The sequence below is a fragment of the Bernardetia aquimarina genome (genome assembly GCF_042180575.1).
In the GTDB taxonomy this organism is placed as follows: domain Bacteria; phylum Bacteroidota; class Bacteroidia; order Cytophagales; family Bernardetiaceae; genus Bernardetia.
The window spans coordinates 5,822,741-5,880,411 of the sequence record NZ_CP170094.1 but is presented as its reverse complement, the minus strand read 5'-3'; the positions used below and the strand labels follow the sequence as shown (position 1 = coordinate 5,880,411).

Below are 57,671 nucleotides of genomic sequence, written 5' to 3'. Positions count from 1 at the left end.
AGCTTGAAGATTTTCTGAATAACCGAGTGTAGTTCCAAACTTCATTTCTAGTATTTTTATGATAAAATAAAGATAACTATCTGGCTCTTCACTTGCTGAAATAGAATAAGCAATACCATATTTGAACAACTGATAAATCTTATCATAATCTAAAGAATCTGTTCCTTTTATTTTATAGTCAATGTTATTTTTTGCTAGGTAATATTCGCAAAGTTCATAACGAGTAAGACTATCATATATTTTCATAAAATCTTGTCGGACTAAAGAATCCCACGAAAAACTCTCTATCCCCAAACCAAAGGATTCGTTTATAAAGTCATATTTTGAAAATTCATACCTGTACTTTACTGTATTTAATAAATCTAATGCTTTACTAATTTGAGAATAACTTATTTTATTTAAAAGTGTATCTAAAATATATCCATTTTGAATCTCGTCTTCTTTTTCTGTTCTGACTATTTTTTTAAATCTCTCCTCAAAATTATCAATAGGTTTTACTCTTAAAGTAGAATCATAAGTTATTTCATTTATTGATAAACTAGGCTTTTTATAAGTGCTATTCATTTTTTTTATTTTCTCAATCTGTTTTTCTATTTCTTTATCTCGTTGGGTATCCAAATTTTCAAGTAATTTTTGAATTTCTTTATCATCAGAATAGAATTTTGTAATGTAATAATAGGCTATAATTTGCGTCGTTTCAAACCAAGACATTTTTTTTAGATATAATTTTAAATGTTTGGGAGAGTGCAACAAGGAATCCCATTTTTGAGAATAAAATTTATCTAAAAATCGTCCTACTTGAAATGATGTATAACTTCTCTCAGAAAAAAACCAAAATTCTAAAGCTGTTATTTCATCTAAATGAATATTTTTCAATAATATTTCTTCTAGACTATCTATTTTTTCATAATCATTGTATAAAATTAACGTATCAGTAATGTGATTGATGTAATTAGTAACTTTTTGAGAAGGCAGAAATTCAATTTCATTATTTTTACAGTATTGAGAAAACGTAAGAAGCGTCGGAATAAAACTATCTAAATTATTAGGCAAACTACTATTTCTATCTGTAAAAATTTTATTTCCATATTCATTATTTAATTTCAAAATAAGTTCTACACTATCTGAGGTAATGATTTTTTGAAATGCTGATAATGCTAAAGAATCGTTATCATGTTGATAAATTAAATCAAATAAATATCTTTCTGGGGCTGTTACTTCTACCTTTAGATTTTTACACTCAAAGAAACTTTCCTCTTCATTCCATTGAAAATTCTGATAATATTTTGCAAAAAATGTAAGTAGATTAGTTAGTTTTTCTTTATCTGTATTTTGCTCAAAATTATGTGTATATTTCCCTTGTCTATCTTTTACGAAAAGATTTTTATGTGTTAGAAGTTTTAATAATTCTTGATGTCCTTCGAAGTAATGGTAATATTCATTAAACCGACTACGTATGTGGAAAAGATGTTGAGCAATTCGTAGCAAAGCTTTTGGGTCTTTCTTTTTGATTAACTCATCTATATTATATTCTTTTATCCAACTTTGTTCTAATGACGAACCCTCAAGTAAAATTGTTTGTTTGTCTTCTAAATCTTGTACTTGATTTTGGGTAATTGTTTCAAGTCTGTATTCTATTTCTCGTTCATCAAAAGGTGTAATTAAAAAGGTTTCACTAAGCTCTGAAAAATGAATTTGTTCTCTATTTGAATAAATAAAATCTTCAAACTGTTTTTGTGTAGTAGAATCTGTAAACTCAAATTCATTATCCAAGAAAGAAGTATTTTCTTCTAAATCACGCCTTACAATTTCAGAAATAGTAGATTGTAAAACGTGATAACCTAAATATTCAGTCACTCTAGTAGTATCATCTAAATATCCAGCTAACTGAAATAATCCATATTTATTTCCATCTCTAAGCCATCTTTCATAATCTTGTATTACATGGTCTTGTGCCAGTATTTTACTTTTATATTCTTCTACAAATTGTCCAAATGAAAATAAAGGAATAAGAACAAAAAGCAATAATAAAATAGTTCGTTTTGTAGAAATAAGCATTAGGAAAACTAAAATGTAATCAGAAATAATAATAACGCCAGTTTCATTTTTTCGTATAACAAAAATGATTTTAATTTTATTTATTCACCTCATTCCTCAAATAAAAATCAGTAATTACAAGGGCAGCCATCGCCTCTACAATCGGAACAGCTCTAGGAACTACACAAGGATCGTGTCTTCCTTTTCCAGAAACAGTAACTTTATTTCCTTCTGTATCAACACTTTCTTGATCTTGCATAAGCGTAGCGACAGGCTTAAAAGCAACTTTGAAATAAATATCTTCTCCATTACTAATTCCTCCTTGTATTCCTCCTGAATGATTTGTTTTTGTGCGTACTCTACCACTTTCATCTGTATAAAACTCATCGTTATGCTCTGAACCTTTGAGTTTTACGCCTTCAAAACCACTTCCGTATTCAAAACCTTTTACAGCATTTATACTTAGCATGGCTTTTCCTAATTCGGCATGTAGTTTATCAAAAACAGGTTCTCCCAAACCCACAGGAACATTTTCTAAGACACAAGAAACAACTCCACCGATTGTATCGCCTTCATTTTTGACTTTTTCTATTAAATCAATCATTTTCGTTGCCGTTTCTTCATCTGGACAGCGAATAATATTTTCTTTATTCTTATTGTACTTAGAAAAATCTAATTCTGAATAGTCTTTTTGTAATGTAATGTTTCCCACTTGAGAGACATATCCTTGAATAGAAATTCCTTTTGATTTTAAGAATAATTTTGCGACTGCTCCTGCTGCTACTCGTGCAGCCGTTTCTCTTGCCGAACTTCTGCCTCCCCCTCTATAATCTCGGTTTCCGTATTTTTGTTGGTAGGTATAATCTGCATGAGAAGGACGGAATTTTGTCGCAATATGAGAATAATCACCACTTTTTTGGTCTTGATTAGGAATAAAGATAGCTAAGGGTGTTCCTGTGCTTTTTCCTTCAAAGATTCCTGATAAGATTTTTAATTCATCTTTTTCTTTGCGTGGCGTAGTGATTTTGGATTGCCCTGGTTTACGGCGTTTCATTTCGCTTGCCAAAAAATCCAAATCTATCTCCAAACCAGCAGGACAGCCGTCAATGACAACGCCTATACCTTCGCCATGAGATTCTCCAAAAGTAGTAATTCTAAAAATGTGTCCGAATGTATTCAAAATTCTGTTTTGTTTAAATTCTATTTCTTAATTTTCTTCTAATCTTTTGAGAATAGCTTTTGTTTCCCTAATATGCTCTTCTATCAAATGGGTTTCTTTGTCTAACTGATATGTTTTTTGGAAGTAGCTCAAAGCAATTTTATATTGTTTTTTCTCAAAATGATAAATTCCTAAATTGCGATACGCATACGAGTTTTTTGGAATTATTTCTAAAGACTTTTCAACATCTTTCATTCCTTCTTCTAATTTCCCTAATTTCATTTTTACAAAACCTCTATTATTGAAAGCAAAAGCATTTTTAGGATTTAGTTCTAATGCTCTATCAAAGTCAGAAACAGCCTTATCATATTCCTCTATAATACTATAACTATATCCTCTATTATTAAAAACAGTATCATTACTATCATTTAGTTCTAGTGATTTATCATAATAATAAATGCTTTCATCATGTTTTTTCAATTTTGCTTTCAAGCAGCCTATGTTATAGTAATTATTTGAATTAAAATTGGTTTCATCTGTCAGATACTCCAAAAACGATTCAGCTTTTTCATATTCCTCAATCATCAAATAACATTGTAACAAAAGTAAAGCAGCATCAGATTTTTCAGCATGATTATCCAATGACCTTTCTAGAAGAGGAATTGCTTTTCTAAATTCTCCATGGTTATGATAGGTAACGCCTAACCAAAAAACTTCAGTTGAATCTTGGTCTATATTTAAGTCTAAACCTGTATAAGAATAGTTTTGTTGCTCTTCCTCATATTCGTATTGATTTTGGTCAAACAAAAAAGAGTTTTCTAATACTGTTCCTCCTGTATTTTCTATAAACTCACCTTGAGTCAAAAATGCAGATAAAATATTCAAACAAGACAATGCAAAAAATAGAATACTTGCTACTCGCAGAGTTTTAGGAAAATTGTAATGGATAATAAAGTAACATAATCCAAAAGAAACCAAAACAGCAAGAAATGTTGAAGCTATACGTATCATCTTTTTTTGAAAAGGCAAAAAACAAGCTCCTAAAAAATAACAAGAACCTTTGTACCAAAGATAGTTTTTTAGAAAAATCAATTTAAAACGTCCGATGTTAATTTTAAAGTTTTCATCTTCATTTGGCAGCAAAGAACCAAAATACAATTCCACATCTTGAACTGTGAATAAAGAACCTACTAGAGTACGACCAATTTGATTTAAAAATAAAATGGAAGGAATACCAATAAATATAGATAGAGTTAGACTCAAAACAATAGAAGTTGTATCCATATTTTTTATTTTTTTTGATTTATAATTAGTGGTATTCCAACGAATAATTTTATTTACTCTCTTTCAGACAGTTCTAACCAACGCATTTCCTTTTCATCAAGTGAATTAACAATGACTTCCATTTCAATGCTCCATTTAGAAATTTTGTCATAATCTGTTTCGCCACTATTCATAAGTGCAACTAATTCTTCTTTCTGTTTGGTTAGTTTTTCAATTTCTTTATCCAAATTTTCTAACTCTTGTTTTTCTTTGAAACTTAGTTTATTAGAAGAATTTGTTTTTACTGGCGCAATCGAATGAGCGTTTTTATTAGAAGGTTTGTTTTGAGATTCTTTGATTTTTTCAGCTTCTTCTTCTCTATAATCAGTATAATTTCCATTAAAATCTCTAATTTCTCCTTCTCCTTCAAATACAAAAAGATGTTCGACTAGATTATCTAAGAAATACCTATCGTGAGAAACCAAAATCAAACAACCACCATAATTAGATAAAAATTCTTCCAAAACAGAAAGCGTTTGTAAATCCAAATCATTGGTAGGCTCATCAAGAATCAAGAAATTAGGCATTTTTATCAAAATCTGTAAAAGCTGCAAACGTCTTTTTTCGCCTCCAGAAAGTGTCCCTACATTTTTGTATTGCTGTGCTGGTGGAAAATTAAACTGAGTAAGAAGCTGCGAAGCCGAAACTTGATGTTTGGTTTCCTCCGAAACTGTCGCCATTTCTCCAATCGCTTGAATGACTTCGATAACACGCATAGAGTCATCAAAAGAAGGTGGCATTTGGGTATAATAACCAAAATGAGTGTTTTCGCCTTTTTCGATATGTCCTTTTGTTGGTTCTAATGCGCCAGTCAAAAGAGAAAGAAAAGTAGATTTTCCTGCTCCATTTTTCCCTATAATTCCGATGCGTTCTCCTCTTACAAATTTGTAATTGAAGTTATCAAGAATTTTCTGCTTTCCTTTTTCACTTTGAAACTCAAAACTCACATCGTGAAGTTCAATAATTTTCTTTCCTTGACGTTTTGCACCAAATTGAATGTCCATATTATTTCCTTCTGGACGATTACTAGCCTTTTCTTTTATGCCTTCAAAAGCTTCTACTCTATATTTTGCTTTTGTTCCTCGTGCTTTTGGCTGTCTTCTAATCCAGTCCAATTCCTTTTTCATGTGCTGGTATGCCTTATCTGCTTCGGTGTGTGCTTGTGCAACTCGTTCAGATTTTAATTCCAAAAACTGTCCATAATTTGCCTCATAACGATAAATATGACCGTTATCCAACTCAAAAATACGATTACAAATTTTATCCAAAAAGTATCTATCGTGAGTAATTAGCAAAAGAGTAGTATTTGCAGAAGCCCAATAATTTTCTAGCCATTCGATAGTCGCTAAGTCCAAATGGTTGGTAGGCTCATCCAAAAGCCACAAATCAGGCTCATCTAAAAGGAGTTTTGCAAGCGCAACACGCTTTTTTTGTCCACCCGAAAGTTTCGCAATCGATTTTTCAGTATCTTCTAATCCTAATTTTGAAGTAATTTCTTTTATTTTGGCATCATACGCCCAAGCATCCAAACGTTCCATTTCATTCATTGCCTTTTCCATTCTTTCCGAATCTTCTATATTTTCAGGCAAAATAGAATTTTCATAATTTCTGATTGCCGTAATAGTCGGACTATCAGCCTGTACAATGGCTTCCCAAATAGTTTTATTCAATGGCAAATCTGGGTCTTGAGCCAAATAACCCACTCTGACACCTTGACGCAAACTGACATCCCCTTTATCAGGATTTACTATTTTTGCTAAAATCTTTAATAATGTAGATTTTCCTGCTCCATTTTTACCTACTAAAGCTACTTTTTCGCCTTGAGAAATTCCAAAATTCAAATCATTGAAAAGAAATCTATCTCCATACGTTTTTGAAAGATGCTCGCCCGAAATGAGGTTGATTGCTGCCATTTTTTAAATATCTATTTTTGCTAGTTTTTTATCTTTTTTACGGCTGCAAAGGTAGTGTTTTTTTATGATTTTGTTTGTTTAAATTAAATTCAAAACACACTATTTTACCCATTTGGAACAAAAATAAAATTCTAAGAGTTGGACTGTAAATAATCTTTTTTATAACCTTATTAATTAAACTTCAAAAAATATGGAAAAAATACCCACCATTTTCGACCGAAACTGGGAAACCAACCGAAAAGTAAATGATAAACTCGTCGTTACAGATTTTGACTTCGAAAATGCCATTGCTACCGAAAAATTAGACGGAACAAATGTGCGTATAACTGTTCGAAATCATACCGTTGTGAGAGTCGAAAAACGCAGAAATCCAGATAAAAAACAGAAAGCAAACGGAATAAAAGACCCTTGGTATGTAGATGCAAATAAAGAAAATTCGGAAGATAAATATATTTTTGAAGCTGTAGAAAATACTGATTTTTCAGATGTTCCTGATGGAGAATGGAGTGCAGAAGCATTAGGAGAAAAAATACAAGGCAATCCATTGAATCTAAAAGGGCATACTTTATTTATTTTTTCTTTAGAAAATTGGTTAGAAAAAGTAGTTTATAAAAATGCACCGACTACTTTTGAGCAGCTAAAAAAATGGCTTCCAAATCAAAAAACAAAATTTGGTAATCAACAAATCGATACAGGAATTGAAGGAATCGTTTGGCACAATCTCAAAACTGGACAGATGTGCAAAATAAAGGTAAAAGATTTTGAGTGAAGTTTTTGAAAGTCTAATTATCTTGATAATAGTGAGATAATTAGGCTTTTTGCATTTCTAAGAAAACTAAAAAACTTATTGTTCTAAACTGATAACAAGTTAAATAAGGTAATTCTTCCTCATTTGGATAGCTAGAAATAAAATGATTACTCAATTCTACGGCTTTCTCTGTATCTTCCATTTTACTACGATGATAACCAATCATATAAAAAACGTGTTCTGAAAAGTCATAATCGTATTTTTTTGGATTTATTTTGTGAAGTTGCTTGAGAAGAACAAAGCATTTTTCGTAAAAGAAAACAGCTAAAATATAATTTTCTTTTCTTGAATATGTATGTGCCAAATATTTATATGCCTTTGCCATCAGAGGAAGATATTTTAAAGAATTTATAGAAATCAACTTTTGATAATCTAGTAAAGAACTTTCAAAATAAGTCAATGCTTTATACAAATTTCTGTTTTCCTGCATATAAAAATCTCCTATGATATGAGAAATTAGAGCTTTTCCTGAAATTTGTGCTTCTTCTGTTTTGTAAAAAGAAGTATAATTTGATTGACTATTTTTCTGTTGTTCTTCTACTTTTTGTACCAAAACATCTCTTTTGTGGGTATCAAGTGTAAAAGCGAGTAAAGTAAACATTGAATTTAATAAATTAGGTTCTGGAACAATAGAGAACAATTTTTCCAAACTCTCATAGATTTTATTTAACTCTTCTTTTGAAGGAATAGTAGAAAAATCGCTTACAAACATAATTAAACTCACTTTCATTACGGCAAAAAAAACAAGTATTCTTAGCTCCTCTCTCTGTTTTTCAGAACAATAACTGTCAGTAGAATATTTATTAAAATAAGCTGTAATTAGTTCTTCTATCCATTCCTGTTTGAGGGTTTTGTGTGCTTTTTCAAACTTAGCTTCTTCAAAAAATAATTTGGCTAATTTAAGTTTTTCAATTTTTTCTATATCTAAAAAATTATGGTTCTTCCGACAATTTAGCGATAATTTCTTAATTTAGCCTTTCTATGGATACTAACACAATAGCAATTTTATTAGGTTTTTCAGATTTTTCAGTAACGAAAATAGAATCTTCTCCACTTCGCTTAACTATTTATGGAGAAAGTAATTTAGCCGATTCTATTTGTCCTAATTGCTTGAAAAAGTGCAATAAAGTGACTTCTACTTCAGAACGTATTGTTCGTGACCGAAATATTTTAGACAAAGAGGTTTATTTACACTTAACTTCTCGTCAATTTCATTGTCAAGATTGTACTCGTTACTTTCAAGAAGTTTTTAGTTTTGTTTCTAAGCAAAAAAATCAAACTCATCGTTTGGAAAAATATCTTTATTTATGTTTGAAAGATAGCAGTTTCAAAGAAGTAGCTATCCGAGAAAACATACTTTGGGATGTTTTAGATGGTATTTTTAAAACCTATAGTAAACGTGAGATAAAAAAACACCTAGATTATTTTCCTCGACGTTTAGGTATTGATGAATTTGCTTACAAAAAAGGAAAAAAGGAATATGCTGTTGTTTTAGTAGATTTAGATACAGGTCAAGTTTGGGATATTTTAGAATACCGTAATAAAGAGTATTTAAAAGCCTATTTTTTATCCAAAGGCGAAGTTTTTTGTACTAGTATAGAAGTATTTTCTTGTGATATGTGGGAGGGATTTTCAAATACAGCAAAAGAAGTATTTCCTAACGCTGATGTAGTAATAGATCGCTTTCATTTTTTTCAGCATTGTAATAAAGTGCTAGATAGCATTCGTAAAGAATTACGACGAAAAGATGATAAAAACGTTCATTTCAAGCAAATAAAATGGCTTTTATACAAGGCATGGAAAGACCTTACTTATAAAGAAAGACGAGTTTTACTTAAAGCGTTTAGGTTTAGCTCAACGCTTAGACAGGTGTATTTTATGAAAGTGGAATTACAAAATATATTTAATACTGATTTGAGTAAACAAGAAGCTAAAAAACTACTAGACCAATGGATAGAAGAAGCTCAAAAAATAAATCATAAGGCTCTAAATAGATTTATAAATACGTTTAATTCTTGGAAAAATGATATTATTAATTTCTTCAAAGATAGATATTCTAACGGAATAGTAGAGGGAATTAATAATAAAATTAAGACCCTCAAAAGGAGTGGGTATGGGTTTAGAAACTTTCAAAATTTTAGATTGAGAATGATAGTCAAATTCATATAATCGCTAAAAAGTCGGAAGAGCCAAAATTATTTTCTTGAACATAAGTCAAAACTCGGTTTAGTGTATCTAAGAAAAAGAAAACGCTATCTTTATAAACTTCCTCTTCTAATTTCATTGCATCAAATTTCTTTTTTTCTTCTATGATTTCTTTGCAATTTTTGATGTCTATCTCTACACCATTCCATTTTTTTTCTTGTTCAGCTATTTTAGTAGCAAATGCTTGATATTTACTTGATTCAGCAAGAATAGGAGTAATTAATTCATTTTTAAAATTTTCTTTGTCTTGATAGATAAATTCGTTTTTCATTAAGTTATCAGATTAATTTCTTAAAAATAGTGCTTAGGAATAAGAAATAAATAAACTATACAAGTTGTTTTGCCTATATCACCTAATTTTACTTAAACTAAAGTATAAGGTACAATCTTCTCACTCTAAAGTAAGCTACAAGGAAAAGCTTGTCCATTTTAATAAAATTCTATTCCTTATTGTTAAACGCCAAAAAATATGTGTCGTATTTACAATACAATTTACATAAAACCTTCAATAAAAAAAACACTTCAATTACCTCTAAATTGACTTCTTACTTTGTTTTTTACTTACCAAAAAAACACCTAAAAATATACAAGCTGCCCAAATAAGTTTATTAAAAGTAAGTGAGTCTTTATCCAATGCAACGGCTATAAAAGTAGCCAAAACAGGCTGCAAATAAATATAAATTCCGACCACACTAGAAGAAACACTACGCAATGCCCACGCATTCAATAAATAAGCAAAAAAGGTAGTAAAAAGAACAATATAACCAATTCCTGCATAAATTTCTGCTGGCATCGCTTCAAAATTAGTTGTTCCTAAATCAGAAAAACCAAATGGCAAAACAAAAGGCAAGGCAAGCGTAAACATCCATTTACTGATAGATAAAGCAGAATATTTTTTCAAAAGTGGTTTTGCAATCACTAAATAAATAGCATACGAAGTGGCATTTAATAAAATAAATAAATCACCCAAATTAAAATCAAAAGCGAGTGCAAAAGGAAGTGTAGAATCAGAAACCGTTTTGCTACTAATCAACATAGCAGCTCCCAAAAGCCCCAAACTAACTCCCACACCTTTCAAAAAAGTAAATTTTTCTCCTCCAGTTACTGCCGAAACAATCAAAACAAGTAAAGGTGTTGTGGTCATAATCAAAGCTGCATTGATAGGCGTAGTTCGTGCTAGTCCTTCAAAAAACAAAAGTTGATTAACTACGACTCCAAAAATAGCACTAAGCAACAAGACAGTTTTCTCTTTATTATTGGATAAAACAAGTTTCTTTCCTCCTACCAAAATCCAAAAAAGAACGCTTGCTCCCAAAACACGCATCAAAATCGTAGCAGAAGGAGAAATATAAAGTGGCATAACTTCTTTTGCAATTGTATAATTTGCACCATAAATAAGTGCAACAGCAAAAAGAGCCAAATGAACAAGAATAGTTTTATCAATTTTAGGTAGTTTCATCTCGCAAAAGTAGAAAATTATACTCTAGCTATTCATTTAAAAACTATTAAATAGGCTATTTTCACCTTGAAAAGTAAAAAATCACCATAAAATTCGTTCCAATTTTGAAATAATTCAAAAATATTTTAAATTTATGTAAACGTATTTGCTTTTTTTCCGTTTAGTAAGACATACAGCTTAAAATTCAATCCTATAAAAAAATTAGTATTGAAAATTTTACTAAAAAAATATTTATAAATCCTTTGATTTAACACACTCACTTTTTCAACTTTCTATCCCTATGCAAAAATTAACAGTAAAACAATCACTTAATCAGAAATTATCACCTCAACAGATACAGTTTATAAAATTGTTGCAAATTCCAACAGCAGAACTAGATTCAAGAGTTGAGGAAGAACTAGAAAGTAATCCTGCTTTGGAAGAAGGCAGAGAAAAAGAGAAGGAAAAAGAAGATGATAATAGCGATGATTATGATGAAATGGATTATTCTGAAACGTCATTAGAATCTCTTCAAGATTCGACTTCGGATGTAAATATTAATGATTATTTAAGTCAAGATGATGTCGCAGGTTACAAAATGCAAGGTGATGGAAATTATCAAGAAGAAGACCGAGATATGCCGATTTCTTCGATGACTTCGCTTATCGATGAGCTTACTCGTCAGCTTGGTTATCTGCGTTTGGATGAGCGTATGCACACAATTGGAATGCAACTCATTGGAAGCGTTGATGATGATGGATATATCCGAAGAGATTTGGATGCGATAGTCAATGACCTTGCTTTTATACAAAATATTCAAACTGATAAAGCCGAAATAGAGAAATTATTAAGACGTGTTCAACAATTTGACCCAGCGGGAATTGGAGCGAGAGATTTACAAGAATGTTTGTTGATTCAACTCAAAAGACATGAAAGAGTAAAGAAAGAAGATGAGCCTCTAACAGAAGAAAACAAACAAGAATTCAAGATTTTAGAAGATGCCATTCATATTATTTCGATGTGTTTTGAAGAGTTCAAGAAAAAACATTTCAAGAAAATTCAGCGCAAACTCAATCTTTCAGAAGATGAATTAAGAGCTGCAATGGGAGTTATTTTAAAATTAAATCCAAAACCAGGTGGTTCGGGTTCGGGAATGGTAAAAGTACAATATGTAATTCCAGATTTTACTATAAAATATAATAGTGGCGACTTAGAACTTTCACTCAATTCTAGAAATGCCCCTCAACTTCATATTAGTAGAAATTATACAAATATGTTGGAAAGTTATGACAAAAGTGATAAAAAAGATAAAAAGCTAAAACAAGAGGTTTCTTTCGTAAAACAAAAGCTAGATGCTGCAAAATGGTTTATTGATGCCATCAAACAACGTCAACAAACACTACTCAAAACGATGAGTGCTATTATGGAATATCAAAGAGAGTTCTTTTTGGAAGGAGAAGATTCAAAACTTCGCCCTATGATTTTGAAGGATATTGCCAATGAAATAGGAATGGATATTTCGACCGTTTCTAGGGTTGCAAATAGTAAAGCTGTTCAGACAGATTTTGGAGTTTTTCCTTTAAAATATTTCTTTTCAGAAAGTATTCAGACCGACTCAGGGGAAGATGTAAGTAGCAAAGAAGTGAAAGCTATTTTGAAAGGACTCATCGAAGACGAAAGCAAACGCAAACCTTATTCAGATGATAAATTAGAAAAATTACTTCGTGCCAGAGGCTATCAAATTGCTAGAAGAACAGTTGCCAAATATAGAGAACAACTGAATATTCCAGTTGCTAGACTTAGAAAAGAGGTTTAGAAATATATACAATATTGATTTATGTAGGGAAAAGGCGAGCCTTTTCCTTTTTTTATGTTTTTTAATTTGGCAAAAAAAATGAATAGTAAAAAAAAAGAAGATGACTGGAGTGCTATTTTATTAGTAAATCTAGCTTGTTTAATAACTGGGTGTATTACCTTAATTTTTTCAAAATGGGGAATGTTTGGTTTGAGTTGGATTCTTTTCACAATCTCCACAATTAATTACGTAATTAGTTCTAGAGCTACTCAAAATTATATAGTTTGGGATAGAATAGGTCTTTTCTGTTTAATAGCCAGCTTTCTAACCTTTATTTTAGCTTTCTTTGATTTACTTTCTAACCTACATTAATTTCAAAAATATCTTTTTGAGTAAATATAAACGTCAAAAGTTTCTCCAAATCCTCAAACTTTCTCCCTTCAAAAAACCATTGCCAAGAATTTTCGCTTTGCCTTTTTACTTTGACAATCAAATTATTTTCAATTTCTTTAAAATTAACCTCAATAATTTCTGAATAAATTCCTCGCTTTTCTAAGGCTAGTTTTGTCCAATATGTTCCAATTGTATCTCCCTCTATAAAGAAAGTAATTTTGTGTTCTTTATTCTGAATCTTGAAATTTCCTTTTTCTCTATCAAAATAAAGAGGAGGACGCACAAAAGCGTTTGCCAGTTCTCCATTCAAAACCAGTTCTTCTGCCAAGCCTACAAGTAATTTTCGATTTTGTAGCTTTCCTTTTTGATTTAATTTATCTTTATCAGAAGACGAAATAAGCCATAATTTGTGAGCAATCTGTAAAATAAGGTCTAACTCGTGTGTCGAAACCAAAATTGCTTTATTAAACTCTGTTGCAATCTGAGATAAAAGCAACATCACTTCACTACGATTTACCAAATCCAGATGTGCCGTAGGTTCATCTAAAAGCAAAATATCTCCTTCTTGTGCCAGCGCACGTCCAATCATTGTTTTTTGACGAAGTCCATCACTCAATTCTCCTATCGGAATATCTGCATAATCATTCATTCCAACAGCTTCTATCGCCCAGTCAATCATTTTTTGGTCTTCTTTATCAAAATTTCCATTCCAAGAAGTATGAGGATAACGCCCTAGAGCAATCAATTCTTTGACTGTCAAACGTGTAGTAGCTGCTTGTTCTGTCAAAACCAAACTTATTTTTTTGGCAATTTCTTTTTTGGAGAGTTTTTGAATGGACTGTTGGACTAATTTTTGGGATTTGTTATTATTCAAAAAAACATTTCCTGCTATTGGTTTTTGTACACCTGCAATCGTTCGTAAAAGCGTTGATTTTCCTGCCCCATTTACTCCTAAAAGAGCTGTTAGTTTTCCCTTTTCTAAATGTAGGTTGAGATTTTCTAAAATGATTTTGGAAGGATAACCAATGGTTAGGTTTTGAGTTTTGAGCATTTGTATATGTCGCTCGTGAGGACACAAGCAAAGGTAGGTTTTTGAGATTTATAATTAGACAATAAAACATATCTAAAAAAGAATTAGAAAATGGAAATTTAAACTGTCAGACAGGTTTTGTTAAATTATTTACCTTTATAAGATTTATACATTTGATTCAAATCATCTGTAAAAGAAGCATACTTGAAATAATTTGGTTGTACAAAAATTGAATTAGCATATATTTCTTTTAGTTGCTTTTCTTTTTTGCTGTCTAACAAAGCATTCATATAGCTCATTGTCGCAGAATAAATAGTACCTAGATGACGAGTGTTATATGATTCTACTTTTTCATGACCAATCCAATCAAAATCTTCATAATCAAAATCAGTATAATAATAATAAGGTTTACCATTTATTGTAGGCAAACGTTTAGCAAAATAGTTTACTTTATCATAGTTCTTTACAAATGATAATACAGAAAAGCGAGTAAGAAGAGGTTGCATGATTCCAAAATATAAAATTGCTTTTTCAGTTTTGTTTCTTAATCCATACTCATCAAGATTTATATTTATTTTTTTCAAATTAGCTGTATTAGATAGAAAACTAATTCCACCACTCAAACGATAATAATAATTATCTAAAAGCCATCTATCATCTATTTCTTTATTTAAAACTTCTTTAGCAACTTCTTCATTTGTTCTTTTTGTTGAATTTATATTGTTATAATGAATTTCTCGTATAATATACCACAACTGCAACTCTTCATTGCTAGGTCTGCTAAGATATTTCTTATCAAAAATAGATTTATCAGCCTTTGACACTACTTGAAGTGTGCTAACTATGTGGTCTAATTTTGGAGTACGAAATGTTTCCAAATCTGAAATGGTATTCTTACCTTTCAAATTGACATTATTAGAATAATAATCAGCAATTTTGATAAGAGTTGCAAAGTCAGATTCAGAAAGTTGATTTGTGGCATTTTGAGCATATATACTGGAAATAGTACCTAGGAAACACAAACTACAAAGAGCAAAGAACAAATTTGTATATTTCATTTTTCTATTTAATAATGGAATTTTAAATAATTTATAAATTCAAAATTCCATAAAAAAAAGTTATAAAAGAAAAATAATTCTAAAATTCTATTTAGACTACATACACATACAATGATTTCCAAACTGATTGAGCAGGTTCTTTATATTTCCATTGCATTCCTTTTTTAGCAAAATAATCAGCTATTTTTTGTGCTTCTTCTTCTGTTGTCGCTTCCCAACAAATCCACGTTTTTGGTTTTCCAAGTTCTCTTTTTGTAGCTACTGGATTAGCTGTAACTCCAATACACATATTTTTATATTTCTTCTTCCAAAATAAAAGTACACGTTCTTTGCGATAGTCTGCTTCACGTTCGATGGCTTTTGCGATTCTTTGTAGCTTGCTCATACTTCTAAATAGTTAATATTGATAAGATTTTGTAGTTAAGAGAAAAGAGAATTGTCTGTCTTTATCCTCTTTCTATACTACAAATATAGAAGTGCAGAACGTAAAGGATTTGAGGTGTGAAATATTTTTGAGAAAAATATGCTTTTTTTTGATAAAATACATAAAAGTAATTGTTCCTAAAGAATCTTAAAATAAGTAACTTATCAATACTCTTTCTTCAAAACTCACTTTCTTTGTAAAAACCTTTACAATTCAAACCCAATTTATTTTAACTAAGATATATGTCAAATATTACTTTTTATAGAACTTTTATAACATCATTTTTTCTATTTTTCACGGTATTTTTTTCTAGTTCTTCTATCTTTGCCCAAGTCAATCCTCTTTCAGCAGGCGAAGCACTCCAAAAAATAGAACATCTCCAAACCACAGGTAGTATTCTTTATATTGCAGCCCATCCAGATGATGAAAATACACGATTAATAACTCATTTTGCACAAGAAAAAGGGTATAGAACAGCTTATCTTTCCCTTACTCGTGGCGATGGTGGACAAAATCTAATTGGTGAACAAGTAAGAGAAGGACTAGGAATTATTCGCACAAACGAACTCTTAGCAGCACGAAATACCGATGGAGGAACTCAGTTTTTTTCTCGTGCAAATGATTTTGGTTATTCCAAAACACCAGAAGAAACCTTTACTATTTGGGATAAAAAACAAGTTTTGGCAGATGCTGTTTGGGCAATTCGCAAATTTAGACCTGATATTATTATTACTCGCTTTTCACCTACTTTGGGAGGAACACACGGACATCATACAGCATCAGCACAGATTGCAATGGAAGCCTACGATGCAGCAGCAGATCCAAAACAATTTCCAGAACAACTAAAATATGTAGAAGTTTGGCAAGCAAAACGTATTTTTTGGAATACTTCGGAATGGTTTTTTAGAAGAAATGGAATGGAAATGAGTAAAGACAGCACAATGACTATCGAAATTGGTGGTTATGATGCACTTTTAGGAAAATCATACAATGAAATTGCAGCAGTAAGTCGTTCACAACATAAAAGTCAAGGTTTTGGAAGTGCAGGAAGTAGAGGAGAAATGACCGAATATTTACAGATTTTGAAAGGTGATTTGCCAGAAAAAAATGCTTTTAAAGGAGTAATTACAGATTGGAGTAGAGTAAAAGGAAGTGAAAAATTTACAGAATTAATTCAAAAATTAAAAAAAGAATATAATCCTGCAAAACCTCAAAACTCATTTAAGTTGGTTGTTGAATGTTATAAAGAAGTAAATAAATTAGAAAAAAATGCCATTACAGCAAATGCAAAAAAGATTCTTACAGAGCTTATTTTTACAACAGGGGGACTTTTTGCAGAAGCAACTACCGAAAACTCACAAGTAGCCAACGGAGATTCATTGAAAATGGAATTGAATTTTATCAAGCGTTTTGATGTGCCTGTTGAGATTACGACGGCAATGTTGATGACTGAAAAACTGAACAATAAAACAGATGTAGAACCTTTTTACTTTAATGCGTATAGTCAAACTCTCAAAACAAATGAAATAACAACTTTTTCTAAAACTATTCAATTAGAGAATGTGAAAAATTCAAATCCATATTGGCTCAATGAAAACCAAACAACAGGAATGTATTCTGTTGATAATCAAGAATTAAGAGGTTTACCAAGTAATCCTGCGAATCTTAAATTAAGTGTTACTTTAAAAGTAGAAAATCAAGAGTTGAGTTTTGATTTACCGATTCAACACAAATACACTGACCCAGTAAAAGGAGAAAAATATGCTCCTTTACTCGTTGTACCAAAAGTAACAGCTCGTTTCTTAGATGATGTAATGATTTTTGCAGATAATAAGCCTAAAAAAGTGCGTTTAGAATTGCTTTCAAATACTTCTAATCCTGTTACTGGAAAAATAAATATTATTTCCGAAAAACAAAGTCCACAAGCAGTAGAAGCAAAACAGATTTATTTTACGCCTTCTCCTTCATCAGCAGACTTTTCATTTACCAAAAAAGGAGAAACCAAAATTATAGAAGTTGAGGTAACTCCTCCTACCAAAAATCAAAATAATGCGTTTTTGGTAGAGCTAACGTATGAAAAGGACGGAAAAACAAATGACACAGAACTTGCTAAGTCAATGGAAAAAATTGATTACGACCATATCCCCTATCAAGCGATGTTTCCGAATGCAAAAGTTCGTTTGATGCGTGCCGAATTAGAGAAAAAAGGTGAGCGAATTGGTTATATTTTAGGAGCAGGAGATTATGTTCCGAAGGCTTTGGAGCAAATTGGTTATCAAGTAGATATTATTGAAGCCAAAAATCTAGGAACGACAGATTTATCTGTTTATGATGCTGTTTTGACAGGAATTCGTGCTTTTAATATTCAAGAAGAATTAGCTATTTATCTTCCAAAACTTCATAAATATGTAGAAGATGGAGGAAATTTGATTGTTCAATACAACACATCACATCGTTTGGTAAGTAATGATATTGGAGTTTATCCATTTCATATTTCTAGAGAACGAGTAACTCAAGAAAATGCACCCGTAGTTTTTGAACTTCCCAACCATCCAGTTTTGAATACACCAAACAAGATTACTCCTTTAGATTTTGAAGACTGGACACAAGAACGAGGTCTTTATTTTGCTGATACATGGGACGAACATTTTGAAGCTCCAATTAGTAGTTTTGATACAGGAGAAGAAGCTCAAAAAGGAAGTATTTTGATTGCCAAATATGGAAAAGGAAATTTTGCTTACACAGGAATTTCTTGGTTCAGACAACTTCCAGAAGGTGTAACAGGTGCATATCGTCTGCTTGTCAATTTGATTTCTTTGGAAGAGAATAAATAACTGAGATTAAAATCAATCATTTGTTTTAAAAAAGGGTTATTCATTTTTGATGGATAACCTTTTTTATTTCTTTTGTGCTGTCCTAAAATAGCAAAAACAATAACAAACCAACAAAAATAACTAGAGTCTAATTTTGATAAAATACACTTAAATCAATTTCTTAAACTTCCAACCTAATTTACCAAAAGAAGATAAAGAATTGTACTTACTTGTTTGATACATAGAATCCAAATTCATTTTTTTATAGAAAATTGGATATTTTTTTTGCAACACTTCACAATATAAAACAACGGTTGGATACTCCTTAGCTTCAAACAAAACAGGAATTTTACGGTACAAAAACATTTGAATTATTTTATCTATATCCAATCTGCTGACTTTTTGATTATCAAAATTATAAATTTTATTTAATTCTGAGTTTTCATGAACTTCAATCCCTAATTCTTTTAAAAACTTTATTCCCTCTTTAGCTTCTTCTTTTACATGTTTCAGTGTATTGAGTAACCTCAAAAAAACCTTGTCTTTTTCTACTTCAAACTTGCTCCACTCACTCACTGTTTTGCTGGCAGGATGCAAACGATAAGCAGAAAAAAGCTCATCTACCTTCAAAATATCATAATTCAAAACAGTTCGTAAAAGCAAATCGTAATCCATACAATAATGAAGTGACTCATCTACCAAATTCTTAACCTCATTTGATGTATCATTTAATACATAACTTTGATTTTCAAATATCTCTCTTTTAAAAAAACTTGAAGGCTGGGGAAAACACATGTGAGTAAAATAATCAACACTCAAATCTGAATGAAAACCTTCTGTTATTTTGTCTTCATATCCTTCTCCAAATGTTTTTGTTTTTCCATGAATAAGTGAAATAGTTGGATTTTCTAAAAAATAATTAACAGATGTTTGTAATGAATCTTCTAAAAGCAAATCATCGCTACAAATCCAAGTCAGAATTTCCCCTGTGCTTTTACGCATTCCTTTATTTATTGCTTCACTTTGTCCTTTATCTATTGAAGATTCCCAGTACGAAATATATTTTTCATACTTTTTTATAATTTCTACTGTATTATCCGTACTTTTTCCATCCATAACAATATATTCTAAATTCGGATAATTTTGTGATAAAATAGAGTTTATAGTTTCTTCGATAAAATTTCCTTGATTAAATGAAGGTGTTATTATTGTTATTTTGGGTAAATTCATCATTTTATCAGGCATGTTATACTAGAAAGGTTGTATTATAAGAGGCAAATTACATTTCGTTATATTATTCATAGCTAAATTAAGAAAGTCCTGTATAAATTCTAAATTATTTTGTAATTTGTTATTACCAAAATTTACCAAATTATTATTAATCAATTTTACTTTATGGCTAATCAATCAGAAAAAAACAGACGAGAACAAGAAGAACTTGAAAAAAAAAATTTTAGAAAGACTAAAACAACAAGTCTTTGATAAAGATGAAGAGCTAAAAAATCATCAAAACGACCAATCTGTCAGAGAAGCTACAAAAGAAGCATTAGCCGAAATGACTGCTTTAGAGACAGAAGATGTAGAAAAACTCTACCAAAAGATAAGACAAGAAGAGTCAGAAAAAGCAGCAAGAGAAAAATTAGCACAGAAAACAAAAAGAAATACTATTTATCTCGTCATTTTTGCTGTTGGATTAATTAGTGTTTCGGTAGCCTATTATTTTCTTCGTCCTGCACCTATTTTATTTTCTTATACAGAAGATTTTGAAAAAGAATCAAGCATTTTTGTTAAAGAAGAAGTCTTTGATTACAGAAAAAGTATTGAAAATGGGGAATTTTATAGTACTGGACATGAGTTAAATTTTTGACAAAAAAAGGACAGAAAGAGTTAATTTAGAAGTGTGAAAACCAAAAAACTCTATTCCGTCCTGCTGAACAAATATACAAAGGAATTTTCAGATATTCCTATCCATTATGTTCACGCTACTTTGTTGCTTATTAGCTGTATTCTGATAAAAGAAACTGTTAATCTAAACAAATTAAAAAATCAAGTAGGTATTTTTTTAAATTCTCCTACTGTTCAAATTGATTCTCATTATAAACGGCTTACTCGTTATTTTTTGGATGTCTATGTTCAAAAAACACTATGGAAGCTGATTCTAGTTTTTAGTATAGGCTCTTTTTTGAATAGAAAAGACATAAAAAAAGAAATTTTCTATCTAGCTATGGATGGTAGTGTTTGGCAATTAGGGGAATATACCTATCATGTTTTGGTCTTAAGTGTTATTTATAGAAAAATGGCTATTCCTATTTTTTGGATCAATTTAGAACGAAAAGGTAGTTCTACTGTTGCTCATCGTAAAAGTTTATTAGCATCGGCTTTATTGTTATATCCTTTTTTAAAAAGATTTACAATTTTAGCTGATAGAGAGTATAAAGGTAGAGTTTGGTTTAGGTATTTAGAAGAACAAGGATATACTTACATTATTCGTCTTTGTAAGGGAGATTATCAATTAGAAGTTAAAAAATACCACAGCTTACTTAAAAAAGCTAAATCAGGCAAACTAGTAAGCCAAGAATTTGAAACTGACTTTGCAAAAAAACTAAAAATAGTGATTTCTTATAATGCTCAAGCAGCAAAAGAAAGTGAAAAGTTTGTCATTTTATTAACCAACAAATATCGTTTAACAAAGGAGAAAATTAGTGCTATCTATTATCTCAGATGGAAAATAGAGTGTTTATTTAGACATTTGAAAACAAATGGATTTCATTTAGAGGAGTTAGGAATGGTAAACCCAAGAAAAATTCGTGTTCTAATGGCATTAGTAATTGCATCTTTTTTACTCTGTATCTTAGAAGGAGTAAAAACAAAACAAAGAGTAAAAAAAGACAATGAATCCTTTTACGAGTCTGTTTTTAGAATCGGATATGGAAAAGTAGTATTTTATGCTACTTCTATAGACAAAATATTAAAAATAATAACCCAATTAGTGCAAAAATCTAAAACTCAAAATACAACCTAAATTAACACATGTCCAGTACTGTAGGGGAATTTATCTATGAAAGTAATACCAATAATGATTGGTGTTATTGGAATAGTAGCCCTAAAATAATATTTCCAAAAAACTATACTATTGTAGCTAAAAGCAACTGGAAAACAGGTTCATATTCAAGCTATGGTCTTAATCTTATCAATAATAATACAAATTATATGATTTTTTCTTTGAATAAAGAAGGAAAAACAAATATTTCGGTACGTCATTATGATAAATACACTGATAATGATTGGGATTATAAAATTTTCACAGACAAATCAAATGCTCATACACAACGCATAGAAGTAAAAAATGGAAAATATGAGTATTATATTGATGATAAGTTTGTAAGAAAAGGAAATTTAGCTCCATTTGATTTTAATTATATTGGCTTTCGTCTTTGTGATCGTCAGACAATTGGTTTTGAAGAAATTAGTATAAAAGATAATGATACAGGAGAATATCTTATTCAAGAGTCCTTTGATAACCCTTCTTCACAAACTCTTTCAGACTGGGATGTTGATAGTAAATTCAGTTATATATTTGAAAAAAAAGATGGAAAGTTTGTAATGAATCATAATCAAGATGAATATTGTCATCGCACAGAAGCATTTTTACCTACTGTACGCCAAGATGAACAATGGGAGTTGAGTGCAGATGCAACTTGGAAAGAAGGAGGACAAAAAGACTTTGGTATTTTATTTATTTCTGGAGATGGCGAAATAGGCGAATTTATGATTACAAGTACAGGAAAAGCTGTTTTCAAACTTGTAGGACAAGATAATAAAATTACTTATAATACAAGTTATGCTTCGACAGGCTTTCTTAGTACAGGTAAAGAAACCTATCGTTTGTCTATCAAATCATTGGGAAATAAAAAAATGGAGTTTTTTGTAAATGATAGAAAAGTATTACAAGAAAAAATGCTCTTTTCTAAAATTGAAAAAATAGGATTGATTACCTGTGGAGAACAAATTGTGGAATTTGATAATGTCAAATATGAAGAAAAGTAATCATCTTAATAAACATACATAAAATTTGAACCTAAAAAAGCCCTTTCAATAAAAATTGAAAGGGCTTTAATTTTGTGAGCCTTCTAACGGGATCGAACCGTTGACCTATTGATTACAAATCAATTGCTCTACCAGCTGAGCTAAGAAGGCTTGTTTTTCTTTGGTGATACAAAGGTAATAGCTTATTTTGACATAGACAAATTTTTCCACAAAAAAATATTAGTTTTTTTTAAAAAAAACACTACTTTTATGTAATACCTTGAACACACTCCATGTCATTACAACTCATACAAAGAACATTAAGTTATTTCAATTCATTTTCATACACTAATTCAATGCAAATAAAAAAAATAAACCCTGTAGTTTATAAAATATCTATGCTATTTCTTATTCTAGGAAGTATCTATTTTTTTTCAAAAACCTCCCATAATTATTACACTCTAATTACCTCTCCTTACCAACAAGAATATAGAGAAACAGTTACTTCGCTTGCTACACAGTTGTTATTGGATAATAAAAACCCCTATCAAATAGAAAATCAACCTGAATATGCTCAAGCCTATGGTATTATACAAAATATAATTGCGTATCCATTTGCTTACTTATTTGGTTCTTCTCTTCAAACCCATAGATTAGTTACATTAATAGGAATACTTTTGAGTTGTTTAGTAGTTATTTTGTGGCTTAGGAGATTAGAAATACCTTTATTAGTTTCTTTTGCAGGACTACTTACTTTGTATTTGAGCTTTTTTTATAACGTATTACCTATAAATAGACCTGATTCTTGGGGTTTATTTTTTATGCTTACTTCTATTTATATTCCATTCAAATATAATTATTCTTCAAAAAGTTTAATGGCAAGTATAATTTTAGGTTTAATTGCTTTTTATACAAAATCATATTTTGCTTTAGGAATAGTAAGTGTTGGAAGTTTTGTATTTTTCTTTATTTCTAAGAAAAAAGGACTAATTTATACCCTTATCTTTTTAGTTACTTTTGCATTATCTATTTATGTGATAAGTTATATTTATCCATTATTTTTTTACCTCACAATATTATCTTTTCTCAACTATCCTGCAGAAAATGGTTGGGCTTATGCAAACATGCAAGCTCTTACTTTTTTGTATGTTAATAAATTTTTAATTCTATTATTTTTCATAAATATTTTTCTGTTTTTTTATTTAAAAATAAAGAATAATAAACCATTTAATTTAAAGACAAATATAAATTTTATTGATTTTGATAAAGGACTAATTATTACAAGAATACATCATTCTACTTTATTAATTATTTATACAACTTGTCTTTTTTTCATAATTGTACATGTTGTTTTGGGCAAAAATGATGGTGCTTTTTTAACTTATTATTTTACTCATATCACTCCATTTTTTATACTAACAGCATTAGTTCTGCTATATAAGTTTGAAAACAAACTGATAATTTCATTTGGTATTTTACTTCTTTTGCTTAATAGTTGGAGTGTTGATAGACTTCTGTACTCACCCTTTTTAACAGAAAATGAAGATAAAAACTGGAAAAAAACCATCTCTTATATAGAAAGTAGCTCCCATGTAATAGGCTCACCAACAGTCTCAAATTTGATTAAGGAAAATAATCTACAAGTATATGAACAAGGTTTGAGCTTACAATTTGTATATGCTGCTAATGTAAAAAAGCCTATTTTAAAATCCATATTTCCTAGATATAAGGAAATTGATCAAGTAAGCAAACAATTTTATCACAAAATAGACAGTAATATCATTAATCAAAACTTTGATTTGATTGTTAATGAAAAAGATAAAAATATTATTTCTAATACAAAACTTATCACAAAATACTATACAAAAATAGATACTTTAACATTAGCAATGCCTTTTACTGGGCAATACTACTCCATAGAGTTTTGGAAACCTAAAAATGATTAAAATATCACTTCAAAGCCTCTACCATTTTATTTGTATTAAACTCTATCATTCCGATATAATTTTCTTCTGGTGTTCCTGCCTGTCCCATTGCGTCAGAAAAAAGAGTTCCTCCAATCTTTACATCAGCACCTTTATTTTTTGCACCTTCCAAAACGGCATTAATCGCTTGTGGCGAAATCGAACTTTCTACAAAAATGGCTTTTATTTTTCGTTCTACAATAAAATTAACCAAATTATTCATATCCGAAATTCCTGCCTCCGAAGCCGTCGAAATTCCTTGTAATGCCTGTACTTCCATTGCATATTCTTTTCCAAAATAATAAAAAGCATCATGAGAAGTAATCAAAACACGTTGATTTTGAGGAATTTCTAAGATTTGAGCTTTTACTTTTTTATCTAATTCTTCTAATTTCTGAATATAAATTTTACTTTGTTTATCAAAATATTCTGCACTAGAAGGTTGTTTTTTAGATAACGCTTTTACTACTAAAGGAACTGTTTGTTTCCAAAGATTGACACTCATCCAAATATGTGGGTCGTGTGTATTTTGTCCTACTTCTCTCAAAACAGATGTATCAATGGCATCTCCTAAAGCAGTTACTGATTTTTGAGAAGAAAATTTTTCTAAAATCTCTGCCATTTTTCCCTCTAAATGCAACCCATTATAAAAAATCATATCAGCTTCTGTCAGACGACTAACATCATTTTGAGTAGCTTTATACAAATGTGGATCGACACCAACTCCCATAAGAGCTTCTACATTTGCAGAATCGCCTACAATATTTTTTACTAAATCGGCAATCATTCCAGTTGTACAAACAATTTCTAGCTTTTTTGTAGAGTTTTGAGAGGATTCAGAAGTCTGTTCTGTCTTTTTTTCTATGCAACTAGCAAGAGAAAAGATAAGTAAAATAGAAAACGATAAAATTATTTTCGATAAATTCATTGATAGTACAAGTTTAAGGGATATTTTTCTATTACTTTAATTCTACAAATGTATCGTAAAATTACCTAACCAAAAAACACAACGTATCCTTAATTATGAAAAATCAACAAATCACTACCTTTCAAGGTCATAGAGGCGCACGAGGACTAGCACCCGAAAACACAATCCCTTCTTTCAAAAAAGCACTAGAATATGGCACTCAAGGATTAGAACTTGATATTGTTTTGACAGGAGAAAATCAATTTTTAGTTTCTCATGAGCCTTATTTTTCTCATGAGTTTTGTTCAAAACCTAATGGAGAAGCTATTTTGAGAAAAGAAAAACTAAAACATAATATTTATAGAATGGATTATGAAACCATAAAAAAATATGATTGTGGCAAACGTGGGCATATTCGCTACCCAGAACAACAACCTCTACCAACTGTCAAACCTCTTTTAAAGTCTTTTTTTGAAGAAATAGAACGATATATTTTAGAAAATGAACTACAAAAACCATTTTATACATTGGAAATTAAATCTGATGCAGCTTGGTATGGTTTTATGCAGCCTTTGCCTTCCAAAATGGTAGCTTTATTTATTAAAGAAATTACAGAATATCCATTTTACACAAAAATAAAAAATAGATTATTGATAGAATCCTTTGATGTAAATATTTTGAATGAACTTCATAAACAAACTCAATACACAGATACAAAATTTGAAATCGGTTTTTTAGTAGAAAATAAACTTTCTATTGAAGAAAACTTAGCCAAATTAGATTTTATTCCGTCAGTTTATGTTCCCTATTATAGACTTCTGACCAAGAAAAAAATAGCAGAATTGCATCAAAAAGGCTTAAAAGTTTTTACATGGACAGTAAACAACACCGAAAAAATGGAAAAATTAGTAAAATGGGGAGTTGATAGCATTATTACTGATTTTCCAAATAGGATTCCAAGTAAAGTAAAAACTCAGATTTTAGAAGTCAGAAGTGAATATTAATTTCAAATTATTTTTCGAATAACGTAGGGGTAAGCTATTTTTGCTGCGTCATAGATACAAAGTTAGAAGCCAAAGTTTAAAAATTAGAAGTAAAACCGAAATAGATAAAACTTATTTTCTATAAAAAATATGAGCAAAAGTAACAATGAAATAAAACTTACTGACCAGCAAATCGAATATATTGCAAGATATATTTCGAAAGAGCCTAGTGAACTTAGTGAGTTACAAAAAATACAGGTAGAAAAATGGCGTAAAGAAATTCCTTTTTTTGAAAAAGAATTTCAAAATTATTCTCGCTTGTGGGAAGAAAGTAATCGCTTTGGAAAAAAAATAGACAAAGATTATTCTCCCAATGTAGAAAAAGGTTGGCAAAAGCTAAGTATGCAAATCAAAGAATACGAAGCGAATAAAGTCAGGAATAAAAATTCAGACTGGGTAAAACCTACAATTACTCAAAAATCAGCAAAATCTGTTTCTATTTGGAAAGAGGTTATGAAAATTGCAGCAGTTTTAGTTATCGGTTTAGGATTAGGTTGGTGGATTAATTCTATTCAAAATAATTCTAATTCTCTAACAAACTCAAATCAAATTATTGTTCATCAACATTCAGATACACCTTTGGTTCTGCCTGATGGTTCAAAAATTTGGCTTAATAAAAATGCAACCGTTTCTTATTCAAATGATTTTGGAAAATTTGCAACTACACAAAAACGAAATTTAAAACTAAAAGGAGAAGCCTTTTTTGATATTGCTAGAGATGAAAATCACTCTTTTATGATTGATGTTGAAGGAAAAGCAGAAGTTGAAGTTTTGGGAACTTCTTTTAATATTAATCCTTCTGATGGCAACATTGAAGTTACGGTAGCTTCTGGTAAAGTCAGTTTTAAAAATAATAGTGTTTCTAAAAATGACAATACAGATGAGTCAGAACAAACTTCTATTTTACTTACAAAAGGCGAAAAAGGAATTTTGTATGACCAAACTAAAAGCCGTCCAGATTCTTTACCTAGTCTAATTCGTTTGGAGAAAAATGACGATGTAAATTATTTAGCGTGGCTCAATCATCGTTTGGTTTTTGAGAATATGCAAATGCAGGAAGTCGTAGATAAAGTAGAAAATTATTACAATATTCGTTTGAAATTGGAAAATCCAAGTTTGAAAGAATGTCGTTTTACAGGAACTTTTGACCAAACACCATTAAACGATGTTTTGGAAACCCTTTCTTTTGGAGCAAATCTTCAAATCAAAAAATCAGATTCTATTACTTATTTACTCTCGGGTTCGGGTTGTAGATAAATTTATGTACCACAGACTTCCTAGTCTGTGTATAAAACAAATACTTAACAAAATACTCTCACTCTAAAGAGTGAGCTACATTAATCACTAATACAATGAAAAATTATTTCTTTTTCATCCTTACTTTTCTTTGTCTTTATTTTATTGGCTTTGAAAAAACTGCTTTTGCTCAAACCAATTCAAAAAACATTTTAGAGCAGCCTGTTACAGTAGTTGCTCAAAATGAAACATTAGAAAATATTCTTTCTGATTTATCAAAAAAATATAATGTTCGTTTTTCGTACAGTAATTCTCGCCTTCCACTTCAAAGAAAAATCACTCTCAATGTTTCAAATATTCCTCTAAGAAAAGTTTTGAGACAAATTTTTGAGCCTTTGAATGATGAGAATACACAAATTCAGTTTCGTTTGATTAATGGACAAATTGTAATTCAGGCAAAATCAAATCTAGCCGAAACAAATACAGAAGAGCTAGAAAAAAACAAGAAACCTCAAATTGCTTCTCTGCCAAAAAATCCTTTAATCATTGATAAAAAAGATAAAACTTCTAAAACTGCCAGCGTTTCTACAAAAAAGAATGAAATTAATGATAAAAATGATGTAGAATTAATCGAAAAAAATACAGTTCTTGATAGTTTAACAAACTTAGGACAAAATGAAATTGAATTATCAAAAATTGATTCATTAAAAAACCTAGAAAATCAATTATTAGACAGTACAAAAACAGACAAGACAGATTCTCTTTCCTTTCAAGAAAATAAAAATTCCAAATTTGCCAAAACAGATTCATTAGTTGAAGCTTTTCTTGATTCTGCTGCTTTACAAATTACCTTGATTTATCCTTTGGGAACAAACGGAGCTAAAAGTCCATATAAAAACAATCGTTTTTCACTCAATATTTTGGCTGGTTATAATGGTTCTGTTACAGGTTTTGAAGTGGGAGGATTTGCAAATATTCTTAAAAAAGATATAAAAGGCTTTCAAATTGCAGGTTTTTCTAATATTGTAGGAGGAAAAACAACAGGTTTTCAAGGCTCTGGATTTGCCAATATTACAAAAGACAGCGTAGAGGCTTTCCAAGCAGCAGGGTTTATGAATATGAATGGGAATGCTACAAAAGGTTTTCAAGGTGCAGGATTTATGAATGTTGTTAATGGAGATTTTGCAGGGTTTCAAGCAGCAGGTTCTACAAACATTGTAAATGGAAATGTACAAGGCATTCAAATAACTGGATTTATGAATGTAGCTAAAGAAAATGTCGATGGCGCACAAATTTCAGGCTTTTTGAATATTGCAAAAGATGTAAAAGGCATTCAAATTGGTATTATCAATAGAGCTGACACTGTAAAAGGCTCACAAATTGGAATCATAAATATTGCAGATAGTGTAACAGGTGTGCCGATTGGTCTTATTAATTTTGTCCAAAATGGCTATCGTTCTTTTGATGTGAGTGCTAGTGAAGGGTTTCATACTACTCTTTCTTATAATATTGGAGTAGATAAATTCTATCAAATCGTTTCAGCAGGCATTCAGATGAGTGATAAGATGCGTTGGGGAATTGGTGGTGGACTAGGAACTCGTTTTCCAATTACTAAAAGTCAAAAAACACACGCAGGTTTTGAGCTTATGGCATACCATCTTAATGAAGAAAACTGGACAAACAAACTCAACCTTTTAGGACAATTAAAATTCAAAATCCATCATCAAATCAGTCGTCAAGTAGGTATTTTTATTGCTCCTACACTTAATGTTACAGTTTCTCAAATCTATAATGCTGAAACAAATACGTATGGGACTAACTTTGCACCTTACAGTTTTATAGAAGATACAAGTAGCACAACCAATTCATATAACAATAATACTACAAACACTAAAATTTGGGGTGGAGGTTTTATAGGAATATCTTTTTAATAAAGTCAGATTTTAGAAGGTAGAAGTAAAGGCAAATACAGTTTAATAAACAGTACTTGTCTTTACTTCTTATGTCTGAATTTTCATTTTTTCTTTTATTTATTTTCACACCTCAAATCCTTTACGTTCTACGCTCCTATCTTTGTAATATAATAAGAGGCTAAAGAAAGACAATTTATCAAATTCTCCTTTTAATCTTAACTACAAAAAATCTTATCAATATTATATTAACTATTTAGAAGTATGAGCAAGCTACAAAGAATCGCAAAAGCTATCGAACGTGAAGCAGACTATCGCAAAGAACGTGTACTTTTATTTTGGAAAAAGAAATATAAAAATATGTGCATTGGAGTTACAGCTAATCCAGTGGCTACAAAAAGAGAACTCGGAAAACCTAAAACATGGATTTGTTGGGAAGCAACAACAGAAGAAGAAGCTCAAAAAATAGCTGATTATTTTGCTAAAAAAGGAATGCAATGGAAATATAAAGAACCTGCTCAAACGGTTTGGGAATCATTGTATGTTTATGTAGTCTAAATATGATTTTAATCTATAAAATATAAATAATATTACTTTTTTTTGATACTGACATTAAAAAAAATACTAAAGCGAAATTAGTTTTCGATTTTTTCAATACTGTCAGACTGGTTTGCAAAAATCCTATCTCTCTCAGTCATTTTTTAGAAAAAAACAGTTCCATAAAGACACAAAATTCTCAATGTTAGGTAAAGTCATCGTTTTATCATACTTTTTATACTAAAAATGGTTGTTTAAGAAACAATTTTAATTAAATTTAGGTAGTTCTTTTTTTAGAACTGTTTATCAGCGCAAAAAAATCAAGAAAATACTTGTTTAACTAATTTTTTTTTGCACCTTTGTATCAGATTAAAGACAAAACATTTTTGGCTTTTAATCCTTTACTTAGAATCGAATTGGAAAGCGACGATATCTAAATTAAATGCTTTGGTTTTATTACTCAATTTACAATCCTTATTGTCGATTGTTTTATCAATTTTAGCGCACACCAGTCATTTTATTTTTTGTTCTAGCTTTCCAGAACTGATACAACAGAAAAGGCTATCTTTTATTTTTTTAAAAGAATAGCCTTTTTTTTGTGGAAATACTTTTTTAACAATAAGGCTCTAAGAGGAATTGAAGAACACACAAAAATACAGTGTAAAATCAATTTTTTAAATCAAAGAAATAACTAAATTTGTAATCCGTTATAAAATGTACAATACGCTTTAGCGTGTTCAGAAAAAGCATACAGAAATTTGTAAAAAATGCCTACTCCAACTAATTTAAAGTCTTCTTCAAAAATTTCAATCAACACTAGAAAGTGGGAAAATATCATGCAATTAGTTGTCCTTTTTTTAGGACTAATTTTGATTAATATTCTTGCTCAAAACCATTTCTTTCGTCTTGATTTGACTTCTGAAAAGCGTTATACCATCACAGAATCTTCAAAAACAATTTTGAAAAACTTAGAAGAACCTGTTTATATAGAAATTTATTTGGAAGGCGAACTCAATTCTTCTTTCAAAAGACTCCAAAAATCAGTCAAAGAAACGCTACAAGAATTTTCGATGTATGCAGGAAAAAATATTCAATTTACCTTCATCAATCCAGAGCAATTTTCTAGCAATCCAGAAGAACAAAGTCGTTATTACAAGCAGCTTGCAAATCGTGGAATCCAACCTACGACGGTTTTTGAAACTGTTCAAGGTAAAAAAGTTCAGAAGTTAATTTTTCCTTCGGCGATTGTATCTTATAAAAATAAAGAAAAACCCGTTTTATTATTGAAAGGAAACCGAACAGCTTCTCCACAAGAACAGCTCAATCAATCCATTGAAAATATTGAATATGAGCTGATTTCTGCCATTCAAAAACTGAGTAAAAAACAAAAAAGTAGCGTTGCTTTCATTGAAGGACATGGCGAACTTTCCAATGACAGACTTATTTCACTGACACAGACGTTGAGTGAAAATTATATTGTAGAACGATTAAATCTAAATGAAAACCTAACCAATTCTTTCAAATCAGATAATAAAACTCAGAATTCTACTCAGAATCCAATTCAAGATTTATCACAATACGATGCCATTGTCATAGCAAAACCAACGCTTTCTTATACAGACAATGACCGTTATCAGCTTGACCAATATTTAATGAATGGAGGAAAATTACTCTTTTTTATTGACCAAGTTCAGATGAATTTGGATAGTATTGCACAAGGTGGAACGTATGCTTTTGCGTATAATTTGGGACTCAATGAAATGATTTTTCGTTATGGTGTTCGTGTCAATCAAAACCTTTTGCAAGACACACAATCAGGACAAATTTTGGTAAATGTAGGTCAGATGGGAAATAAAGCTAATATTCAGCCCATTCCATTTCCCTATTATGCCACAACAGCCAGTTTTTCGACGCACCCAATTACTAAAAATATGGATGCTTTGATGTTTAAATTTGTTAGTACATTGGATTCTGTAAAAGCTGATGGAATTATTCAAACGCCTCTTGTTTTTTCTTCTCAATATGCTCGTATCAAAAAAGTTCCGACACTTATTTCTTTGGATGAACTAAAACTAGACTTAAACCCAAAACTCTATCAAACGTCAAACCTTCCAGTTGCTTATCTTTTGGAAGGAGAATTTACTTCGGCTTTTAAAGGACGTTTTCCTCCGAGTGGTTTTTCTGAAAAAGATTTTATCCAAAAAGGAAACGATTCGAAGGTTTTGGTGGTTGGAGATGGTGATTTGCTTTCCAATGATTTTGATAGAAGAACTCGCCAACCTTTGCCGATTGGTTATGATGAAATAAGTAAAAACACCTATTCCAATCAAGAATTTTTCCTCAATACACTTTCTTATATGCTTGATGAAGGTGGAATTATTACTTCTCGTACAAAAGATTTTGAAATTCGTCCTTTAGATACTTTTAAAGTACAAGAAGAAAAAAGTTATTGGCAGTTCCTCAATTTAGTTGTTCCAAATGTAATTATTTTAGTTTTTGGTTTGGGATGGTATTTTTGGAGAAAAAAGAAGTATGCTTAACCAAAATTAGTTCATGTTCGTTATATTAACGAAAAAACCTCTTAAATAAATAAAATTATGACACTTGAAGAAAAAAAGAAAATCAAAGATTTAGTTTTAGAAGTAATGGAAACAGAAAAAGATTTTTTGTATGATATTATTTCTGAAGTTGTAAATGAAAAGTTACAAGAAAAAGAAAGAGAAGAAAAAATAAAATCTATTATAAAAAGAGATTTTATACGTTTCAAAGAAACTTTTAAAGCTTTATCATAATGGAATTATTACGAAAAAAAGATATTATTCTAATCAATAAACTTACTATTGAAGATGTAGGAGGAAATTTTGTTCCTCCCCAAAATTTTCTTCACGAATCTAATTTAGATTATTTGATAGAAGCAGTAGATGCAGAAATGTTTGGCGATAAAATGTACCCAACTATACATCAAAAGGCTGGATTGTATATGTACAATATTATTGCAAATCATATTTTTCAAGATGGAAATAAAAGAACAGGATTAGAAAGTGCTTTGTTATTTCTACAATTAAATAATTATGACTTAAAAATTTCTATTAAGTAGTTAGACATAATTATCGTAACAATTTTCCTTTATATATAGTAAAATCAATTTTATACTTTTTACTATTGTATTTTTTTAGAATATTTTTTACAGCTTGATGTAAGTCTTCTTTACTCGTGAAATCTTGAGGTCTTAACCACTCTATTTTGATTTTTCTCCATAGTGTTTCTATGGGATTCAAATGTGGACTGTAAGAAGGTAAGTAGAAAATAAGTACTCCTTTCTCTTCCCATTCCTCTATTTTCTCTTCTATTTCTTTAGAAATATGCCAAGGTCCATTATCTAACACTAGAACAGTCGTTTTTTCAATTGTTTCTACAAACTGATCTATACAATCAATGATAACTTTAGAATTAATGTTTTGGGTGCTTACAAAACTGCTTAGTTCTCCACGCAAGTTAAGCAATCCAAATACATTTAAATTACCTCCCTTACTACTTTTAATGCCTACTTGTTCTCCTATTCTACACCAACCATAAGGAACATTGGGTTCTAAATTGAAGGAAGACTCATCACAAAAACGCAAATCTATACAGCCTGCTAAAAATAAAAGAATGAGAAATTCTAAACTACGTTTTTTTTCTTCATATACAACAGGGTCAGGTTTCTTAACAGTTACTTTTCTGAAGCGTTTCCAACACCATTTTTTTTTTAAGCAACCTTTTTAAAGTCTTGACTGACATAGATTTACCCAATTCCTCTTCCAATTGAGAAACAACTACTTTCAAACTTTGAGGACTGGCTTCAACTAGAGATTCTACTTTATTCATTTCTTCTTCATTATCTATACGAAGAATAGGGCGACGACCTTGTCCTTTACTCGTCTCTAATCCTGCTATGCCCTCTTTTTCATACCGATTAAACCAACGAATAACTAATTGGCGAGTAACTTGATAAAAATCCATTATCTCACTAACCTTTTTTCCTTGATGGCTTAAAAGAATGTAATGACAACGAGTACGGAAAGTTGATGATTTACCTTCTTTCCAACCTTGCTCTAAGGAAGATACTTCCTCTATACTCAAACTAATAAAACGTTTTTTTCCTCTCATAAAACAAAGATAAAAAAAATATTTAATAATTTTGTCTAACTACTTACAAATGATATTCTAACAGACTTTACGCTGTCCGTTGCAGCAGGAGAAAAAACACTAGAAGAAGTCCAAAAATGGTTTGAAGAGAGTAAATGAAAAAATAAAATTTTCTGCTGTTCCTCGTTTCCATTTATAGTTTCAGTAAATGGTCTGACCTTTAGGACTAAGCTATTTATTTGAGAAATGTCTCGTAATACAACAAACTCACAACATACAAGAGAAGACAATTAATCATTGTTTTTACGTTTTTTTGGAATAAAAGGCAATTCTTATTTTTAAGTTTGGGTTTTGGTGCGTAATTTTGAACTATTGAAAAACTATCTATTTACACAAAACGTATAGGATAGCCATTAATCATTGATAACTAAACATTAATCATTATTGCAACTATGTTAAAACAATTCAAAACTATCTTGGCTTTTGCTGCACTTTTAGTTTTCTTTACAGCTTGTGGTGAGCATAATCAGCCTGCACCAAACAAAGGACAAAACTTAGAAAGTGAGCGCATTTATGGAACAAGCAGAGAAGCAGAACCAGAACAACTTCCTAACCAATATGACGATCCAGAGGGAATCAATGACCGTTCGAAAGCAGTTTATGCAAAAATGTATGCTCCTAAGGAAGTAAAAAGTACAAGACAAGACTACCCTGTAAAAGAAACTGGTAAAACAGAAGAAGTAAAAGTAGAAGAAACTACAACAGAGGAAGCTACAACTACACAAGAGTAATCTTATATCATTTTACTTTTTCGTAAATATTAAAAATTCCTATTTTAAATAGAACAAAGTGAGTTTTATTGAAATAGGATTTTTTTTTGCTTTTTTTTATAAAAAAATCTTTTAACGAAAAATAATAAAAAAGGTTTGTGTTTTTTGCAACCAAAATGCCATCTTGTAGGGTCATTATACTAGAAATTAGATAAATTTGTAGTATAAGAAATCTTATGAAGTAAATGTATCTATTTTTTTTGCCGTTAATTAAAATTAATCAAAACGGTAAGAGTACATAAGAAGACATTTCAAAAAGTTTAAAATAGTATTAATACATGATTCTATACCCACATAAATATATATATATTCTACTTCTATTTTTATTCACTTTTATAGGAATAAGCTTTCAAGTAGAAGCACAAAATCAATCCGAAAAAACCAGAATAAGAAAAGAAAGTAAAAAAATAGTTCCTTCAAAAAATCAAAACAATGCACCCAATGAAGAAATAACCTATTTTTCAAGTGATAGTGTAACCATTTCTCATATTCATTTGGAATGTCATAAAAAGACAAAAGACAGAATTATTCTACGAGAGCTTGCCATACATGAAGGATATAAAATTCACAGAAAAGATATAGAGGAAATTTTGGAACAAGAATCAAATAAGATTTTTAATACTCGTCTTTTTGTTACAGTAGATATTTTTTATGAGGAATTTAGAAAAGGAGAGTTAGATATTATTATTAGTTTGACTGAACAATGGTATATTTATCCTATTCCTTTGATAGAACTTGCAGACCGAAATTTTAATGTTTGGTGGAATCAGCAAGACAGAGATTTGAGGCGTTTGGAATACGGAATTAGAGTAAAACACAATAATTTTAGAGGACGCAAAGAAGAACTATCATTTCTTTTTCAAACAGGTTTTACAACCAAATTTGACCTTCGTTATTCTGTTCCCTATATCAATAAAGCACAAACTTTAGGACTTAATATGTCTATTGGATATGCCGAAAATACCAATGTAGGCTACATTACAGATCGTGATACGCTTCGTTTTATAGAGACTTCCGAAAGAGATGTACTTAGTTCTAGGTTTTATAGTGGTCTTTCTCTGACAGCTCGTAGTCGTTTTTATGACCGTCATACTTTTTTTGTGGGTTACAAAAACCAAACTATTGCTGATACAGTTGCACAATTAAATGGAAACTTTTTTGGAGAAGGAAAAACAAATCAACGTTATGTAGAACTGGAATACAATTTTTTTAGAGATTTGAGAGATAGAGCTAATTACCCACTAAAAGGCTATTATTTTTTATTTTCTATTCAGCAACAAGGCTTAGGAATTGAGAAAAATGATTTTAGCTTGTTTACAGCTCGCACTGAATTTGCCAAATTTATTCCTCTTTCTAAAAAATTCTTTTTTCACTCTTCTGCTACCATGAAAATGACTTTTGCCCAAGATACACCTTATACTAATTTGCGTGGAATTGGATATGGGCGTGATGTTATTCGTGGTTTTGAATATAATGTAACAGAAAGTGAGCAGCACGTTATTTTGAAAAATACACTTCGTTTTAAGCTCTTTGAAAATACATTCCGATTGGATAAAATGCCTTCTCAGTTTTCCAAAATTCCTGTTGCTATTTATCCAAAACTTTATTTTGATGCAGGATATTCACAGCTTTTGAATCCTTATGAATCAAATTCACTTCCTAATGAATGGCTTTATGGAACAGGTGCAGGAATTGATGTTGTTCTTTACTTTAATATGGTTTTGAGAGCAGAATATTCATTTACAAGTACAGGAATTTCAGGTCTTCGTTTTGGATGGAAAGCTGATTTTTAGAACTTAACCTTTTTTACCAATCTTTTTCCTTCTAAAATTCTGTTTTTTCATTAAAAATGAATAGATTTATTTCTTTATAATTTACTTCGCCGTTGTTGGTGTCCTCACCAACGACACAAACCAACCTTATTTTGTTTGACTTAGATAAATGGCAAGAAATATTTTTTACCATAAAACAAAACAAACTACGTACTTTTCTGACTGCGTTTGGTGTCTTTTGGGGTATTTTTATGCTCGTTTTTATGCTTGGTGCAGGAAGTGGACTTGAAAATGGCGTAAAACAAGAGTTTGCTGGTTTTGCTTCAAATGCACTTTTTGTGTGGTCAAGAAAAACAACAATTCCTTATAATGGCTTACAAGCAGGAAGGCGTTTTCAATATACACTTGCTAATGTAGAAGCACTCAAAAAGAAAGTCAAAGAAATTGAAGTTGTTGCACCACGAATAGAAGTAGGGACAGTTCCGATGAGCTACGGAACAAAGTATGCCTCCTATTCTATGAGAGGAGAAACACCAGAACTTACCCAAATAAACGCAAAAATAATGTTAGCAGGGCGTTTTTTGAATCAAATGGATATTGATGAAAAACGAAAAGTTGCTGTTTTGGGTCAGTCTGTAGCAAAAGAACTTTTCGGAACAGAAACAGTAGAAAATAACCCAGAAAAAATAATAGGAAAATATTTTAAAGCAAGAAATGTCTTTTTTCAGATCGTAGGGGTTTCAAGAGAAGTAAGAGCAGGAAATAGAGCGCAAGAAGAAGAAGAAGCTGTTTTTATTCCTATCACAACGGCACAACAGATTTTTAATATGTCAGACAAAATAGATTGGTTTGTCTGTACACTTAACCCAAAAGCTAATGCTGTTGAAATAGAAAAAGAAGTAAAGCTAACTTTAGGAAGTTATCATTCTGTTTCTCCTGAAGATTTTTCTGCGATTGGTTCGTGGAATACAAGCAAAGAATTTCAAAAATTTGATGATTTGTTTTTATATATTAAATCATTTATTTGGTTTGTAGGGATTTTTACACTTTTAGCAGGGATTATTGGAGTTGGAAATATTATGATTATTACTGTAAAAGAACGCACTCGTGAAATTGGTGTCAGAAAAGCATTAGGAGCTACTCCAAATTCTATTGTTGCTCTCATCTTACAGGAAGCTATTTTTCTGACAGCTCTTCCAGGATATGTAGGTTTGGTTACAGGAACAGCAGTTGTTTTTGGAGTAAATACGCTTTTAAAGACAATGAAAGCTGAAAACCAGTTCTTTGCTAATCCACTTATTCAATGGGAAGTAGCTGTTGGTGCGCTTACTTTACTTGTTATTTCGGGTGTAATTGCTGGTCTTATCCCTGCAATTTTGGCAGCAAGAGTAAATCCGATTGAGGCTCTTAGAGATGAATAATAAAAATTGTAGTTTATTTTCAATACAAATACAAAACTGACTACCTACGATTATCATCATTATCCATCATAGAAAGATAACTATTGTATCTGCTTTTAGCAATATCGCCACTTTCTACGGCTGCAATAACAGCGCATTGAGGTTCTCTTAGATGAAGGCAATTATCATATTTACATTTATTCAAAAGTTCTCTCATCTCTGGGAAATAATGACTAATTTCTGCTTTTTCCATATTCATAAGCCCTAATTCTTTTATACCAGGGGTATCAATGACAAAGGTATTTTCAAAGATTTCAAACATTTCAGCAAATGTAGTGGTATGCAAACCTTTTTCTGTATAGTCCGAAACTTCTTGCACACTTTGAGTAATTTCTGGAGAAAGACGATTTAGTAATGTCGATTTTCCTACGCCTGAATGACCAGAAACGAGCGATACTTTGTCTTTCAAAATAGTTTCAACTACTTTTATATCTTCATCTTCTGTTGCCGAAATAGCGATACATGTATAACCAATTTGCTCATAACGCTGCATCATTTTGTCTTGAACCAATAACTCTTCACTTGAGAGCAAGTCTATTTTATTAAAAATCAAAACAGCAGGAATACGAAATGCTTCTGCTGCCACCAAAAAACGGTCAATAAATCCTGCCGAAGTACGAGGCATTGCAAGTGTAACCACTACAATCGCTTGGTCAAGATTAGCTGCAATAGTATGAGCAAAACCTTCTTTTTTGGGAGATTGACGGTTGATATAATTGGTTCTTTTGTCTATTTTTTCTATCAAGACTGTATTTTCGTCTTTGTCTTCTAAGATTATTTCTACTCTATCGCCAACAGCTATTGGATTGGTTACTCTATCGTTATTTAATCGCAACTTTCCACGCAAACGACCTTTGTATCTGTGATTGTCGTCTGCCAAAACATCGTACCATAAACCTGTTGAGCGCAAAATGAGTCCTTTCATAAATTTTAATATAGTGAAAGTTATCGGTGCAAACACCGACAACGGCAAGGCTTGCCATTATTTGATTGTATAATTTTTACAAAACTACCTTTTTAATCTGTGATTGTAGTAGCTAAAAACAAATAAACTCTAATTTAGTAATTAGAGTTCATAGTTTATCATAAAAAATTAAATTTCATTTGCTGTTATGGCAATGAACAAAAGAAATATGTACGGAGCTAATTTTTACTTTCATCGTTTTAGTTAGCTCTTAGTAAATATTTTTTTGAAAGATTACCTATTTTTTAGTTTGAAAAGAATACAAATACAGTCAAAGGCAAGCCTTTAACCTACAAATACACTATCTGTATTTTACGTTTAAAAACATGTGGGTAAACAGTAGGATTAATAGCCTATTTGGTTTACTCTTATTCTTCTCAATGTTGTATCTTTCTTGGTAGCTTCAATATTATAACTTTCTTTGCTATCATAAAAATTATCTTTTTTAGACATAGAATCTTTTCTTGTTTTATTCTTAGAAGAGTCTTTTTTCTTTCTAATATTTTTACGAATGGTAGAAACAATTTTTTCAGAAGGTGTAGAAACCTTGAGCTGATGACGGTCAGAAAAAAGCACAAAGAAAAATTTTAAAAAAACAAACAAACCTACAAATATAATAGTAGGTAAAATAACTACTATAATTTTAGAATTTGCTATATATCTGAAAATGTGTAACATCTATGAATTTATTGATTATAGAATGAAATAGGTAAGATCAAAAATCTAATTCAAAAATTTTTCTAATTTTGATGCAGCCTCAAAAAGTAAGTTCTCACTGTCTGGAAGGCAACAAAGCATTACAGAAGTAGGCAAACCTGTTTTTCTATCTCTATATTTCCACGCAGGAATTGTAATAGAAGGTAAGTTCATTACGTTGGTAAAAATCATAGACGAAAAAATATTAGGTACTAAAGGAGACATATCTATTTGAATAGTCTGATTATGTTTTAAAGCAATATCTCCAGAAGTCGGAAGAAGTAAAATTCCTCGTTGCCCTATTTTCTTATACAACTCTTCTTTTTCCTTTTTACAAAATTGAATAAGTTTTTCTAAGTCTTTATCCGAAGGCTCTAAAAACTTAGAAGCCAAAAGTACAGAATAAATTTCTTTTGAAACTGTTTTTTCTCCAATTGCTCTACGTAAAGACTCTACAAAAACAGAAATACCGACATCTTTATCATTTCTTAACCAATTATTTAAGCCTAATTTCATTGCTTTTATCATCATCTTACCAAAATTCCAATGAATTTTTCCTATATTTTCTATTTCTAAATTTCTAGGAGTAAGTCCTTCATTTAAAAGACTTTGTTTGGCGTGAATCAAAACTTCTTTTATAGTTTCATTTCTTATTTCTGAATCAAAATCTGTACTTATGAGAAGTTCTGCATTACTCAAATCTTTAGCATCTGTGGGAACTTTATCAGCAATGATTTCATAAACCAGTTTTGCATCTCTGACTGTGTGTGTAATTGGTCCAACAGCTAACCACTCATTCAAATACCAGTCTTCTCGCTCTACAAATGGAAAAATTCCCCTTTTACTGACTGCTGTTCCAGAAGGTTTGAAACCTACCAAACCACAACAATGAGCAGGGTAACGAATCGAACCACCTACATCTGTTCCAATTCCAATAACTGAACCACCCGAAGAAATTAAAGCACTTTCTCCTCCCGAAGAACCACCAGGTATATAACCTTCTAAATACGGATGATTTGTAGTTCCGAAACGTGGACTGCTTGTTTCATGTCCAAAACTAAACTCTGGAGTATTGGTACGAGCGATAATAATTGCACCTTCTTTTTTTAATTTTTGAACTACCAAAGCATCATTTTTAGCTGTTTTGGCTGGCATTCGGATCGAACCTCCTGTTACTTCTTGCCCCTCTACACCTATTGATTCTTTGAGTGAAATGGGAATACCTTCTAATTTCCCTCTTTTTTCTAGTTGTTTTTTTGCTGTGCTTTTCTTAGCATCTTCTAAAGATTCTTTTGCAAAAAGCCCAATCATTGCATTTAACCTTTCATGATTATCAGCAATACTTCTCAATGATTTTTCTACTACATCAAGAGAAGTAGTTTTTCCAGTTGAAAAGCCTTTTAAAAGTGAGGTTGCGTCAGAAAATTCAGGTGTATCTATTGGACGATTAAAATTGTAGTCTTTCATTTTTGGTTGAATTTGTTTTTTTCTAAATCCATAACTATAAAGTCAAAATTTAGAATTTTGTTTGGAGTTCAAAATAAAAAAGTACGATTCATTTCGTTTATCCACTTTTTCATTATCTCAAGTTGTTTTTTAGTTTTGATTTTAATGATTTGAATAGATTGAACTGCATTTGTAGTAAAAATAATTTCTGCTTGATTTAATTCTGTTTTTGTAATTGGTTTTTCTTCAATAGAAATTTCAAAATTACCTTGATTATTTAATGATTTATACGTGTTTTTGTCTATTTGTTTATCTAATAAATAATTTCTCATTGTTCCCATTACACCACCTTCAGAGGGAGGAGGAGTAATAAAATGCAGTTTGTTTTCTTCTTGACTTGATATTTTTGTATCTAAAATAAAAACATTTGCTGCCCCTGCTTCTGCAATTCTACTTTGATTATTCAATAAAAAAACTTCATCAGCCTGTTGTTCTTTTCTATATTTTCCAGCCAAAATATAAGGCAACGCATCAACTTTTTTGAAAGAAGAAAAACTAGAAGGAAAAAGAGGTAATTCTTCAAAAAAAACATAGTTTTTTTGTAATTTTTCTAGTTCATTTGAGTCAAAATAATTTAATTTATTAATTTCTTGTAACACAATCACAAATTCAGATTTTGAGTTTGTGGGCGTATATAATCCTCCTTCAGTTCTAAAAATAGTCAAACGAGCTTTAAAATCAGTTAATAAATCATTTTTTAAAAATTTATTTGTAGGAATTGTTAAATATGTAGTTTTCAGAATCTCACTTTCCAAAAAACTACTTTCTAATTTATCATATCCAAAGGCTTCCATTCCCTTCGAAAGTCTTTTAAAATGATATTTCCATAAGGGAATGGTATAATTTATTGTATTCTTTTTTACACTTGTTACAATTCGAATAGTTTCAAAAAGTGCATCAGCATAACTAAAAGCTCTATTTTGAGCAGAAAAAAGAAGGGTGTTTTTATCTTCATAGATTTTTCCGTTGTGGTTTAACATTTTGTTTTTTGTTTACTAAATTTTATAGGTTTAAGAAAATAAATTGTACTTTTGAGAATGCAAAAAAATACATCTTCTTTTTATTCTACACAAATTACAGAATCTATAATTAACTCATTTTCTCCGTATCAAAAACGCTTTTTTCAAGATATTCTGACACTTCATTACGGAAAAACTGAAACAAAAAACAGTTTGCCCAGCCATGTTGTAAAAGGATACAAGAGTAAAAAAACAAATTTTGGTAGAGAAAAATGGGTTTATTTTTCGACATATATTTCGCCTTATTCTATGCGAGATGTTTTGTTATACGCAAAATTGAAAGGTTTTGACCAAATTGTATTGAGTATAATTGCAATGATAGCCTATTTTCAAAAAAATGAAGAAGGACAAAAAGATTTTTTTGTGGAAATTTTACAGACCACACAAGATGCCATTTTTTTCTTTGAGTTTTATATAGAATCCTTCGAAAAACCATTTCCAAATTCTCTCAAAAAAGCAATTAAAGTTTGTTTAGAGAACAAAAATAAAGAAGATTTTGAAGATTTTTTTAATCAATTCCCACAAAAAAAAACACGTTTAGCTGACTGTTTGAACATTTGTCGTCCACGATTAAAGCCAGAAATTGATTCAGCTTTCTTGAAAGAAAATTTTGCGACCAAGATTCCTATCAAAAGTTGGAAAAAAGAACTCACAAAAGCACATTTGAAAAAAGGCTCATACCAAGAAAAAAGAAACCGACAAAGTGAGCTTTGGAAAACATTTATTGAAAATGACAGACTTTCTCATTCAGAAATTTTGGAAGAATTACCATTGATTTTTAAAAATTCACCCAAAACAGTAAAATTAGCTTTACAGAAATTAAATATTGGATTAAGTGAAAATTTAACTCACGAAAATACAGAAAATGAAAACGCAAAAACAGACACTACCATTTCTCCTTTTCAAATTCTTGAAAGCTATCAGCAAATTCATAAAGCGTATGTAAAACGTGTTCATAGGATTCTGCATACACAAGAGTTTGTCGAAAGTATTATTGCCGAACAAGAAGAAGAGTTACACCGTTTGCAAGTGGCTTCAAAACGCATTTTCAAAAAGTGGGAAGGCGAACTTTTTTTTGGTGGTTATCATCGTTTGATGCTTATTTTTCACGAACTAGACGAACAACAACGTCTTTTTTTTACTCAAATCAATAAGCCTAATTTGCAACAAGCTCCCAAACAAATGGCGCAAATTATGCAGCGCAGTGAGCAAATTGATAACTTACTTTCTACCTTTGAAGAAAATTATTTAAGCGAACTTCCACCTTCGTTAGTTCAACAAGAAGGCTGGCGAAAAATAGAGCGACAAGCACTCAAAAACTTGCGTCGAAAAGTAGGATTTTTTGGGGAATTAGCAGATGTTTTTTATTCTGAAAAGATAGAACAAATCAAGCGACTTTATTTTTATTCACCAGAAGAAATACAAGATGTTTTGAAAGATATTGCTGTTCATTTAGAAGAGTTGGAAGATACTATTTTACACAGAATTCGTGGAAGAATCGCAGCGTTTAAAGATATTCAAGAACTTTATTTGGAACAAGCACGCCCACCCATGCAAGCAGCCTTACAAGAAATGTTTGAGGTGGCAAAAGGTGTAAGTGAGCATTTGACAAAACAATTAAAGCAAGTTCAAAAGCAACAAAAAGAACACTTAGAAAACAATTCGGAAACAGAAAACGATACTTCAAGCAATCTTTTGAATGAGGTAATTGAAGAAAACCTAAGTAAAAAACAAAAACAAAAAGTACGAAAGGGGCTTAGTTTGGAAGATTTTCAAAATATTTATGAAAATAAAGTGCGTCAAACCTATTGGGATAAAACAAAAGAAAATCAGAAAGAAGAATTATCTACTTTAAGAAATGAGCTAAGAAATCAATTAGAAGATGCACGTAAAACCATTCAAAATATCATTCAAGTAACAAAAGAAGATATTGAAAATACACTTTCAAAAGCACGAAAACAATTAGCTTCAATTTATCAACAGACGGCACAAGAAGAGCGTGAAATGATTCCTTTTTTTAGAGAAATTAGAGGAAAAGTAGAACGTATTTTTGAGAGAAAGCCATTTGAGGAAGATTTCTTAACGCTTTATCCAGACCTCACAAAAGCAAATGATATTCAAATAGGATTATTAAAAGAGATATTACCAAAAACTATTCAGAATATTTCACTTCTAAATGATAAAAATGACAAAAAAGATAATAAGAGGTTTGGTAAAACACTTATCATTTTGGATGAAGCTCTTACCACAGAATCACAGTCATTAGAGAAGGCAAGTTGGCTTTCTGCATTTATTTTTCAGAATACACATAGAAATACTAAAGATGGTGATAAAAAAATACCTATTTCAGAGCAATCTGTACAAATAAAAATATTGAGTGAAGATGCTTTAAATACCTATTACACCAAAAATCAAAACGATACGGCAGCCTTTCAACACCGTTTGCAAGATGCAATGATGAATTATGCCACTTCTGAAAAAGGGAATTTGACAGTTGCTTTAAAAAAGTTAATTCAAGATAAGGAAGCCTATTCAAGAATTATTGTTTTGAGTACATGGACAGAAAAACAGCCTCCATTTCCTTTTAAATTATTGAAAGAATATCGCCAAAAACATCGTATTTCGCCTTGTATTTTTATTATCAATCTTCAACCTGCTCTTTTGCCACAGCTTCGAATGCGTAGAAACGGAGTTTTTGCAGCACAAGGAATTTATGAAAATGTAGTTGATTGGATTTTGGAAATGGAATGTTTATGATTCTTGATATTGTTGCTATTCCTTCACTAAGAATCAATAAAAAAATACCTTCTTACCAAATGAGTTTAGTAAGAAGGTAATAATATTTTTCTAGCTTAATTGACTTTGAAATAGAATAAAATGTCTAGTAGTATAAGAAAATAGTTAAAACTAGCTTACCATTTCTTTCTCAAATACTGTATTTACATCCATATAAGGCAAATCAAATGCTTCAGCAACACCTTCATGAACAACATCACCTTTGATGATATTAAGTCCTAATAATAATTCTTTGTTTTCTTTACATGCTTTTACCCAACCTTTATTAGCTAATTGAATAGCATAAGGGAATGTCGCATTGGTAAGACCAACCGTAGAAGTATAAGGAACAGCTCCTGGCATATTGGCTACACAATAATGAACTACATCATCAATAATATAAGTAGGGTCACGGTGAGTAGTTGCTTTAGTAGTTTCGAAACAACCACCTTGATCGACAGCTACATCAACAAGTACAGTACCAGGGCGCATAAGTCTAAGCATTTCACGAGTAACTAAGCGAGGAGCTTTTCTACCCGAAATCAAAACAGCACCAATAATTAAATCTGACTCTTGAACAGCTTGTTCGATATTATATTGGTTAGACATAATTGTCGTTACATTCTCAGCCATTACATCATCAAGATAACGCATACGAGGCAAACTAACATCCATAATAGTTACATCTGCACCCAAACCAGCAGCCATTTTAGCAGCTTGCGTTCCTACAATTCCACCACCCAAAACGAGTACTTTAGCAGGCTGAACACCTGGTATTCCACCTAAAAGAATTCCACGTCCTTTAATTGGTTTCTCCAAATATTTTGCTCCTTGCTGAACAGACATACGACCTGCCACTTCTGACATCGGAATAAGAAGAGGTAAAGAACGGTCTGCTTGTTCTACTGTCTCATAAGCAATACAAATTGCCTTTGCATCTATCATAGCTTTGGTTAGAGGCTCAGAAGAAGCAAAGTGAAAATAAGTAAATATAACTTGATTTTCTCTGATAAGTTTGTATTCAGGCTCAATAGGCTCTTTTACCTTCATTATCATGTCTGAAATCTTATAAACATCTTCGATAGTAGGTAATATTTTGCCTCCTACACTTTCATAAAGAGCATCAGGAAAACCACTTCCTACACCTGCTCCTTTTTGGATATAAACGGTATGTCCGTGATGAATAAGTTCGGCTACTCCACCGACAGTAAGAGCTACACGACTCTCGTCGGTTTTGATTTCCATTGGAACACCAATAATCATAATTTTGTGTGTTTTTATAAATGTGTTGTAATTAGTATTTGAATCAACGAAGGATTTAAAATTCGAATTACTAAAATAAATTTTCAGTTTTTTTCTAATTCATCACAAAGATAATTTTTTGAAATCAAATAATACCTATTTTACAAATAGCTTTTTAGAAAAAATAGCAAAAACAGTTTTCTACACAACTATTCACTTATTATTGATTGCTTGTGGAAGGTAATTGAACCACATATATTTTATTAGATTCTATTTTTGAAATCATTATCTCCTTTCCAGAATCTATAAAACCTCCATTGAGCGAACGCACCTCAAATATTTCACCATCAATATTAATTCTTCCATTTGGTCGCAAACTAGAAATTGTTTTGCCTCTTTGTTCTGGATAAAGTAATAATTTTCTTTCACTTTCTTTATCGTCGTGTTTGCCTTCTATTATTTGTTTTTGAGTAAATTTTTCCCACGTTTTAGAGCGAATACTATATGTAATTGCTCCAATATTAAAGATAGACGCAATAGAAAGCGTCCAAATAGAAGCATCTACTCCAAAGAAGAAATAAGTGATTGCAGTTCCTAAAAGGGTCAGAAAAAGACTAATTACACCAAATTTTATTGTTCCCGAAAGAATTTCTATTGTGAGTGTAACCATCGCAAAGAAGAATAAAATACCAATTAAAATAAATTCCATTTAGAGTGAGTAAGATGTAAAGAGTTTTCTTAATAAAAAACTTGTAGTTGTTGGTGTCGCTATCGCTAAAACACCAAAAACGGCATTTTCTTTCTATAAAAAACTCTAGTAAGGTGTATTTGAGATTAGGAAAAGACAATTTTATAAAAAAATCTTGATTTATCGTCTATTTTTGAAACGTATTTGTCAGCTATTCAGTTATTAGTAATATCAAATTATTTCATATTCCTACAAATCATTTCCTTAATTACTTAAAAAAATGGTTTAGTATATTTTTACATCAAAAAATTATGAGCAAGAAAAAAGACAAAAAACTAAAAGTAAATCCAGAATTGGAAGGCTTAAATGTCCATGTCAATGAGTTTGGCGAAATTGTAACATCTTACGAAGCCGAAGAAATAAATAAATTTTTAGATAAAACACTTTATGACAAAAAAATTCGAAATCAAGAAGCCAAAACAGGTTCTTTGAAAGAAAAACATAAAAAACAAGATGAAGAAGAATAAAACTCATTTTTCTCTGTACCCACGAATTTATTCGTGGGTTTTGTTTTTATGAAAAAAAATTGGAATAAGGAATTTACCCTCCTATTTTGTACTTTTGTAAAACGTTTTTTTAACAGCTATAAAAAGAATACATAAAAAAATAAAATGTCTATAAAAATTACAAAAGAAGGAATTTTGGAAGCTCTTTCTACGGTAGATGACCCAGATTTGAAAAAAGATTTGGTTACCTTAGGAATGATAAAAAATATATCAATCGAACAAGAGGCAGACAAAACAACGGTACATTTTACTGTCGTCTTGACTACTCCTGCATGTCCTCTCAAAGAACTTATTCGCAATAACTGTGAGAAAGCGATTCATCAAAAATATAATGAGTCGGTGCGTTGTCAAATTACGATGAGTTCGAATGTTACAAGTACTAGAACAGGTAAAATCTTGCCTGAAGTAAAAAATATTATTGCTGTTGCTTCTGGCAAAGGTGGTGTAGGCAAATCTACGGTAGCTTCAAATTTAGCTGTTGCACTTGCTCAAACAGGCGCAAAAGTGGGTTTGATAGATGCTGATATTTTTGGTCCTTCTATTCCTACTATGTTTGATTGTGAAGCAGCACGTCCAGGAGTTCGTCAAGAAGGCGAACGTTATATTATCTTGCCTTTCGAAAAACATGGTGTAAAACTACTCTCTATTGGTTTTCTTGCTCCTCCTGATGATGCGATTGTTTGGCGTGGACCAATGGCAAGCTCTGCATTTCGTCAGTTTTTAGTGGATACAGATTGGGGCGAGTTAGATTACTTGTTTATTGACCTTCCACCTGGAACGAGTGATATTCATCTTACCTTAGTTCAGACTGTCCCAGTAACAGGTGCAGTCATCGTAACGACTCCTCAAAAAGTAGCTTTAGCAGATGCTCAAAAAGGAGTTGCGATGTTTACGCAGCCTAAAATCAATGTTCCAGTTTTGGGAATTGTGGAGAATATGGCATATTTTACGCCTCAAGAGCTTCCAGAAAATAAATATTATTTGTTTGGAGAGAATGGAGGAAAAGTATTAGCAAAACGAAATGATGTTCCATTTTTAGGAGAAGTTCCGTTAGTACAAGCCATTCGTGAAGCTGGAGATGGAGGAATACCTATCACTGCACAGGAAAATCTTGACAATCAATCTCAAATTGTTACGGATACATTTAAAGATATTGCTCAAAAGTTAGCACAAAGTGTAGCTCTCAGAAATGCACAACATAATCCAACAGAAGCAGTTTCTATAAGCTAAGATTTTTATTTTTTTCAACCTATACGGTTTTTAGAAATCTTATAGGTTGAAAAATAAGAAAGTTCCTAAAAATTAATTATATTTGAGTACAAATTATTCCCCAAATTATTATAAAACAATCCATAAAATAAAGTAATTATGAGTTTAGAAGAAAAAGTAGAAGCAGCCTTAGAAACAGTTCGTCCTTACCTAAAAGCAGACGGAGGAAATGTAAAAGTAGTAGAAATTACAGAAGAAGGAGTAGTAAAAGTAGAAATGATTGGCGCATGTGGCTCTTGCTCTATTTCTCCAATTACACTAAAAACAGGCATAGAACAAGCTATTTTGAGTCACGTTTCAGAAATAAAAAGTGTTGTGGCAATAAACTTAACAGATACAGAAGAACGAAATGTCGCTGTTTAGTTTTCTAAATATTAAAAAATTTGGAAAGAGTTTTGGAAAAACATTTAAAAGCAGACAGAAAGCAGACAAGAACTTACTCAGAAAAGGTTTAGTCTTGATTACTAAATAACCTCATTTAAACATCGTTTTTTGAAGATTCAGAGGCTTATCAAGACTAAAATAAAAAATAATTTCAAATTTTTAACCAAAATTTAAGAAATAGCTTGCAATTATCAGTATCAAATCATACATTTGGTATTAGAAATACACTTGTACTTGGTACAAGAAAATTTCTAAGCTTTTTCATAGCTGGTTGAAAGCCTTGAGGGGGAAGTTTTGCTTCCCTCACAAGTTTCAAAACAAACTATTTATGAAATCATTTTTTAGCAGCATCATTGGTTTTGTATCTTCTCTTTTTTACTCTTTACGTCCTCTCAATTTATTTCTGATTCTTCTTACCCAAACACTAACTTGTGTTTTTTTATTAGACAATTTACTTTGCATTTCAAATTTATTTTCAAAGTTAGACTTTATAGCAAAAAATTGCATTGATTTTTATTTTCTTGTTTTGGCTACTGTTTTGAGTGCAGCAGGTGGATATATTCTGAATGATATATTTGACAGAAAAATAGATTTGATTAATTCTCCTAAACGTGGTTCTTTTACAGAAAAAAATATTTCTTTTTTATATCTATTGAGTAGTCTATTTTTCGGAACTGCTTTACTTTTAGGTCTTTTAGTTTCTTTCAAAATTGGAATTGCTGTTCTTTTTAGTTGTGCTTTGCTTATTTTTTATGCTAAAAACAGTAAAAAAATAGGCATTCTGAAACCTGTTTTTGTTTCTTTTCTGACAGCTTTTTCGATTCTTTTGGTAGGATTCGATTTTTTTGATTCTTTTAATTTCATTCCTAGTACAGTTTGGCTTTTTTCAGTTTGGGCATTTTTGCTTTCTATGCTTCGGGAAGTTATAAAAGATTTTGAGGATTTGGAAGGCGATAGTTCTCAAAACAGCCTTACTTCTGTCGTTCAATTGGGTAAAAAAAACAGCCTTTGGTTGCTTTATTTTTTGTCTGTTTTATTAATTTCCTCTCTCTTTCTTGCCTTTTTTATTTCTACTAACTCTATCTCTACTTCACTTCATAAACTGATAATGATAGCTTTGATAGGTATTTTTATTTTTTTATTAAATAAGAATCATTCTACCTCTTCTAAAAAGCAATACAAAAAACTAAGTCTGTTTTGTAAACTAATGATGCTTGTGGGGATTTTGGGAATGTGTTTTTATTGATTTCCAAAAACTCGTCAAATATAACCCAGCAGAACGTAAACGATTTACGTTGTAAAGTTTTATTTCAAAAAACAGAATTATATTTCTTGAAACATAAATAAATACTTTTTTATTTGTTTATTAAACAACAATTCAATATACTTGTAATACAAATCCCTTATTTGTTATTCATATTTCCCCCTTTACTTGACTTCAAAAATTCAAGGTGGGAATGCTGTGTCTAATTTTTCTACAAAAAGGGAAATTTGATAAGCTAAAAGTTTTGAGTTACAGATAAGAAATAAAAAAATTAGTCTTTCACTCTCAAAATTCTCTCAATTATGCGAATGCTTGTCAATCTTACTCCAAATACTCGCCCTGTATCTTTTGAATATCCTCAACGGCTTTTGGGTAAAATCCATAAATGGCTCGGCGAAAATAATTATCACGATGAAATTTCTCTCTATTCTTTTTCTTGGTTGCAAGGAAGTAGAAAAAAAGGCGATTTTTTAGATTTTAAATATGGTGCAAAGTGGTTTATTAGTGCTTTTGATATGCCTTTTGTACAGGAACTTGTGCGAGGTGTTTTTCAGAATAGCCATGTAGAATATGGAATGGAAGTAAAAGACATTTCATTGGTAGAAACTCCACAATTCGGAACAAAAGCACAGTTTTGGTTGGGAAGTCCTGTTTTTTTGAAACGAAATGAACTAGACGAAACAGGAAAAGAATTTCAAAAATATTATATCTACAAAGATGAAATCACAAACGAACTTCTCACTCAAACCCTACAAACCAAACTCCAAAAAGCAGGAATTTCAGACCCAAATTTGAAAGTTTATTTTGACACGAGTTACGACAAAGCAAAAACAAAAATGATGCGTATCAAAAACAAAAATTACCGTGCTTCTATGTGTCCTGTTATCATCGAAGGAAAATCTGAAACGCTCGCCTTTGCTTGGAATGTAGGCGTTGGGAATAATACTGGGATGGGATTTGGGGCTTTGAGGTAGGTTGTTTTTACTATTGTCATTCCGAATGCTGCTTTGTCATTCCGAACGAAGTGAGGAATCTAAAAACTAAACTAACATAACCATGATACAAGAAATTAAAAACTTTATAGAACATATTAGCCAAAAAGATGAAGAGGTTTTTTCTCGCAACCTTCAGTTAAAAGAAGGTATATATGTTTTGCTAGATATCGAAAAACAAAAAGATGAATATGTCTTAATTAATGAAAAAGAAGTATTTGAAACTAAAGAAGATATTTTAGTTTTTGATACAAAAAATGAAATAGAAAATCCAACTCTATATAAGAAATTTTTATCTCTACAAATCAATTCAACAGTTGTAGGAAGTGGAAAAAACAAAAGTTTCAATAGTTCTTCTGGGATTTTTATGTTTACAGCAAATCCATTTGCAATAGCCTTGAAAAAGGAACGATACAGTTTAGAAATAGATGATTCTGTACGAGCTTATTTCAAAGCTGCACAAAGTTATGTAAAAGAACAAAAACATCTTGACTGGCTTGATTCATTCAGAGGGTTTTGTGAAAGCAAGTTATTACAACTTATTCCACAAATTTCAGAGTTTGAAGAGTTAAACAAGAAAAACCTTATTTACTTCTTTCTAAAAAATCCCACATTAGCTGATTTTTCAGTTGTTCATCAAGCCTATTTATCTGAAAAAGTTTTTAATAAAGACAAATTCAATGTTAAAATTGAAGATACAACATTCGGAATAAGTGATAATTTGAGTGGTTTTAATGATAAAAAAATGTTTCTCAAACATTTTACAGCTCCTTTAGAATATAATTTTAGAGTAGATGGAGAAGTAGCTATGCAATTATGGCGTTTCTTTGAGCTACAAAAAAACAAGCAAATCCCTAATCCTGTACCTGTTTTTGTAGATAGACAAGAACTTAATGAAAAAATGATTAGCATTTTCCAAAGCGATAAAGAGCAAAAAATGGGACATGCTCAAATGATAAAAAATATTCTGGGAAAATCTGATTCTCAAAGTCTTCAAAATTATTACCTCATTTATTTTCAAGGAACAAAAGGAAGCCGAATAGTTGATATTGATTTTGTACCTATGTTCAAGTATGAAGAAAAAGAGGCAATTATTCAAGAAATTTTTCCCTTAGGTGGAAAACAGTCTAGTAAAAAAATTGAAACTGTTTTTGATTTAGAAAACCACGTTTTTAATAGAATTTTTAATGGACAATTAAAGACAGATACTTGGTTGAAATATTTTGGAGAATTAGAATACAACCCAAAATACATGACTCATACAGTTTATAACCAACTTCTACGTTATCGTCAAGCTATTTATGATTTTGTCTATAAATCTAAACGTCAAGCTATTACTAAGGTCATGTCATGTTTAACGATATGATGCGGCAAGGAATTTTAGATGATATTCGAAATGATGAATTTAAAAAAAATGCACAATATAAAAGAGGTTTTCATACTAAAAATGAAGACATTAAAGAAAAGCTAAATATTTGGTTTAGTCTTTACAACTTTTTTACAAATACCAACAAATCCAAACCATGAAAAAATATGGTCAATAGAACACAAGAATTATTAGAATATTTGCCTCAACTTGCAAAATCTGAAAGTAATGAACACTTACAAGATGATGACACTTTTGCTTTTGCAGTAGGTCAAATTGTTCATTATTTACTCAATCAAAGTGAAGTTGGAAACAGAACACACGCTTTATTAGAACCTTTCCTTCAAAAAAGCGATGTTGGACAACTAAAAGTAGCTATTTTAAATACATTCAATATTTACAAACACGCTATTAAATTCTACAAAAAGAAATACGAATTTGATAAACTGATGAGTGAAGTAATGGGCTATGAACCTACTGAAAGCAACATGAAAAACTTACTTCCTCTTGTCCTTGCAGGTTACTTTTCAAAATCTATTTTTTCAAAAGACAAAGACAACACAGAATCTAACTAAAATTAATTTATACTTCATCTGTCAAGTTAGTTTTTATTGTAATTCTGTTTCTAATTCCAAACACTACTCATTGTCATTCCGAACTTGTATTGTCATTCTGAGCGAAGCGAAGAATCTAATACGTATGTTTTAGATTCCTCACAAGTTCGGAATGACAAACACAACACAGAATGACAAAATAAAAAATCAAAATTAACCTAACAGTTATAATCTATACATCTTCAAACCAACAAAATTATGAGTTTTAAAAACAGAGTTTTCGGCTGTGCTATTGTTCGTGCTATCAATGCAAGTTATAATGCAGATTTTAGCCATCAACCTCGTACACTTCCAGATGGAAAAGTGTATGCTACTGATAAAGCATTTAAGTATTTAGTAAAAAATTATCTAAAAGATATTTCTAATGAAAAAATGTTTTATTTCAAAACACAAAAAGAAGGCGATTTTAATCCAAGAAATTTAGAGGAAACATACGACCATCACTTTCCAAATGCAAAGAAAGAATCTAAAGAAGAGTTTGCTCAAAACTTATTGAGTTGTCTTGATGTGAGAACCTTCGGTGCTACTTTCGCCATGAAAGCAAAAAGTGGAAATGTGGCTCTTTCTATTCATGGAACAACTCAAATCAATCATGGTATAAATATTTGGAAAGAAAATAATATTTATTCTGAACAAATTATGTCGCCTTTTGCTAATCCTAAAGCAAAAAAGAATGATAAAGGTGGAGAAAATGAAGAAGTAAGTAAAGAAGCCACTACTTTAGGTCGTCAGTCCAAACTTCAAGAAGGTCATTATCTGCACCATTTCTCAGTAAATCCTAAAAATTTAGAAGAGGTTGTAAAACTAGCAGGAGAAAAAGCAACTAATCTTACTCAAGAAGATATTGACAAACTTAAAATAGCTTTTCGTTCAGGAGCAACTTACTTTGATTCTTCTTCAAAAGCTGGAATTGATAATGAGATGCTTATTTGGGTTCAATTAAAAGAAGATTCGAAAAAGGTATTTCCTACTTTTGGAAATTTAATAGAAATGTCTAAAAATGACACAAAAGATATTTTTGATTTATCAAAACTTAAATCTCTTTTAGAAGGCAATAAAGAAGATTTAGAAAAAATAGAAATTTATTATTTGAGTAGTAGTATAGAATTACAAAATGTTCCTTCTATGGCTGCATGTTTTGATATTACTTCTGGAAAAGAAATTAATTAACTACCAAACTTGTCATTCTGAACTGTCTTTGTCATTCTGTTTTTTCTTGTCATTCCGAACTTGTGAGGAATCTAAAACATACGTATTAGATTCTTCACTACGTTCAGAATGACAAACAAAGAAAAAGAAAACAGCAACAAAAAATCACAACCTCATAAAATTTCACAAAGATGAAAGAACACAACTATTATGTCTATATCACAACTAACCCTAGAAAAACGACACTTTATACAGGCGTTACGAATGATTTGGTTAGAAGATTACAAGAGCATTATGATAATAGTGGACAAAAACAAACTTTTGCAGGACGCTATTATTGTTACAATCTCATTTACTGGGAGCATTTTCAATGGATTCAAGATGCCATTGATAGAGAAAAAGAAATAAAAGGCTGGCGAAGAGAGAAAAAAGAAGCCTTAATAAATGAAATGAATCCTAAATGGAGATTTCTCAATAATGATATTCAAGATTAATATATTTATCATTCCACACACTATTCTGTCATTCCGAACCCTGTTTTGTCATTCCGAAGCAATGAGGAATCTAAAACATAGTTATTAGATTCTTCACTTCGTTCAGAATGACAATATAAAATAAAAAAAACATGAACAAATTAATCTCATTCGATATAAAAGCTGATTTTGGCTTTTTAAAGAAACCTGATAGTAATGAGCCTATCTATATTACTTACAATATGCTTCATAAACCTGCTTTATTAGGAATTTTGGGAGCAATTATCGGATTAAAAGGTTTTAAAACTATTTTAGAAACTAGCAAAAAACAGAAACGTGCATACATACCTGAATATTACGAAAAATTGAATCATCTAAAAGTAGGAATACAACCTTTAGAAGAGGAAAAAGGGAATTATTCCAAAACAGTTATTCGCTATAATAATGGAGTCGGTTATGCAAGTAAAGAAATAGGAGGTAATCTAATAATAGATGAACAAACTTTAATAAAACCAAGTTATCGCTGTTTTTTAATTCTGAATTTAGAAAGTGATTTAGAAAAGCAACTTTATGATAATTTGGAAAATAACAAAGCTGAATATTTGCCTTACTTAGGAAAAAATGATTTCTCTATTTGGTGGGATAATTTTCAAGATTATGACAAACCTAAAGTATTTGATAAAACCGATTCATCTTTCGAACTAGCTACATTATTCTTAAAAAAAGTAAGTGTAAAAGGCAACACAAAAGAATTTGATGCTATGGAGTTAGCTTTTGCGAAGGAAGGAAACAGTTTTGTATTCTTCGAAAACTTACCTGTGGGTTACGATTCTGTTTTGATGCAATATGAATTCAAATCATTTGCTTATACAGATTGGCTTTTACAACAAAATTATTCAATAGATAATCTTTACCAATTACCCAATGAAAAAGTCGTACAACTCTTTTGAAAGCATAGTTCATAACTCTACTTCTATATCTGTTTTCTTAGAAAATTATGAAAACTATTTAGCACACACTACAAAAATAGAAAAACAACTTCCTGAAACTTTGTTAGAACATATAAGTAGTTAGACAAAATTATTAAATATTTTTTTTATCTTTGTTTTATGAGAGGAAAAAAACGTTTTATTAGTTTGAGTATAGAGGAAGTATCTTCCTTAGAGCAAGGTTGGAAAGAAGGTAAATCATCAACTTTCCGTACTCGTTGTCATTACATTCTTTTAAGCCATCAAGGAAAAAAGGTTAGTGAGATAATGGATTTTTATCAAGTTACTCGCCAATTAGTTATTCGTTGGTTTAATCGGTATGAAAAAGAGGGCATAGCAGGATTAGAGACGAGTAAAGGACAAGGTCGTCGCCCTATTCTTCGTATAGATAATGAAGAAGAAATGAATAAAGTAGAATCTCTAGTTGAAGCCAGTCCTCAAAGTTTGAAAGTAGTTGTTTCTCAATTGGAAGAGGAATTGGGTAAATCTATGTCAGTCAAGACTTTAAAAAGGTTGCTTAAAAAAAAAATGGTGTTGGAAACGCTTCAGAAAAGTAACTGTTAAGAAACCTGACCCTGTTGTATATGAAGAAAAAAAACGTAGTTTAGAATTTCTCATTCTTTTATTTTTAGCAGGCTGTATAGATTTGCGTTTTTGTGATGAGTCTTCCTTCAATTTAGAACCCAATGTTCCTTATGGTTGGTGTAGAATAGGAGAACAAGTAGGCATTAAAAGTAGTAAGGGAGGTAATTTAAATGTATTTGGATTGCTTAACTTGCGTGGAGAACTAAGCAGTTTTGTAAGCACCCAAAACATTAATTCTAAAGTTATCATTGATTGTATAGATCAGTTTGTAGAAACAATTGAAAAAACGACTGTTCTAGTGTTAGATAATGGACCTTGGCATATTTCTAAAGAAATAGAAGAGAAAATAGAGGAATGGGAAGAGAAAGGAGTACTTATTTTCTACTTACCTTCTTACAGTCCACATTTGAATCCCATAGAAACACTATGGAGAAAAATCAAAATAGAGTGGTTAAGACCTCAAGATTTCACGAGTAAAGAAGACTTACATCAAGCTGTAAAAAATATTCTAAAAAAATACAATAGTAAAAAGTATAAAATTGATTTTACTATATATAAAGGAAAATTGTTACGATAATTATGTCTAACTACTTAAATAAAGTAAATGACTATTTTTTACTGATTTCAAAGGTTCAAAATTTGGATTCTATTGTAGATGAAATGATAGATACAGTTGCACAATCAACTATTTTTTCTGATAAAAAATTAGTAGGAAATTTTATCAAAACACTTTTTGTTAGAAGTATTATTTTTCATGACTATGGGAAGGTAAATCCAAATTTTCAAGTGAGTAAAATGAAAAATACTATTCATTTCAAACAAAATAGAAAGTTAAAAATAGGCTCTAATCATTCTAGTTTGAGTGCTTATATTTTTATTCATTGGCATCTTGACGAAAGTTTTGAGGCTGTTTCGAAAAAT

53 protein-coding genes, 1 tRNA gene and 2 pseudogenes (2 of these 56 running past the window's edge) are annotated in these 57,671 nt (G+C 30.6%); 35 read left to right on the top strand and 21 right to left on the bottom strand.

Features of this window, described 5'->3' with window-relative positions:
* The 4 genes from ACE193_RS25260 to ACE193_RS25245 all read right to left on the bottom strand — a co-directional run.
* On the bottom strand, nt 1-2,058 hold the 5' portion of the coding sequence (locus ACE193_RS25260) for a hypothetical protein (RefSeq protein WP_375560958.1). Its footprint begins 132 nt before the window's first position; the window shows 2,058 of its 2,190 coding nt (coding positions 1-2,058); the start codon lies at nt 2,056-2,058; the stop codon falls past the left edge of the window.
* 76 nt (nt 2,059-2,134) lie between these two features.
* On the bottom strand, nt 2,135-3,220 hold the full coding sequence (gene aroC / locus ACE193_RS25255) for a chorismate synthase (RefSeq protein ID WP_375563381.1): 1,086 nt from the start codon (nt 3,218-3,220) through the stop codon (nt 2,135-2,137).
* A gap of 24 nt (nt 3,221-3,244) precedes the next feature.
* Entirely contained in the window at nt 3,245-4,480 is a 1,236-nt protein-coding gene (locus ACE193_RS25250) for a tetratricopeptide repeat protein (protein WP_375560957.1), read from the bottom strand.
* A gap of 53 nt (nt 4,481-4,533) precedes the next feature.
* Nucleotides 4,534-6,432, bottom strand: a complete 1,899-nt coding sequence (locus ACE193_RS25245; RefSeq protein ID WP_375560956.1) for an ABC-F family ATP-binding cassette domain-containing protein — start codon at nt 6,430-6,432, stop codon at nt 4,534-4,536.
* A 190-nt stretch (nt 6,433-6,622) separates the two neighbouring features.
* Here ACE193_RS25245 and ACE193_RS25240 point away from each other — a divergent pair, with 190 nt between their 5' ends.
* Nucleotides 6,623-7,201: a hypothetical protein gene (locus ACE193_RS25240; protein ID WP_375560955.1), complete on the top strand. Its 579-nt coding sequence runs from the start codon at nt 6,623-6,625 to the stop codon at nt 7,199-7,201.
* Between the two features lie 40 nt (nt 7,202-7,241).
* Here ACE193_RS25240 and ACE193_RS25235 read toward each other — a convergent pair whose 3' ends face one another.
* On the bottom strand, nt 7,242-7,952 hold the full coding sequence (locus ACE193_RS25235) for a hypothetical protein (protein WP_375560954.1): 711 nt from the start codon (nt 7,950-7,952) through the stop codon (nt 7,242-7,244).
* 269 nt (nt 7,953-8,221) lie between these two features.
* On the opposite strand from ACE193_RS25235, the gene ACE193_RS25230 reads away from it, so the two are divergent.
* The gene (locus ACE193_RS25230; RefSeq protein ID WP_375558606.1) at nt 8,222-9,409 is read left to right on the top strand and encodes an ISL3 family transposase; all 1,188 of its coding nucleotides are present in this window, start codon (nt 8,222-8,224) and stop codon (nt 9,407-9,409) included.
* Here ACE193_RS25230 and ACE193_RS25225 read toward each other — a convergent pair.
* Entirely contained in the window at nt 9,402-9,716 is a 315-nt protein-coding gene (locus ACE193_RS25225; RefSeq protein WP_375560953.1) for a hypothetical protein, read from the bottom strand. The genes ACE193_RS25230 and ACE193_RS25225 overlap by 8 nt on opposite strands.
* Nucleotides 9,717-9,977: 261 nt before the next feature.
* A complete protein-coding gene (locus tag ACE193_RS25220) occupies nt 9,978-10,904 on the bottom strand; it encodes a DMT family transporter (RefSeq protein ID WP_375560952.1) in 927 nt (308 codons plus the stop codon).
* 280 nt (nt 10,905-11,184) lie between these two features.
* Here ACE193_RS25220 and rpoN point away from each other — a divergent pair, with 280 nt between their 5' ends.
* Together rpoN and ACE193_RS25210 are read left to right on the top strand one after the other, a co-directional pair.
* Nucleotides 11,185-12,699: an RNA polymerase factor sigma-54 gene (gene rpoN, locus ACE193_RS25215; RefSeq protein WP_375560951.1), complete on the top strand. Its 1,515-nt coding sequence runs from the start codon at nt 11,185-11,187 to the stop codon at nt 12,697-12,699.
* A 78-nt stretch (nt 12,700-12,777) separates the two neighbouring features.
* A complete protein-coding gene (locus ACE193_RS25210; protein WP_375560950.1) occupies nt 12,778-13,050 on the top strand; it encodes a hypothetical protein in 273 nt (90 codons plus the stop codon).
* On the opposite strand, the gene ACE193_RS25205 is transcribed toward ACE193_RS25210, so the two are convergent.
* From ACE193_RS25205 to ACE193_RS25195, 3 genes are all read right to left on the bottom strand, one after another.
* Nucleotides 13,037-14,122: an ABC transporter ATP-binding protein gene (locus ACE193_RS25205; protein ID WP_375560949.1), complete on the bottom strand. Its 1,086-nt coding sequence runs from the start codon at nt 14,120-14,122 to the stop codon at nt 13,037-13,039. The genes ACE193_RS25210 and ACE193_RS25205 overlap by 14 nt on opposite strands.
* 125 nt (nt 14,123-14,247) lie before the next feature.
* On the bottom strand, nt 14,248-15,159 hold the full coding sequence (locus tag ACE193_RS25200; protein ID WP_375560948.1) for a hypothetical protein: 912 nt from the start codon (nt 15,157-15,159) through the stop codon (nt 14,248-14,250).
* 91 nt (nt 15,160-15,250) lie between these two features.
* Entirely contained in the window at nt 15,251-15,544 is a 294-nt protein-coding gene (locus tag ACE193_RS25195) for a hypothetical protein (protein ID WP_375560947.1), read from the bottom strand.
* A 281-nt stretch (nt 15,545-15,825) separates the two neighbouring features.
* Between ACE193_RS25195 and ACE193_RS25190 the strand changes: the two genes are divergently transcribed.
* Complete coding sequence (locus ACE193_RS25190) at nt 15,826-18,417, top strand: PIG-L family deacetylase (RefSeq protein ID WP_375560946.1); 2,592 nt, start codon at nt 15,826-15,828, stop codon at nt 18,415-18,417.
* Between the two features lie 147 nt (nt 18,418-18,564).
* Here ACE193_RS25190 and ACE193_RS25185 read toward each other — a convergent pair whose 3' ends face one another.
* The gene (locus tag ACE193_RS25185) at nt 18,565-19,641 is read right to left on the bottom strand and encodes a glycosyltransferase family 2 protein (RefSeq protein ID WP_375560945.1); all 1,077 of its coding nucleotides are present in this window, start codon (nt 19,639-19,641) and stop codon (nt 18,565-18,567) included.
* 193 nt (nt 19,642-19,834) lie between these two features.
* On the opposite strand from ACE193_RS25185, the gene ACE193_RS25180 reads away from it, so the two are divergent.
* Genes ACE193_RS25180 through ACE193_RS25170 form a run of 3 tightly spaced genes read left to right on the top strand, consistent with a single transcriptional unit; the run spans nt 19,835 to nt 22,443 of the window.
* Entirely contained in the window at nt 19,835-20,263 is a 429-nt protein-coding gene (locus tag ACE193_RS25180) for a hypothetical protein (protein WP_375560944.1), read from the top strand.
* Between the two features lie 33 nt (nt 20,264-20,296).
* Nucleotides 20,297-21,418, top strand: a complete 1,122-nt coding sequence (locus tag ACE193_RS25175; protein WP_375559008.1) for a transposase — start codon at nt 20,297-20,299, stop codon at nt 21,416-21,418.
* An 8-nt stretch (nt 21,419-21,426) separates the two neighbouring features.
* Nucleotides 21,427-22,443 carry a hypothetical protein gene (locus ACE193_RS25170; protein WP_375560943.1) on the top strand — a complete coding sequence of 339 codons (1,017 nt, stop codon included), beginning with the start codon at nt 21,427-21,429 and terminating at the stop codon, nt 22,441-22,443.
* 77 nt (nt 22,444-22,520) lie between these two features.
* On the opposite strand, the gene ACE193_RS25165 is transcribed toward ACE193_RS25170, so the two are convergent.
* Nucleotides 22,521-22,593 (bottom strand) — tRNA-Thr (locus tag ACE193_RS25165).
* A gap of 185 nt (nt 22,594-22,778) precedes the next feature.
* On the opposite strand from ACE193_RS25165, the gene ACE193_RS25160 reads away from it, so the two are divergent.
* Entirely contained in the window at nt 22,779-24,368 is a 1,590-nt protein-coding gene (locus ACE193_RS25160) for an ArnT family glycosyltransferase (protein ID WP_375560942.1), read from the top strand.
* Nucleotides 24,369-24,372: 4 nt separating this feature from the next.
* Here ACE193_RS25160 and ACE193_RS25155 read toward each other — a convergent pair whose 3' ends face one another.
* On the bottom strand, nt 24,373-25,314 hold the full coding sequence (locus ACE193_RS25155; protein ID WP_375560941.1) for a metal ABC transporter solute-binding protein, Zn/Mn family: 942 nt from the start codon (nt 25,312-25,314) through the stop codon (nt 24,373-24,375).
* A gap of 95 nt (nt 25,315-25,409) precedes the next feature.
* Between ACE193_RS25155 and ACE193_RS25150 the strand changes: the two genes are divergently transcribed.
* The 7 genes from ACE193_RS25150 (at nt 25,410) to ACE193_RS25120 (ending at nt 33,116) form a co-directional block, all read left to right on the top strand.
* Nucleotides 25,410-26,297, top strand: coding sequence for a glycerophosphodiester phosphodiesterase family protein (locus tag ACE193_RS25150; RefSeq protein ID WP_375560940.1), 888 nt, complete (start codon nt 25,410-25,412; stop codon nt 26,295-26,297).
* A 129-nt stretch (nt 26,298-26,426) separates the two neighbouring features.
* A complete protein-coding gene (locus ACE193_RS25145) occupies nt 26,427-27,593 on the top strand; it encodes a FecR family protein (RefSeq protein ID WP_375560939.1) in 1,167 nt (388 codons plus the stop codon).
* 95 nt (nt 27,594-27,688) lie between these two features.
* A complete protein-coding gene (locus ACE193_RS25140) occupies nt 27,689-29,503 on the top strand; it encodes a DUF4974 domain-containing protein (protein ID WP_375560938.1) in 1,815 nt (604 codons plus the stop codon).
* Between the two features lie 243 nt (nt 29,504-29,746).
* On the top strand, nt 29,747-30,040 hold the full coding sequence (locus tag ACE193_RS25135; RefSeq protein WP_375560937.1) for a hypothetical protein: 294 nt from the start codon (nt 29,747-29,749) through the stop codon (nt 30,038-30,040).
* Nucleotides 30,041-30,786: 746 nt separating this feature from the next.
* Complete coding sequence (gene gldG / locus ACE193_RS25130; protein ID WP_375560936.1) at nt 30,787-32,559, top strand: gliding motility-associated ABC transporter substrate-binding protein GldG; 1,773 nt, start codon at nt 30,787-30,789, stop codon at nt 32,557-32,559.
* A gap of 57 nt (nt 32,560-32,616) precedes the next feature.
* Nucleotides 32,617-32,811: a hypothetical protein gene (locus ACE193_RS25125; RefSeq protein WP_375560935.1), complete on the top strand. Its 195-nt coding sequence runs from the start codon at nt 32,617-32,619 to the stop codon at nt 32,809-32,811.
* On the top strand, nt 32,811-33,116 hold the full coding sequence (locus tag ACE193_RS25120; protein ID WP_375560934.1) for a type II toxin-antitoxin system death-on-curing family toxin: 306 nt from the start codon (nt 32,811-32,813) through the stop codon (nt 33,114-33,116). Before ACE193_RS25125 ends, ACE193_RS25120 begins: the two co-directional genes overlap by 1 nt.
* Nucleotides 33,117-33,126: 10 nt before the next feature.
* Here ACE193_RS25120 and ACE193_RS25115 read toward each other — a convergent pair.
* Both ACE193_RS25115 and ACE193_RS25110 read right to left on the bottom strand, forming a co-directional pair.
* Nucleotides 33,127-33,693 (bottom strand): annotated as a pseudogene (locus ACE193_RS25115) (IS630 family transposase); the annotation flags it as partial.
* 31 nt (nt 33,694-33,724) lie between these two features.
* Complete coding sequence (locus ACE193_RS25110; protein WP_375558679.1) at nt 33,725-34,168, bottom strand: helix-turn-helix domain-containing protein; 444 nt, start codon at nt 34,166-34,168, stop codon at nt 33,725-33,727.
* A gap of 431 nt (nt 34,169-34,599) precedes the next feature.
* Between ACE193_RS25110 and ACE193_RS25105 the strand changes: the two genes are divergently transcribed.
* The 3 genes from ACE193_RS25105 to ACE193_RS25095 all read left to right on the top strand — a co-directional run bounded on the left by ACE193_RS25105 (nt 34,600) and on the right by ACE193_RS25095 (nt 38,170).
* Complete coding sequence (locus ACE193_RS25105) at nt 34,600-34,938, top strand: hypothetical protein (RefSeq protein ID WP_375560933.1); 339 nt, start codon at nt 34,600-34,602, stop codon at nt 34,936-34,938.
* 317 nt (nt 34,939-35,255) lie between these two features.
* Nucleotides 35,256-36,770 carry a hypothetical protein gene (locus ACE193_RS25100; RefSeq protein WP_375560932.1) on the top strand — a complete coding sequence of 505 codons (1,515 nt, stop codon included), beginning with the start codon at nt 35,256-35,258 and terminating at the stop codon, nt 36,768-36,770.
* 131 nt (nt 36,771-36,901) lie between these two features.
* A complete protein-coding gene (locus tag ACE193_RS25095; protein WP_375560931.1) occupies nt 36,902-38,170 on the top strand; it encodes an ABC transporter permease in 1,269 nt (422 codons plus the stop codon).
* A 40-nt stretch (nt 38,171-38,210) separates the two neighbouring features.
* Here ACE193_RS25095 and rsgA read toward each other — a convergent pair whose 3' ends face one another.
* The 4 genes from rsgA to ACE193_RS25075 form a co-directional block, all read right to left on the bottom strand.
* Nucleotides 38,211-39,134, bottom strand: a complete 924-nt coding sequence (gene rsgA, locus ACE193_RS25090; protein ID WP_375560930.1) for a ribosome small subunit-dependent GTPase A — start codon at nt 39,132-39,134, stop codon at nt 38,211-38,213.
* A 384-nt stretch (nt 39,135-39,518) separates the two neighbouring features.
* Complete coding sequence (locus tag ACE193_RS25085) at nt 39,519-39,851, bottom strand: hypothetical protein (RefSeq protein WP_375560929.1); 333 nt, start codon at nt 39,849-39,851, stop codon at nt 39,519-39,521.
* 45 nt (nt 39,852-39,896) lie between these two features.
* Nucleotides 39,897-41,336 (bottom strand): amidase, encoded by a 1,440-nt coding sequence (locus tag ACE193_RS25080; protein WP_375560928.1) that lies wholly within the window; start codon nt 41,334-41,336, stop codon nt 39,897-39,899.
* Between the two features lie 68 nt (nt 41,337-41,404).
* Nucleotides 41,405-42,355 (bottom strand): aminotransferase class IV, encoded by a 951-nt coding sequence (locus ACE193_RS25075; RefSeq protein ID WP_375560927.1) that lies wholly within the window; start codon nt 42,353-42,355, stop codon nt 41,405-41,407.
* Between the two features lie 57 nt (nt 42,356-42,412).
* On the opposite strand from ACE193_RS25075, the gene ACE193_RS25070 reads away from it, so the two are divergent.
* A complete protein-coding gene (locus tag ACE193_RS25070) occupies nt 42,413-45,151 on the top strand; it encodes a hypothetical protein (RefSeq protein WP_375560926.1) in 2,739 nt (912 codons plus the stop codon).
* Nucleotides 45,152-45,301: 150 nt separating this feature from the next.
* On the opposite strand, the gene ald is transcribed toward ACE193_RS25070, so the two are convergent.
* Together ald and ACE193_RS25060 are read right to left on the bottom strand one after the other, a co-directional pair.
* Complete coding sequence (gene ald / locus ACE193_RS25065; RefSeq protein WP_375560925.1) at nt 45,302-46,432, bottom strand: alanine dehydrogenase; 1,131 nt, start codon at nt 46,430-46,432, stop codon at nt 45,302-45,304.
* Nucleotides 46,433-46,631: 199 nt separating this feature from the next.
* Nucleotides 46,632-47,120, bottom strand: coding sequence for an NfeD family protein (locus ACE193_RS25060; RefSeq protein ID WP_375560924.1), 489 nt, complete (start codon nt 47,118-47,120; stop codon nt 46,632-46,634).
* 290 nt (nt 47,121-47,410) lie between these two features.
* Between ACE193_RS25060 and ACE193_RS25055 the strand changes: the two genes are divergently transcribed.
* The 15 genes and pseudogenes from ACE193_RS25055 to cas3 form a co-directional block, all read left to right on the top strand.
* A complete protein-coding gene (locus tag ACE193_RS25055; RefSeq protein WP_375560923.1) occupies nt 47,411-47,626 on the top strand; it encodes a hypothetical protein in 216 nt (71 codons plus the stop codon).
* Between the two features lie 150 nt (nt 47,627-47,776).
* Nucleotides 47,777-48,895: an Mrp/NBP35 family ATP-binding protein gene (locus tag ACE193_RS25050; protein WP_375563380.1), complete on the top strand. Its 1,119-nt coding sequence runs from the start codon at nt 47,777-47,779 to the stop codon at nt 48,893-48,895.
* Between the two features lie 138 nt (nt 48,896-49,033).
* Nucleotides 49,034-49,297: a NifU family protein gene (locus ACE193_RS25045; RefSeq protein ID WP_375560922.1), complete on the top strand. Its 264-nt coding sequence runs from the start codon at nt 49,034-49,036 to the stop codon at nt 49,295-49,297.
* Nucleotides 49,298-49,646: 349 nt separating this feature from the next.
* The gene (locus tag ACE193_RS25040) at nt 49,647-50,564 is read left to right on the top strand and encodes a geranylgeranylglycerol-phosphate geranylgeranyltransferase (RefSeq protein WP_375560921.1); all 918 of its coding nucleotides are present in this window, start codon (nt 49,647-49,649) and stop codon (nt 50,562-50,564) included.
* A gap of 320 nt (nt 50,565-50,884) precedes the next feature.
* Nucleotides 50,885-51,556 (top strand): CRISPR-associated endoribonuclease Cas6, encoded by a 672-nt coding sequence (gene cas6, locus ACE193_RS25035; protein WP_375560920.1) that lies wholly within the window; start codon nt 50,885-50,887, stop codon nt 51,554-51,556.
* 82 nt (nt 51,557-51,638) lie between these two features.
* The gene (locus tag ACE193_RS25030) at nt 51,639-52,940 is read left to right on the top strand and encodes a hypothetical protein (protein WP_375560919.1); all 1,302 of its coding nucleotides are present in this window, start codon (nt 51,639-51,641) and stop codon (nt 52,938-52,940) included.
* On the top strand, nt 52,937-53,101 hold the full coding sequence (locus tag ACE193_RS25025) for a hypothetical protein (protein ID WP_375560918.1): 165 nt from the start codon (nt 52,937-52,939) through the stop codon (nt 53,099-53,101). Before ACE193_RS25030 ends, ACE193_RS25025 begins: the two co-directional genes overlap by 4 nt.
* A gap of 6 nt (nt 53,102-53,107) precedes the next feature.
* Nucleotides 53,108-53,515: a hypothetical protein gene (locus ACE193_RS25020; protein ID WP_375560917.1), complete on the top strand. Its 408-nt coding sequence runs from the start codon at nt 53,108-53,110 to the stop codon at nt 53,513-53,515.
* Nucleotides 53,516-53,752: 237 nt separating this feature from the next.
* Nucleotides 53,753-54,724, top strand: a complete 972-nt coding sequence (locus ACE193_RS25015) for a type I CRISPR-associated protein Cas7 (protein WP_375560916.1) — start codon at nt 53,753-53,755, stop codon at nt 54,722-54,724.
* A gap of 170 nt (nt 54,725-54,894) precedes the next feature.
* Nucleotides 54,895-55,197, top strand: coding sequence for a GIY-YIG nuclease family protein (locus ACE193_RS25010; protein WP_375560915.1), 303 nt, complete (start codon nt 54,895-54,897; stop codon nt 55,195-55,197).
* Between the two features lie 131 nt (nt 55,198-55,328).
* Nucleotides 55,329-56,126 (top strand): type I-B CRISPR-associated protein Cas5b, encoded by a 798-nt coding sequence (gene cas5b, locus ACE193_RS25005; RefSeq protein WP_375560914.1) that lies wholly within the window; start codon nt 55,329-55,331, stop codon nt 56,124-56,126.
* The gene (locus tag ACE193_RS25000) at nt 56,101-56,250 is read left to right on the top strand and encodes a hypothetical protein (RefSeq protein ID WP_375560913.1); all 150 of its coding nucleotides are present in this window, start codon (nt 56,101-56,103) and stop codon (nt 56,248-56,250) included. The genes cas5b and ACE193_RS25000 overlap by 26 nt, the downstream gene beginning before the upstream one ends.
* A gap of 35 nt (nt 56,251-56,285) precedes the next feature.
* Nucleotides 56,286-56,729 (top strand): helix-turn-helix domain-containing protein, encoded by a 444-nt coding sequence (locus ACE193_RS24995; protein ID WP_375558679.1) that lies wholly within the window; start codon nt 56,286-56,288, stop codon nt 56,727-56,729.
* Nucleotides 56,730-56,760: 31 nt separating this feature from the next.
* Nucleotides 56,761-57,327 (top strand): annotated as a pseudogene (locus tag ACE193_RS24990) (IS630 family transposase); the annotation flags it as partial.
* A 2-nt stretch (nt 57,328-57,329) separates the two neighbouring features.
* Nucleotides 57,330-57,671, top strand: partial view of a CRISPR-associated helicase Cas3' gene (cas3, locus tag ACE193_RS24985; protein WP_375560912.1) — the 5' end (the start) only. It continues 2,337 nt past the right edge of the window; the window shows 342 of its 2,679 coding nt (coding positions 1-342); its start codon is at nt 57,330-57,332; its stop codon lies beyond the right edge, outside the window.

Coding starts and splice junctions, on each gene's coding strand:
- ACE193_RS25250 (WP_375560957.1), bottom strand. CDS start 4,480: ATGGATACAACTTCTATTGTTTTGAGTCTAACTCTATCTATATTTATT.
- ACE193_RS25245 (WP_375560956.1), bottom strand. CDS start 6,432: ATGGCAGCAATCAACCTCATTTCGGGCGAGCATCTTTCAAAAACGTAT.
- ACE193_RS25240 (WP_375560955.1), top strand. CDS start 6,623: ATGGAAAAAATACCCACCATTTTCGACCGAAACTGGGAAACCAACCGA.
- ACE193_RS25235 (WP_375560954.1), bottom strand. CDS start 7,952: ATGTTTGTAAGCGATTTTTCTACTATTCCTTCAAAAGAAGAGTTAAAT.
- ACE193_RS25230 (WP_375558606.1), top strand. CDS start 8,222: ATGGATACTAACACAATAGCAATTTTATTAGGTTTTTCAGATTTTTCA.
- ACE193_RS25225 (WP_375560953.1), bottom strand. CDS start 9,716: ATGAAAAACGAATTTATCTATCAAGACAAAGAAAATTTTAAAAATGAA.
- ACE193_RS25220 (WP_375560952.1), bottom strand. CDS start 10,904: ATGAAACTACCTAAAATTGATAAAACTATTCTTGTTCATTTGGCTCTT.
- rpoN (WP_375560951.1), top strand. CDS start 11,185: ATGCAAAAATTAACAGTAAAACAATCACTTAATCAGAAATTATCACCT.
- ACE193_RS25210 (WP_375560950.1), top strand. CDS start 12,778: ATGAATAGTAAAAAAAAAGAAGATGACTGGAGTGCTATTTTATTAGTA.
- ACE193_RS25205 (WP_375560949.1), bottom strand. CDS start 14,122: ATGCTCAAAACTCAAAACCTAACCATTGGTTATCCTTCCAAAATCATT.
- ACE193_RS25200 (WP_375560948.1), bottom strand. CDS start 15,159: ATGAAATATACAAATTTGTTCTTTGCTCTTTGTAGTTTGTGTTTCCTA.
- ACE193_RS25195 (WP_375560947.1), bottom strand. CDS start 15,544: ATGAGCAAGCTACAAAGAATCGCAAAAGCCATCGAACGTGAAGCAGAC.
- ACE193_RS25190 (WP_375560946.1), top strand. CDS start 15,826: ATGTCAAATATTACTTTTTATAGAACTTTTATAACATCATTTTTTCTA.
- ACE193_RS25185 (WP_375560945.1), bottom strand. CDS start 19,641: ATGCCTGATAAAATGATGAATTTACCCAAAATAACAATAATAACACCT.
- ACE193_RS25170 (WP_375560943.1), top strand. CDS start 21,427: ATGTCCAGTACTGTAGGGGAATTTATCTATGAAAGTAATACCAATAAT.
- ACE193_RS25160 (WP_375560942.1), top strand. CDS start 22,779: ATGCAAATAAAAAAAATAAACCCTGTAGTTTATAAAATATCTATGCTA.
- ACE193_RS25155 (WP_375560941.1), bottom strand. CDS start 25,314: ATGAATTTATCGAAAATAATTTTATCGTTTTCTATTTTACTTATCTTT.
- ACE193_RS25150 (WP_375560940.1), top strand. CDS start 25,410: ATGAAAAATCAACAAATCACTACCTTTCAAGGTCATAGAGGCGCACGA.
- ACE193_RS25145 (WP_375560939.1), top strand. CDS start 26,427: ATGAGCAAAAGTAACAATGAAATAAAACTTACTGACCAGCAAATCGAA.
- ACE193_RS25140 (WP_375560938.1), top strand. CDS start 27,689: ATGAAAAATTATTTCTTTTTCATCCTTACTTTTCTTTGTCTTTATTTT.
- ACE193_RS25135 (WP_375560937.1), top strand. CDS start 29,747: ATGAGCAAGCTACAAAGAATCGCAAAAGCTATCGAACGTGAAGCAGAC.
- gldG (WP_375560936.1), top strand. CDS start 30,787: ATGCCTACTCCAACTAATTTAAAGTCTTCTTCAAAAATTTCAATCAAC.
- ACE193_RS25125 (WP_375560935.1), top strand. CDS start 32,617: ATGACACTTGAAGAAAAAAAGAAAATCAAAGATTTAGTTTTAGAAGTA.
- ACE193_RS25120 (WP_375560934.1), top strand. CDS start 32,811: ATGGAATTATTACGAAAAAAAGATATTATTCTAATCAATAAACTTACT.
- ACE193_RS25110 (WP_375558679.1), bottom strand. CDS start 34,168: ATGAGAGGAAAAAAACGTTTTATTAGTTTGAGTATAGAGGAAGTATCT.
- ACE193_RS25105 (WP_375560933.1), top strand. CDS start 34,600: ATGTTAAAACAATTCAAAACTATCTTGGCTTTTGCTGCACTTTTAGTT.
- ACE193_RS25100 (WP_375560932.1), top strand. CDS start 35,256: ATGATTCTATACCCACATAAATATATATATATTCTACTTCTATTTTTA.
- rsgA (WP_375560930.1), bottom strand. CDS start 39,134: ATGAAAGGACTCATTTTGCGCTCAACAGGTTTATGGTACGATGTTTTG.
- ACE193_RS25085 (WP_375560929.1), bottom strand. CDS start 39,851: ATGTTACACATTTTCAGATATATAGCAAATTCTAAAATTATAGTAGTT.
- ACE193_RS25080 (WP_375560928.1), bottom strand. CDS start 41,336: ATGAAAGACTACAATTTTAATCGTCCAATAGATACACCTGAATTTTCT.
- ACE193_RS25075 (WP_375560927.1), bottom strand. CDS start 42,355: ATGTTAAACCACAACGGAAAAATCTATGAAGATAAAAACACCCTTCTT.
- ACE193_RS25070 (WP_375560926.1), top strand. CDS start 42,413: ATGCAAAAAAATACATCTTCTTTTTATTCTACACAAATTACAGAATCT.
- ald (WP_375560925.1), bottom strand. CDS start 46,432: ATGATTATTGGTGTTCCAATGGAAATCAAAACCGACGAGAGTCGTGTA.
- ACE193_RS25060 (WP_375560924.1), bottom strand. CDS start 47,120: ATGGAATTTATTTTAATTGGTATTTTATTCTTCTTTGCGATGGTTACA.
- ACE193_RS25055 (WP_375560923.1), top strand. CDS start 47,411: ATGAGCAAGAAAAAAGACAAAAAACTAAAAGTAAATCCAGAATTGGAA.
- ACE193_RS25045 (WP_375560922.1), top strand. CDS start 49,034: ATGAGTTTAGAAGAAAAAGTAGAAGCAGCCTTAGAAACAGTTCGTCCT.
- ACE193_RS25040 (WP_375560921.1), top strand. CDS start 49,647: ATGAAATCATTTTTTAGCAGCATCATTGGTTTTGTATCTTCTCTTTTT.
- cas6 (WP_375560920.1), top strand. CDS start 50,885: ATGCGAATGCTTGTCAATCTTACTCCAAATACTCGCCCTGTATCTTTT.
- ACE193_RS25030 (WP_375560919.1), top strand. CDS start 51,639: ATGATACAAGAAATTAAAAACTTTATAGAACATATTAGCCAAAAAGAT.
- ACE193_RS25025 (WP_375560918.1), top strand. CDS start 52,937: ATGATGCGGCAAGGAATTTTAGATGATATTCGAAATGATGAATTTAAA.
- ACE193_RS25020 (WP_375560917.1), top strand. CDS start 53,108: ATGGTCAATAGAACACAAGAATTATTAGAATATTTGCCTCAACTTGCA.
- ACE193_RS25015 (WP_375560916.1), top strand. CDS start 53,753: ATGAGTTTTAAAAACAGAGTTTTCGGCTGTGCTATTGTTCGTGCTATC.
- ACE193_RS25010 (WP_375560915.1), top strand. CDS start 54,895: ATGAAAGAACACAACTATTATGTCTATATCACAACTAACCCTAGAAAA.
- cas5b (WP_375560914.1), top strand. CDS start 55,329: ATGAACAAATTAATCTCATTCGATATAAAAGCTGATTTTGGCTTTTTA.
- ACE193_RS25000 (WP_375560913.1), top strand. CDS start 56,101: ATGAAAAAGTCGTACAACTCTTTTGAAAGCATAGTTCATAACTCTACT.
- ACE193_RS24995 (WP_375558679.1), top strand. CDS start 56,286: ATGAGAGGAAAAAAACGTTTTATTAGTTTGAGTATAGAGGAAGTATCT.